This is a genomic window from Thioalkalivibrio sp. XN8 (assembly GCF_011058255.1).
Lineage (GTDB): Bacteria > Pseudomonadota > Gammaproteobacteria > Steroidobacterales > XN24 > XN24.
This window is the reverse complement of the sequence record NZ_JAALFH010000057.1, coordinates 1-52,599: the sequence shown is the minus strand read 5'-3', so window position 1 is coordinate 52,599 and position 52,599 is coordinate 1. Positions and strand designations below refer to the sequence as shown.

General features: G+C 70.1%; 66 protein-coding genes (1 of these 66 only partly in view). 11 read left to right on the top strand and 55 right to left on the bottom strand.

The genetic code is table 11. The annotated features are described in order from the left end of the window. The 9 genes in view from tldD to holA are tightly spaced (at most 48 nt apart) and all read right to left on the bottom strand, a layout consistent with a single transcriptional unit that may run on beyond the window. Positions 1-569, bottom strand: partial view of a metalloprotease TldD gene (tldD, locus tag G6N75_RS07345; protein WP_165347707.1) — the beginning only. Its footprint begins 874 nt before the window's first position; only the first 569 of its 1,443 coding nucleotides appear in the window; it begins with the start codon at positions 567-569; the stop codon falls past the left edge of the window. Further along, positions 566-1,414: a carbon-nitrogen hydrolase family protein gene (locus G6N75_RS07340; protein ID WP_165347706.1), complete on the bottom strand. Its 849-nt coding sequence runs from the start codon at positions 1,412-1,414 to the stop codon at positions 566-568. The genes tldD and G6N75_RS07340 overlap by 4 nt, the downstream gene beginning before the upstream one ends. Further along, complete coding sequence (locus G6N75_RS07335; RefSeq protein ID WP_165347705.1) at positions 1,411-5,298, bottom strand: YhdP family protein; 3,888 nt, start codon at positions 5,296-5,298, stop codon at positions 1,411-1,413. Before G6N75_RS07335 ends, G6N75_RS07340 begins: the two co-directional genes overlap by 4 nt. A 36-nt stretch (positions 5,299-5,334) precedes the next feature. Beyond that, positions 5,335-6,798 (bottom strand): ribonuclease G, encoded by a 1,464-nt coding sequence (rng, locus tag G6N75_RS07330; protein ID WP_165347704.1) that lies wholly within the window; start codon positions 6,796-6,798, stop codon positions 5,335-5,337. Then, positions 6,795-7,388, bottom strand: coding sequence for a Maf family protein (locus G6N75_RS07325; RefSeq protein ID WP_165347703.1), 594 nt, complete (start codon positions 7,386-7,388; stop codon positions 6,795-6,797). The genes rng and G6N75_RS07325 overlap by 4 nt, the downstream gene beginning before the upstream one ends. A 48-nt stretch (positions 7,389-7,436) precedes the next feature. Further along, positions 7,437-7,904 carry a 23S rRNA (pseudouridine(1915)-N(3))-methyltransferase RlmH gene (gene rlmH / locus G6N75_RS07320; protein WP_165347702.1) on the bottom strand — a complete coding sequence of 156 codons (468 nt, stop codon included), beginning with the start codon at positions 7,902-7,904 and terminating at the stop codon, positions 7,437-7,439. Positions 7,905-7,909: 5 nt separating this feature from the next. After that, positions 7,910-8,266 (bottom strand): ribosome silencing factor, encoded by a 357-nt coding sequence (gene rsfS, locus G6N75_RS07315; protein ID WP_165347701.1) that lies wholly within the window; start codon positions 8,264-8,266, stop codon positions 7,910-7,912. Next, positions 8,263-8,928 carry a nicotinate-nucleotide adenylyltransferase gene (gene nadD / locus G6N75_RS07310; RefSeq protein ID WP_165347700.1) on the bottom strand — a complete coding sequence of 222 codons (666 nt, stop codon included), beginning with the start codon at positions 8,926-8,928 and terminating at the stop codon, positions 8,263-8,265. The genes rsfS and nadD overlap by 4 nt, the downstream gene beginning before the upstream one ends. Then, on the bottom strand, positions 8,925-9,998 hold the full coding sequence (gene holA, locus G6N75_RS07305) for a DNA polymerase III subunit delta (RefSeq protein ID WP_165347699.1): 1,074 nt from the start codon (positions 9,996-9,998) through the stop codon (positions 8,925-8,927). The genes nadD and holA overlap by 4 nt, the downstream gene beginning before the upstream one ends. A 132-nt stretch (positions 9,999-10,130) precedes the next feature. Between holA and G6N75_RS07300 the strand changes: the two genes are divergently transcribed. The 5 genes from G6N75_RS07300 to G6N75_RS07280 all read left to right on the top strand — a co-directional run bounded on the left by G6N75_RS07300 (position 10,131) and on the right by G6N75_RS07280 (position 14,250). Further along, entirely contained in the window at positions 10,131-10,433 is a 303-nt protein-coding gene (locus G6N75_RS07300) for a hypothetical protein (protein ID WP_165347698.1), read from the top strand. 129 nt (positions 10,434-10,562) lie between these two features. Next, positions 10,563-11,996, top strand: a complete 1,434-nt coding sequence (locus G6N75_RS07295) for a TonB-dependent receptor (RefSeq protein WP_240901005.1) — start codon at positions 10,563-10,565, stop codon at positions 11,994-11,996. Between the two features lie 9 nt (positions 11,997-12,005). Then, complete coding sequence (locus tag G6N75_RS07290; RefSeq protein WP_165347697.1) at positions 12,006-12,896, top strand: zinc ABC transporter substrate-binding protein; 891 nt, start codon at positions 12,006-12,008, stop codon at positions 12,894-12,896. A gap of 23 nt (positions 12,897-12,919) precedes the next feature. After that, on the top strand, positions 12,920-13,465 hold the full coding sequence (locus G6N75_RS07285; protein ID WP_165347696.1) for an ATP-binding cassette domain-containing protein: 546 nt from the start codon (positions 12,920-12,922) through the stop codon (positions 13,463-13,465). After that, complete coding sequence (locus G6N75_RS07280; protein ID WP_165347695.1) at positions 13,456-14,250, top strand: metal ABC transporter permease; 795 nt, start codon at positions 13,456-13,458, stop codon at positions 14,248-14,250. The genes G6N75_RS07285 and G6N75_RS07280 overlap by 10 nt, the downstream gene beginning before the upstream one ends. Here G6N75_RS07280 and G6N75_RS07275 read toward each other — a convergent pair. After that, positions 14,206-15,300 (bottom strand): DUF2891 domain-containing protein, encoded by a 1,095-nt coding sequence (locus tag G6N75_RS07275; protein WP_165347694.1) that lies wholly within the window; start codon positions 15,298-15,300, stop codon positions 14,206-14,208. The two genes, G6N75_RS07280 and G6N75_RS07275, sit on opposite strands and share 45 nt — an antisense overlap. After that, entirely contained in the window at positions 15,297-15,644 is a 348-nt protein-coding gene (locus tag G6N75_RS07270; RefSeq protein ID WP_165347693.1) for a histidine triad nucleotide-binding protein, read from the bottom strand. The genes G6N75_RS07275 and G6N75_RS07270 overlap by 4 nt, the downstream gene beginning before the upstream one ends. A gap of 117 nt (positions 15,645-15,761) precedes the next feature. Between G6N75_RS07270 and G6N75_RS07265 the strand changes: the two genes are divergently transcribed. Continuing rightward, positions 15,762-16,223, top strand: a complete 462-nt coding sequence (locus G6N75_RS07265) for an LEA type 2 family protein (protein ID WP_165347692.1) — start codon at positions 15,762-15,764, stop codon at positions 16,221-16,223. A 10-nt stretch (positions 16,224-16,233) separates the two neighbouring features. Here G6N75_RS07265 and G6N75_RS07260 read toward each other — a convergent pair whose 3' ends face one another. Genes G6N75_RS07260 through ssb form a run of 9 tightly spaced genes read right to left on the bottom strand, consistent with a single transcriptional unit; the run spans position 16,234 to position 25,478 of the window. Continuing rightward, the gene (locus G6N75_RS07260) at positions 16,234-16,734 is read right to left on the bottom strand and encodes a hypothetical protein (protein WP_165347691.1); all 501 of its coding nucleotides are present in this window, start codon (positions 16,732-16,734) and stop codon (positions 16,234-16,236) included. Beyond that, complete coding sequence (gene lptE / locus G6N75_RS07255) at positions 16,731-17,216, bottom strand: LPS assembly lipoprotein LptE (RefSeq protein ID WP_165347690.1); 486 nt, start codon at positions 17,214-17,216, stop codon at positions 16,731-16,733. Before lptE ends, G6N75_RS07260 begins: the two co-directional genes overlap by 4 nt. 3 nt (positions 17,217-17,219) lie before the next feature. Beyond that, positions 17,220-19,817: a leucine--tRNA ligase gene (gene leuS, locus G6N75_RS07250; protein WP_165347689.1), complete on the bottom strand. Its 2,598-nt coding sequence runs from the start codon at positions 19,815-19,817 to the stop codon at positions 17,220-17,222. A gap of 31 nt (positions 19,818-19,848) precedes the next feature. Then, on the bottom strand, positions 19,849-21,363 hold the full coding sequence (gene lnt / locus G6N75_RS07245; RefSeq protein ID WP_165347688.1) for an apolipoprotein N-acyltransferase: 1,515 nt from the start codon (positions 21,361-21,363) through the stop codon (positions 19,849-19,851). A 4-nt stretch (positions 21,364-21,367) separates the two neighbouring features. Continuing rightward, a complete protein-coding gene (locus G6N75_RS07240; RefSeq protein WP_165347687.1) occupies positions 21,368-22,216 on the bottom strand; it encodes a transporter associated domain-containing protein in 849 nt (282 codons plus the stop codon). Then, positions 22,209-22,679, bottom strand: a complete 471-nt coding sequence (gene ybeY / locus G6N75_RS07235) for an rRNA maturation RNase YbeY (RefSeq protein ID WP_165347686.1) — start codon at positions 22,677-22,679, stop codon at positions 22,209-22,211. The genes G6N75_RS07240 and ybeY overlap by 8 nt, the downstream gene beginning before the upstream one ends. After that, on the bottom strand, positions 22,676-23,635 hold the full coding sequence (locus tag G6N75_RS07230) for a PhoH family protein (RefSeq protein ID WP_165347685.1): 960 nt from the start codon (positions 23,633-23,635) through the stop codon (positions 22,676-22,678). Before G6N75_RS07230 ends, ybeY begins: the two co-directional genes overlap by 4 nt. A 15-nt stretch (positions 23,636-23,650) precedes the next feature. Further along, positions 23,651-25,018: a tRNA (N6-isopentenyl adenosine(37)-C2)-methylthiotransferase MiaB gene (miaB, locus tag G6N75_RS07225; protein ID WP_165347684.1), complete on the bottom strand. Its 1,368-nt coding sequence runs from the start codon at positions 25,016-25,018 to the stop codon at positions 23,651-23,653. A 10-nt stretch (positions 25,019-25,028) separates the two neighbouring features. After that, the gene (gene ssb, locus G6N75_RS07220) at positions 25,029-25,478 is read right to left on the bottom strand and encodes a single-stranded DNA-binding protein (protein ID WP_165347683.1); all 450 of its coding nucleotides are present in this window, start codon (positions 25,476-25,478) and stop codon (positions 25,029-25,031) included. A 205-nt stretch (positions 25,479-25,683) separates the two neighbouring features. On the opposite strand from ssb, the gene uvrA reads away from it, so the two are divergent. Genes uvrA through G6N75_RS07195 form a run of 5 tightly spaced genes read left to right on the top strand, consistent with a single transcriptional unit; the run spans position 25,684 to position 31,108 of the window. Further along, positions 25,684-28,557: an excinuclease ABC subunit UvrA gene (gene uvrA, locus G6N75_RS07215; RefSeq protein ID WP_165347682.1), complete on the top strand. Its 2,874-nt coding sequence runs from the start codon at positions 25,684-25,686 to the stop codon at positions 28,555-28,557. A 4-nt stretch (positions 28,558-28,561) separates the two neighbouring features. Further along, positions 28,562-28,951: a ribonuclease domain-containing protein gene (locus tag G6N75_RS07210; RefSeq protein WP_165347681.1), complete on the top strand. Its 390-nt coding sequence runs from the start codon at positions 28,562-28,564 to the stop codon at positions 28,949-28,951. Then, positions 28,948-29,367: a barstar family protein gene (locus G6N75_RS07205; protein ID WP_165347680.1), complete on the top strand. Its 420-nt coding sequence runs from the start codon at positions 28,948-28,950 to the stop codon at positions 29,365-29,367. Before G6N75_RS07210 ends, G6N75_RS07205 begins: the two co-directional genes overlap by 4 nt. Then, positions 29,364-30,866 carry a Na+/H+ antiporter NhaC family protein gene (locus tag G6N75_RS07200; protein WP_165347679.1) on the top strand — a complete coding sequence of 501 codons (1,503 nt, stop codon included), beginning with the start codon at positions 29,364-29,366 and terminating at the stop codon, positions 30,864-30,866. The genes G6N75_RS07205 and G6N75_RS07200 overlap by 4 nt, the downstream gene beginning before the upstream one ends. Then, positions 30,863-31,108 carry a hypothetical protein gene (locus tag G6N75_RS07195; RefSeq protein ID WP_165347678.1) on the top strand — a complete coding sequence of 82 codons (246 nt, stop codon included), beginning with the start codon at positions 30,863-30,865 and terminating at the stop codon, positions 31,106-31,108. Before G6N75_RS07200 ends, G6N75_RS07195 begins: the two co-directional genes overlap by 4 nt. A 28-nt stretch (positions 31,109-31,136) precedes the next feature. Here the strand turns inward: G6N75_RS07195 and G6N75_RS07190 are convergent, their stop codons facing one another. The 35 genes from G6N75_RS07190 to tuf all read right to left on the bottom strand — a co-directional run. After that, entirely contained in the window at positions 31,137-32,363 is a 1,227-nt protein-coding gene (locus G6N75_RS07190) for an alpha/beta hydrolase (RefSeq protein ID WP_165347677.1), read from the bottom strand. A gap of 4 nt (positions 32,364-32,367) precedes the next feature. Next, positions 32,368-32,730 (bottom strand): antibiotic biosynthesis monooxygenase, encoded by a 363-nt coding sequence (locus G6N75_RS07185; protein ID WP_165347676.1) that lies wholly within the window; start codon positions 32,728-32,730, stop codon positions 32,368-32,370. A 41-nt stretch (positions 32,731-32,771) separates the two neighbouring features. Continuing rightward, positions 32,772-34,421 (bottom strand): gamma-glutamyltransferase, encoded by a 1,650-nt coding sequence (gene ggt, locus G6N75_RS07180; protein WP_240901004.1) that lies wholly within the window; start codon positions 34,419-34,421, stop codon positions 32,772-32,774. A 77-nt stretch (positions 34,422-34,498) separates the two neighbouring features. Beyond that, on the bottom strand, positions 34,499-35,050 hold the full coding sequence (locus G6N75_RS07175; protein ID WP_165347674.1) for a GNAT family N-acetyltransferase: 552 nt from the start codon (positions 35,048-35,050) through the stop codon (positions 34,499-34,501). A 4-nt stretch (positions 35,051-35,054) separates the two neighbouring features. Continuing rightward, on the bottom strand, positions 35,055-35,963 hold the full coding sequence (locus G6N75_RS07170; protein WP_165347673.1) for a 5'-nucleotidase: 909 nt from the start codon (positions 35,961-35,963) through the stop codon (positions 35,055-35,057). A 46-nt stretch (positions 35,964-36,009) separates the two neighbouring features. Then, positions 36,010-37,545, bottom strand: a complete 1,536-nt coding sequence (locus tag G6N75_RS07165) for a phospholipase D family protein (protein ID WP_165347672.1) — start codon at positions 37,543-37,545, stop codon at positions 36,010-36,012. Positions 37,546-37,687: 142 nt separating this feature from the next. Beyond that, positions 37,688-38,071, bottom strand: a complete 384-nt coding sequence (gene rplQ / locus G6N75_RS07160) for a 50S ribosomal protein L17 (RefSeq protein ID WP_165347671.1) — start codon at positions 38,069-38,071, stop codon at positions 37,688-37,690. Positions 38,072-38,101: 30 nt separating this feature from the next. After that, on the bottom strand, positions 38,102-39,094 hold the full coding sequence (rpoA, locus tag G6N75_RS07155) for a DNA-directed RNA polymerase subunit alpha (RefSeq protein ID WP_165347670.1): 993 nt from the start codon (positions 39,092-39,094) through the stop codon (positions 38,102-38,104). Positions 39,095-39,112: 18 nt separating this feature from the next. Further along, positions 39,113-39,733, bottom strand: a complete 621-nt coding sequence (gene rpsD / locus G6N75_RS07150) for a 30S ribosomal protein S4 (RefSeq protein WP_165347669.1) — start codon at positions 39,731-39,733, stop codon at positions 39,113-39,115. A gap of 18 nt (positions 39,734-39,751) precedes the next feature. Then, positions 39,752-40,141: a 30S ribosomal protein S11 gene (rpsK, locus tag G6N75_RS07145; RefSeq protein WP_165347668.1), complete on the bottom strand. Its 390-nt coding sequence runs from the start codon at positions 40,139-40,141 to the stop codon at positions 39,752-39,754. A gap of 3 nt (positions 40,142-40,144) precedes the next feature. Further along, entirely contained in the window at positions 40,145-40,501 is a 357-nt protein-coding gene (gene rpsM / locus G6N75_RS07140) for a 30S ribosomal protein S13 (protein WP_165347667.1), read from the bottom strand. A gap of 70 nt (positions 40,502-40,571) precedes the next feature. Further along, entirely contained in the window at positions 40,572-40,685 is a 114-nt protein-coding gene (gene rpmJ, locus G6N75_RS07135) for a 50S ribosomal protein L36 (RefSeq protein ID WP_165281505.1), read from the bottom strand. 24 nt (positions 40,686-40,709) lie between these two features. Beyond that, positions 40,710-42,035 carry a preprotein translocase subunit SecY gene (gene secY / locus G6N75_RS07130; RefSeq protein ID WP_165347723.1) on the bottom strand — a complete coding sequence of 442 codons (1,326 nt, stop codon included), beginning with the start codon at positions 42,033-42,035 and terminating at the stop codon, positions 40,710-40,712. 22 nt (positions 42,036-42,057) lie between these two features. Then, entirely contained in the window at positions 42,058-42,489 is a 432-nt protein-coding gene (gene rplO, locus G6N75_RS07125) for a 50S ribosomal protein L15 (RefSeq protein ID WP_165347666.1), read from the bottom strand. Position 42,490: 1 nt separating this feature from the next. Further along, entirely contained in the window at positions 42,491-42,691 is a 201-nt protein-coding gene (gene rpmD / locus G6N75_RS07120; protein WP_165347665.1) for a 50S ribosomal protein L30, read from the bottom strand. Positions 42,692-42,695: 4 nt separating this feature from the next. Continuing rightward, the gene (gene rpsE / locus G6N75_RS07115; RefSeq protein WP_165347664.1) at positions 42,696-43,202 is read right to left on the bottom strand and encodes a 30S ribosomal protein S5; all 507 of its coding nucleotides are present in this window, start codon (positions 43,200-43,202) and stop codon (positions 42,696-42,698) included. Between the two features lie 25 nt (positions 43,203-43,227). Beyond that, positions 43,228-43,581, bottom strand: a complete 354-nt coding sequence (gene rplR / locus G6N75_RS07110; RefSeq protein ID WP_165347663.1) for a 50S ribosomal protein L18 — start codon at positions 43,579-43,581, stop codon at positions 43,228-43,230. 13 nt (positions 43,582-43,594) lie between these two features. Further along, positions 43,595-44,128: a 50S ribosomal protein L6 gene (rplF, locus tag G6N75_RS07105; RefSeq protein ID WP_165347662.1), complete on the bottom strand. Its 534-nt coding sequence runs from the start codon at positions 44,126-44,128 to the stop codon at positions 43,595-43,597. 32 nt (positions 44,129-44,160) lie between these two features. Continuing rightward, positions 44,161-44,559 carry a 30S ribosomal protein S8 gene (rpsH, locus tag G6N75_RS07100; RefSeq protein ID WP_165347661.1) on the bottom strand — a complete coding sequence of 133 codons (399 nt, stop codon included), beginning with the start codon at positions 44,557-44,559 and terminating at the stop codon, positions 44,161-44,163. Between the two features lie 28 nt (positions 44,560-44,587). Further along, positions 44,588-44,893, bottom strand: a complete 306-nt coding sequence (gene rpsN / locus G6N75_RS07095; RefSeq protein ID WP_165347660.1) for a 30S ribosomal protein S14 — start codon at positions 44,891-44,893, stop codon at positions 44,588-44,590. Between the two features lie 14 nt (positions 44,894-44,907). After that, entirely contained in the window at positions 44,908-45,447 is a 540-nt protein-coding gene (gene rplE, locus G6N75_RS07090) for a 50S ribosomal protein L5 (RefSeq protein ID WP_165347659.1), read from the bottom strand. Positions 45,448-45,464: 17 nt separating this feature from the next. Continuing rightward, positions 45,465-45,782 carry a 50S ribosomal protein L24 gene (rplX, locus tag G6N75_RS07085; protein WP_165347658.1) on the bottom strand — a complete coding sequence of 106 codons (318 nt, stop codon included), beginning with the start codon at positions 45,780-45,782 and terminating at the stop codon, positions 45,465-45,467. Positions 45,783-45,800: 18 nt separating this feature from the next. After that, a complete protein-coding gene (gene rplN, locus G6N75_RS07080) occupies positions 45,801-46,169 on the bottom strand; it encodes a 50S ribosomal protein L14 (protein WP_165347657.1) in 369 nt (122 codons plus the stop codon). Positions 46,170-46,202: 33 nt separating this feature from the next. Beyond that, positions 46,203-46,484 (bottom strand): 30S ribosomal protein S17, encoded by a 282-nt coding sequence (gene rpsQ, locus G6N75_RS07075; RefSeq protein ID WP_165347656.1) that lies wholly within the window; start codon positions 46,482-46,484, stop codon positions 46,203-46,205. Next, positions 46,484-46,693, bottom strand: a complete 210-nt coding sequence (rpmC, locus tag G6N75_RS07070) for a 50S ribosomal protein L29 (RefSeq protein WP_165347655.1) — start codon at positions 46,691-46,693, stop codon at positions 46,484-46,486. Before rpmC ends, rpsQ begins: the two co-directional genes overlap by 1 nt. Then, positions 46,693-47,106, bottom strand: a complete 414-nt coding sequence (gene rplP, locus G6N75_RS07065) for a 50S ribosomal protein L16 (RefSeq protein ID WP_165347654.1) — start codon at positions 47,104-47,106, stop codon at positions 46,693-46,695. The genes rpmC and rplP overlap by 1 nt, the downstream gene beginning before the upstream one ends. An 11-nt stretch (positions 47,107-47,117) precedes the next feature. After that, a complete protein-coding gene (gene rpsC, locus G6N75_RS07060; protein WP_165347653.1) occupies positions 47,118-47,792 on the bottom strand; it encodes a 30S ribosomal protein S3 in 675 nt (224 codons plus the stop codon). A 15-nt stretch (positions 47,793-47,807) separates the two neighbouring features. Continuing rightward, positions 47,808-48,140, bottom strand: a complete 333-nt coding sequence (gene rplV, locus G6N75_RS07055; protein ID WP_165347652.1) for a 50S ribosomal protein L22 — start codon at positions 48,138-48,140, stop codon at positions 47,808-47,810. A gap of 11 nt (positions 48,141-48,151) precedes the next feature. Then, complete coding sequence (gene rpsS / locus G6N75_RS07050) at positions 48,152-48,424, bottom strand: 30S ribosomal protein S19 (RefSeq protein ID WP_165347651.1); 273 nt, start codon at positions 48,422-48,424, stop codon at positions 48,152-48,154. 21 nt (positions 48,425-48,445) lie between these two features. Further along, complete coding sequence (rplB, locus tag G6N75_RS07045) at positions 48,446-49,270, bottom strand: 50S ribosomal protein L2 (protein WP_165347650.1); 825 nt, start codon at positions 49,268-49,270, stop codon at positions 48,446-48,448. A gap of 28 nt (positions 49,271-49,298) precedes the next feature. After that, the gene (gene rplW / locus G6N75_RS07040) at positions 49,299-49,595 is read right to left on the bottom strand and encodes a 50S ribosomal protein L23 (RefSeq protein WP_165347649.1); all 297 of its coding nucleotides are present in this window, start codon (positions 49,593-49,595) and stop codon (positions 49,299-49,301) included. After that, entirely contained in the window at positions 49,592-50,200 is a 609-nt protein-coding gene (rplD, locus tag G6N75_RS07035; RefSeq protein WP_165347648.1) for a 50S ribosomal protein L4, read from the bottom strand. The genes rplW and rplD overlap by 4 nt, the downstream gene beginning before the upstream one ends. Before the next feature lie 10 nt (positions 50,201-50,210). Continuing rightward, a complete protein-coding gene (gene rplC, locus G6N75_RS07030; protein ID WP_165347647.1) occupies positions 50,211-50,855 on the bottom strand; it encodes a 50S ribosomal protein L3 in 645 nt (214 codons plus the stop codon). Between the two features lie 216 nt (positions 50,856-51,071). Next, on the bottom strand, positions 51,072-51,383 hold the full coding sequence (rpsJ, locus tag G6N75_RS07025; RefSeq protein WP_165347646.1) for a 30S ribosomal protein S10: 312 nt from the start codon (positions 51,381-51,383) through the stop codon (positions 51,072-51,074). A 26-nt stretch (positions 51,384-51,409) separates the two neighbouring features. Continuing rightward, positions 51,410-52,599, bottom strand: a 1,190-nt coding sequence (tuf, locus tag G6N75_RS07020; protein WP_165347645.1) for an elongation factor Tu, incomplete at its 5' end; no start/stop codon positions are given.

Below are 52,599 nucleotides of genomic sequence, written 5' to 3'. Positions count from 1 at the left end.
ACGTTGACCCGCATCAGGGGCCGCACGTCGGTCGCCAGCGTGCCGTCGCTCGCCGCCACCAGGACCAGCTCGTGCACCCCGACCAGGGTGACGATGACCTCGCGGATGCGCGGGTCCACCGCCCGGGTGATCGCGTCGAGGCGCTCGAGCAGGGCGACCTTCTCCTCGTCGGCCAGCGTGCCGAGCGGGTCGATGTCGCCGTACAGCGGCGCCGGGCGCGGCGAATGCCAGGCCTGGACCGCGCCGCTGCCGCCCTGGCGGGTGATGGCGCGCGCGGCCTCGGTGGCGGCGCTCAGCGCCGGCATGAGGAGCTCGTCGGAATAGGCGAAGCCGGTCTTCTCGCCGCTGATGGCGCGGATGCCGGCGCCCTGCTCGATGGTGTGGCTGGCGTCCTTGACCTTGCCGTCCTCCAGCGTCCACGCCTCCTGGCGCAGCGACTGGATGTAGATATCGGCCGCATCGACGGCGCGGCCCATGATCCGGCCGAGCAGCCGGTCGAGGTCGCTCGCCTGGAGCCCGGCGGGGGCCAGCACGCGCTCGACGGTGGCGGGCAATGCAGGTTCGCTCATGTGTCCTTCTCCGTGCGCACGCGGAGCTCTTCCGCCGGGCGCCTGTGGTCCAGTACCGGGAAACGGCGGCGCACGGCGCGCTGGGCCTCGAGGTCCAGGTCGGCTATGACTACGCCCACGCCTTCGCGGCGACGCGCCAGCACTTCGCCCCAGTGATTCACGATCATCGAGTCGCCCCAGGTCCGGCGGCCGCCCGGATGCTCGCCCCACTGGGCGGCGGCGAGCACGCAGCTGAGGTTGTCCACCGCGCGGGCCCGCACCAAGAGCTCCCAGTGGGCCCGGCCGGTGGGCGCGGTGAAGGCCGAAGGCAAGGCAATCGCGCTCATGCCGGTCTCCCCCATGGCCCGGAACAGCTCGGGAAAGCGCACATCGTAACAGACGGCAAGGCCCAGCCTGCCCAGCGGGGTCTCGGCCACCACCCCGCCGCGGCCCGGGGCCGTGCCGGCGGATTCCTGGTAGCTTTCCGGGGAATCCGGCACGCCGACGTCGAACAGGTGAATCTTGTCGTAGCGCGCGACCAGCTCGCCGCGGTCGTCGTGCAGCAGGCAGGTGGCCCGCGGGCGGGGCTCCCCCGGCTCCAGCACCGGCATGGTGCCGCCGACGATCCACAGGCGGAGTTCGCGCGCTTGCTGCGCCAGGAAAGCCTGGGCCGGGCCGTCCCCCGGGGCTTCCGCGACCGTCATCCGCTCGACCTCGGAACGACCGAGAAAGACGAAGTTCTCGGGCAGCACCGCCAGCCTCGCGCCCTGGCGGGCCGCGGTGGCGAGCAGCTCGCCGGCAGCCGCCAGGTTGGCGTCCCGGTCCTGGCCGGAAGTCATCTGGATAACGGCGACGCGGATGCTCATTGCGGCTGCTCCCGGGGCGGTTCCTGTTGCTGTTCGGCGGGCGGCGCCGCGTCCTGGGGACCCAGGCGCTCGAGGACCGGGTTATCCCAGGGCCCGGTGATGCGATACGTCAGCTGGGTCTGGAAGGGTCGCTGCAGCATCTCCGACAAGAGGAACAGGGCGGCCCCGACCACCGGCCCGCCGACCACCGTGCCGGCCACCGGCAGGGTGACGCCGAGATCGGCGCCGATCACGGCCGTCTGGTCGTAGTCCCGCGCCACCAGTCCGGCCCGGCCGATCACGGCCATCTCGGCCGCGGGTCCGCGCATCACCAGGTTCTGGGTGTAGGCGTTGCCGTCCTTGATCTGGAAATCACCGCTGATGCGGTCGAAAGCCGTGCCCGTCCCGAACACGTCCTCGAAATCCAGCGCCAGCCGGCGCGGCAGGGCCTGGATACTGAGCAGGCCGAACACCCGGCCGGCACCCGGCTCCACGCCCAGCAGCGTGCCGTCCCGGATCCGCAGGCTCGCCTCGCCCTCGATCGCTGCGAGCCAGTCGCGGCGCAGGCCGCCCTGCCACCCCACGCTGGCGGTGAAGGTACCGCGCTCGGCGTCCATGCTGCGCCGGAAGCCCATGAACTCCAGCGCGCGGCCGACGTCATCGCTGTCGAGCTCGAGCGACAGGCGCGAGGCATCGACCTCGTCGGACAGGCGCGAACGACCATTGGCCTGGAACATGAAGCCGTCGCCCTCGCCCTCGAGCCCGACCAGTTCGAAGCCGTCGCCCTCGTGGATCGTCAGCGCGGAGACGCTGCCGAAGCGCAGGTTGGCGTATCGCAGGTCGTCGACCTGGAGATCCAGCGCAGGCACCGCGGCAGGGTGCATGCCCTGGGCGGCCTCGCCCGCAGCTTCTTGAGGCCCGGTGTCGGCCGGCGACGGCTCGACCCAGAGCCGCTCGAGCCGCGCCTCCACGGGCTGTTCGCCGAACAGCGCGAAGGGCACGCGCACGGCGCCGGCTACGCGCTCGCCGCTGAGCTGGAAGCGCCAGTGGGCCTCCTCGCCCGCCAGCTCGACCAACACGTCGTCGTAGCGGGACAGGGGCGTCGCCAGGCGACCGATGAGCAGGCGCCCGCCGGCGACCCAGTCGGCGAAGGCACCCGTGCCGGCATCTCCGTCCCAGGGGAGGCGCAGCCAGCCGCCGAGATCCAGGGCCGTCACCGCCCCGCTGAGCACCAGTCCGGACCGGTCGCCCTCGACCCCGCCGGGCACGACGCCCGGGCGCAGCGTCCCGCCCGACTGGTCGAAGCGTCCCTCGAGGCGCAGCGAGTCGGCCCAGTCCAGCCGGACGTCGAGCTGGTCGGGAGCCGGGAACTCCGCGCTCACGGCAAGCCTGAGCAGCTGGTCGGCCGGCTTGCCGGCCGGCGCCGGCAGGTCGATCGCCAGCCCCTCGAGACCGGAAGCCACGCTCATCCTTACGGGCGCATCGGCGGCAGGCGCCGGGAACAGGATTTGGCCCTCGAAGGCGCTGCTGCCGCCGGCCCAGTCAGCCACCGGCAGTCGCAGCACCTGGCCCAGCTGGTCGGCGTCGAGGCGCCCGTCGGCCGAAAGCCGCACCGCCCCGTCATCCGCGGTGACGACCCGCAGTTCGATCGGCGCCCCGGCCAGCTCGGCGGAGGCCTGCTCGGCCTCGACGCGCGCATTGTCGATGCGGACGCGGGCGTCGACCTGGCGAATCGGGGCGCCCAGGAACGGGTAGCTCAGCTCGCCACCGGTGACGGCCAGGTCCACGCGGGCCCGGGTGGCCCGGAGCGTGCGCAGGGGCAACGAGAGATTCACGTCCGCCTCGCCCCGGCCGGCGGTGATGCTGGCCGGCTCCAGCCCCGGCCCGAGGATCTTGCGCAGCAAATCGGCAGCGAGGACGAACTGGCGCAGGTCGGCGAGTTCGCCGGCGGCCTGGCCCTGCACGCTCAGCTCGCCCTTGGCGAGATCCGGGATCGCCACCGTCACCGGCCCGGCCGCGACCCCCGCGAGATCGGCCTGGCGCACCTCGGCGAACAGGCCCTCGTTCTCGAAGCGCACGGCGGCGGACAGCCCGGTGGCCGCCGGCCAGCCGGGGCTGTAATCGAGTTCGCCCTCCTCCCAGTCGAACTCGACCCGGAACAGCCCCTCGTCGGCGCGGAACGGAAAGGCGCGCGTCTCGCCTTCGAACTGGAACCTGGCCTCGGGCACCCGGCCCGCGCGCATGGCGCGGTCGAGCCAGGCCATCACCTGTTCCGGCAGCCTGCCGATCGGCAGGTATTTCGGTGCCGCCGCCGCGGTCACGTCGCGGGCGGTCGCCTCGATTTCCAGCCAGGGCGAAGCGTCGTCCGCGGGCAGCCGCAGCTGCGCGCGCCCGCTGATGTCGGCATCCGCGTTGCCGGCCTGCAGGTCCCCGACGCTCAGCAGCAGCGCAGCCTCGTCGCGCCGCCACTCCAGCCGGCCCGTGGCGGTATCCAGCGCGATGGGCGCGCGGAAGTGGCGCGGAAACGCCAGGCTCGCCTGGCTGCTGTCGAGCTGGCCGCTGCCGGTGTCCTGGTTGCCGGCCAGGTAACCCGAGAGGTTCTGCGCGCCCGGCCACGGCCCGAAGGGCTGTACCGCCAGGCCCTCGAAGGCCGATGCGACGCTGAACTGGCGCGGCATGCCGCCCTCCTCCGGCCAGGCCAGCCGCAGGTCGAGATCGCGCAGCCGTCCTGCCGGTGCGAGCGCCAGCACAGTGGCGGCGGTCTCGGCCGGCACCCAGCGCAACCCCGGCAGCAGGTCCTCCAGCTGCAGCACGTCGGCCTCCAGCAGCACCCGGCGCAGGGCGCCCTCCTGCCGGACCGCCAGCCCGGCCGCCGGGCTCTCCCAGCGCCGGCCGTCCCGGGCCACCTCGAGCTCCGTCAGGCCGAGCGCCCAGCCGGTCGGCGCCCGAGTCCATTCGAAGCCGGCGCCGAGCCGGCGGTACGACGGCGCCACGACCTCGGCGGCCGCCTCGAGTTCGACGAGCGCTGCCGCGGCGGGCAGCTGCAGTTCCCGCGCCCGGAGGTCGCCGGCGACCTTGGTGAGTTCCCCCGCCTCGGCCGCGACCGAGACGCTGCCCTCGACTTCTCCCGCCGCCGGCCACCATGGCGGCTCATCCAGCGCCGCGGCGAGCACGGCGAGATCGAGCCGCCCGGTGGCGGCGCCGAGCTGCCAGCTCGTCGGCCACCCGCGCTCGTCCTGGGCCGTGACGGCCAGCGAAGCCGACACCGCGCCGCCGAGCGCCGCCGGCAGCCGCCCTGCGAGCTCGAGCTCCGCGCCCTCGGGGGCCAGGTCGAGACCGAGTTCGCCGACGGAGAAAAGCCAAGGCCCGGTGCCCGCCAGGCGGTCCTCGAAGCTGACCTCGACGTCGGCGAGCTCGAGCCGTCCACGGGGCATCGAGCCGAGCGTGCGCAGCCCGTCCCCGGCAGGATGGCCGGCGCTGGCCAGTTCCAGCGTCTCGTCCTGGCTCAGCACGCGCCATGCGCCCCCGGCGTCGCGCTCGAGCCCCACCGAGATGCCGACCAGGCGCACCAGCTCCAGTCGCGCCTGGCCGCGCAACAGGGCCCAGGTGTCGAGGCGGATGGCGCCGCTGCGGGCGACGAACAGGGTCCGGTTGCCGTCGCTGGCCAGCACGCTGATCCCGTCGGCGCGGAACTCCAGCCCGCTGAAGCCGAGGCGCGCGTCCATCGCGGCGATCCGAAGCGGCCGGCCCAGCAGTTCTCCCGCCCGGGTCTCGACCTGGGTGCGATACTCCGGCACCTGGACCAGCGCCAGCCGCACCAGCCCCAGCAGCAGTGCGGCGAGGACCAGCAGGCCGGCCACGGTGCCGGCCAGGATGCGCCAGGCCTTGCGAACCAGGCCGGTCATCAGCGACAGCCGTCCCGCCCGGCCATGCGGCCGGCCCTAGATCGGCACCACATCGTACTGGTCATGGGAATAGCCGGACTCGGCCTGCAGGCGGATCGGCTTGCCGGTGAGCGACTCGAGCTCGGCCAGGCCGGCAGCCTCCTCGTCCACCAGCAGGTCGAGCACCTCGACATGGGCGAGGACCAGCAGCTCCTGGAAGTCGAACTGGCGCGACTGGCGCAGGATGTCGCGGAAAATCTCGTAGCACACGGTCTCGGGGGTCTTGACCGAGCCACGCCCGTGGCAGGTCGGGCAGGCCCGGCACAGCACGTGCTCGAGGCTTTCCCGGGTCCTCTTGCGCGTCATCTCCACCAACCCCAGCCGCGAGACCTCGGTGATCTGGTTACGGGCGTGGTCGTTCTCGAGGGCGCGCTCGAAGGCGGCGAGAACCTGTTGCCGATGCTCCTCTTCTTCCATGTCGATGAAGTCGACAATGATGATCCCGCCGAGGTTCCGCAGCCGCACCTGGCGCGCGATGGCCTGCGCCGCCTCGAGATTGGTGCGGAAAATGGTTTCCTCCAGCGTGCGATGGCCGACGTAGGCGCCGGTGTTGACGTCGACGGTCGTCATCGCCTCGGTCTGGTCGAGCACCAGGTAGCCGCCCGACTTCAGCGGCACCTTGCGCTCCAGGGCCCGGGCGATCTCGTCCTCGACGCCGTGCAGGTCGAAAATCGGCCGCGGCTCCTGGTAGACCTCGATCTTCGGCTCCATGTCCGGGATGAAACTGGCGGCAAACTGCTTCATCCGGGCCCACGCCTGGGGGTTGTCGACGCGCACGCGCTCCACCCGCGGCGCCAGCAGGTCGCGCAGCAGGCGCAGCGGGAGGTCGAGATCCGCGTGGACCAGGGTCCCCGCCGGCGCCGCCCGCCCCTGGCGTGACACCGCCTCCCACAGCTTGCCGAGGAAGATCATGTCGGCCCGCAGCGCGTCGCGCGGCGCCCCCTCGGCCGCCGTGCGGACGATCCAGCCGCCGTCGCCCTCGGCCACGTCGGCCGTGACCTCGCGCAGCCGCGCCCGCTCCGCCTCGTCCTCGATGCGCGCCGAGACGCCGACACCGTTGCCGAACGGCAGGTAGACGAGATAACGGGACGGGATGGTGATGAACGTCGTCAGGCGCGCGCCCTTGCTGCCGAGCGGGTCCTTCACCACCTGCACCAGGATGTCCTGGCCCTCGCTGACCAGCTCACGGATGCCGGGGGGCTGGGCCGGCAGGAGTTCCGCACCTTCTTCGTCGCGGCGGATGATGTCGGAGGCATGCAGGAAAGCGGTGCGCTCCAGCCCGACCTCCACGAAGGCCGCCTGCATGCCCGGCAGCACGCGGCGGACCCGGCCCTGGTAGATGTTGCCGGCCAGGCCGCGGCGGCTCTCGCGCTCGATGAAAACTTCCTGCAGCACGCCGTTCTCGAGCAGCGCAGCGCGGGTTTCGCGCGGGTTGACGTTGACCAGGATCTCCTCGCTCATGCGGCCGCCCCGCAACGCAGCAGCTCGATCCCGAACTCCTGCAGCAGCTCGGCCGTCTCGGCGAGCGGCAGGCCCACCACGCCGCTGTAGCTGCCGCACAGGCGGGTCACGAAAATCGCGGCGCAGCCCTGGATCCCATAAGCGCCGGCCTTGTCCAGCGGCTCGCCGGTGGCGACGTAGGCGTCGATCTCGCTCGCCGCCAGCGCGCGGAAGTCCACCTCGCTGCGGGACAGGCGCACGGCTGCCGCGGCATCGCGCCGGGCGGCCACGGCGGTGTAGACCTCGTGGCGGCGCCCGGCCAGCCGGCGCAGCATCGCGCCGGCCTCGGCCGCATCGGCCGGCTTGCCCAGGACCGCGCCGTCCGCCGCCACCACGGTGTCGGCGGCCAGCACCACCCGTCCCGGGTGACGGGACGCGGCCGCCGCGGCCTTGGCCTCGGCCAGGCGCTGCGCCAGCGCCGCCGGCTTCTCGCCGGGAGCCGGGCGCTCGTCGATGTCCACCGGGTCGACCTGCAGGTGCAGGCCGAAGGCAGACAGGAGTTCGAGACGCCGCGGCGAGGCCGAGGCGAGCACCAGCTGGCAGGAATCCATGCCGCCAGTTTCCCCGTTGCAACGCGTGGTTACAAGCCGGGGGGCGGCTCAGTCACGATGGTAGGGATGGCCGGAAAGCAGGGTCCAGGCCCGGTAGAGCTGCTCGGCCACGAGCACACGCACCAGCCCGTGCGGCAGGGTCAGCGGCGACAGGGACCAGCGCCAGTCCGCCGCCTCGAGGCAGGCCGGCGCCAGGCCGTCGGGGCCCCCGACCAGCAGGGCCACGTCACGGCCGGATTGCAGCCAGCCCTGCAGCTTGCGGGCTAATGCGGGCGTGTCCACGGCGCGCCCGCGCACATCGAGGCAAACGCGGGTGCAGCCTGCCGAGGCGGCAAGCAGGCGGCGCCCCTCGTCGGCCATCGCCGGCCCGGGCGGCGACTGCTTCGAACGCTTGCCGAGGGGCAGCGCACGGAGCTCGAGGCGGCACTCCCTGGGCATCCGCGCCACATAGTCGGCACAGCCCTGGTCCACCCACGCGGGCATGCGGGTGCCCACGGCGACCAGCCGCAGCCGCACCCGGCTCAGGCCTCGACCGGGACGCGACCGGGGCCGGCCGGCACCGACCAGAGCTTCTCGAGGTTGTAGAAGTCGCGGACGCGGGGGAGCATGACGTGGACCACGACGTCCTGCAGGTCGACCAGCACCCACTCGCCGTCCTTCAGTCCTTCCACGCCGAACGGGCGGTGGCCCGTCTGCTTGCATTTCTCGATCACGTTCTCGGCCAGCGAGCGCACGTGCCGGTCGGAGGTGCCGCTGGCGACGATCATGAAGTCGGCGATGCTGGTCAGGCCGCGCACGTCCATGACCTTGATGTCGCGCGCCTTCAGGTCCTCCAGCGCCTCGATGACCGTGTTCTGCAGGGCTTCTTCTGCCGTCATTCATCCCTCTCTTTGGCTGTGCCGTAACACCCCGACGCGGCCAGCAGCCGACAGACCGGGTCGGGTACCAGGTAGCGCGGCTCCCGCCCCGCCCTGACCAGTTCGCGGATGGCGCTGGACGAGATTTCCAACTGGGTCACCGCGCAGACCGCAATGCCGCCGGCGGGGCTGGCGGCCAGCTCCGCGCCGCCCGCCACGCGACGCTCGCGCAGCAGCGCGCCGAGCGCGCCCTCGACCGGCGCCGCCCAGCCGGGGCGATGGGCCACCAGCAGATGGGCGAGCGCCAGGATCCGCTCCCAGCGATGCCACCGCTCCAGGCCGAGAAAAGCATCCATGCCGACCACCAGGCAGAGCGGCCGGGCGGGAAACTCGGCGCGCAGCTCGGTCAGCGTGTCGACCGTCCACGACGGCCCCTGGCGCCGCAGTTCCCGGTCATCGACGGTGAAGCGCGGTTCGCCCTCGATGGCGGCCCGGACCAGCGCCAGCCGGGCTGCGCCGTCGGCCTGCGGCGGCGCGCGATGGGGCGGGTCGCCCGTGGGCACGAAGCGCATTTCCGCCAGCCCGGCGAACTCGAGCAGCTCCAGCGCCGTGCGCAGGTGGCCGAAATGGACCGGATCGAAGGCCCCGCCGAAGACGCCCATGGCGCCCGCCGGGGCGCTCATGCGGCCCGCCGCACCGGGCCCGCCAAGGCTCGCACCAGCTCCGCCAGCTCCAGCCAGGGATCCACCAGGCGCTGGGCCGAAGCGCCGGCCAGTCCCGCCGGCAACCGCACCACGTTGCCGGGCAGGGCACCCTTGGCCAGCCGGTCCACCAGCGCGGCCTGGCGCAGCAGGGCGCGCAGCGCCGGCGCGTCGTGGCGGCCGACGGCCCGCTGGACCAGCCCCGCCCGGTTGCGCCACACCCCGGCGCGAGCCAGTGCCGCCTGCGGCGCCGTCCCCTGGTCGAGCAGCGACCGCACCCGCACCAGGCTGCGCAACTCGCGCGCCAACGGCCACAGCACCTGCGGGATGGCCATGCCCTCGGCACGCAGCCCGCCGAGGATGCGCAGGGCACGGCCGGCCTGGCCGGCCAGCGCCGCGTCGGCCAGCTTGAAAATGTCGTAGCGCGCGCTGTCGGCCACGGCCGCGCGCACGTCGTCGGCGTCGATCTCGCCGGCGCCGTGCAGCAGGCGCAGCTTCTCGATCTCCTGGTGGGCCGCCAGCAGGTTGCCCTCGACCCGGTCCGCCAGCAGCCGCACGGCTTCCGCGTCCGCCTCGAGCCCGGCCCGGCGCAGCCGGCCCACGATCCACCCCGGCAAGGCCGGCGGTTCGACCGGCCAGACCTGGACGAATTCGCCGGCGCCGGCGAGCGCCTTGACCCAGGCCGCACCCTGCTGCCGCTTGTCCAGCTTGGGCGCCAGGCACAGCAGCACGATATCGTCCGGGGGCGCGGCCGCAAAGCGGGCCAGGACCTCGGCCCCGCCCTCGCCCGCCGCCGGGGTCCGGAACCGCAGCTCGACCAGCCGGCGGGCGGCGAACAGGGACAGGCTGGCAAGGTCCGCGGCCAGCGCGTTCCAGTCGAAGCCGCGCTCGACGTGATGGACCTCCCGCTCGGTGAACCCGGCCTCTTGCGCCCGCCGGCGCACGGCATCGGCGCACTCCTGCGTGAGCAGGGGTTCGTCTCCGGCGATCAGGTAGGCGGGTGCGAGGCGCCGGGCGAGGCCGGCCTCGAGCTGGTCAGGCGAGAGTGCCACGGGGGGGCTGGATCTTCCCTGGATTGTTCATCGCCGGCGCAGTGTAGCACGGGGAATCCGGGCGCAAGCCCGGCTTTATGGCGGCTTGGACGCAGTTGACAGCTGGGGTAGATTAGTCGTTTGGAGTACCGCATGAACCCAGCCCTCCCGACCACAGCCCGCGGCATCAGGCGCTTCGCCCTCCTGGCGATGCTGGTGCTCGTGCTGCGTTTCGCGGGCGGCGAACTCCACCACGCCTTCGACGTCCACGAGTCGGGCGAGACCTGCGAGTACTGCCTGGTGCTCGAGCGTGGCGGACAGGCGCTGCCGCCTGCCGACCTCATGCCGGGCTCGCTGCCGGCGCCTGCCGGGATCGCGCGCACGGCGGTGACCCCGGCCCGGGTCGCCCCGCGGCCCGCACCGCTGCCGCGCGGTCCGCCCCTGCGGCCGGCCTGAGCCGGCGCCGTCCGGCGCCACCGCAAGCAAGCAGACCTGCAGCCAGCTCCCGCTGTCGCCAGAGGCCGCAATCGTCCGGCCGGCGTCCGCACGCTGGCCGCGCACGACAGCCAAGCAAGAGGCAGAACCATGCACAGATTCCTGATCGGCGGCATTGCCGCCGCGCTCGTCACTTTCCCGGCTGCGGCCCAGACCTCCGGCCCGCAGCAGGATCCCCTCGACCCGGCCAGCCTGCGCCCGGCGCCCCAGCCGCTCGGCAAGCAGGTGACCGCCGGCTCGCGCTTCAACCCGGCGGTTTCGGTGATCATCGACGGGGCCTGGTACACCGACAACGTCGGCGGCGAGGCCTTCGAGATCCTGCGCGAGGCCGACGGCTTCTCCGCCGGCCATGGGCACGGCCACGAGGAGGAAGGCGAAGAGCACGGCGGCGGCCACGAGGACGAGCACGGCCATGGCCACAGCCACGGCGCGCTGGAGCGGGGCTTCAACCTGCGGGAGGTCGAGATCGCGTTGGCCGCCACGGTCGATCCGTATTTCGACGCCTTCGTCATGTTCGTCTTCGACGGCGACGAGGTCGAGCTGGAAGAGGCCTTCGTGACCACGCGCTCCCTGCCGGCCGGCCTGCAGGCCAAGTTCGGCAAGTTCCTCAGCGACGTCGGCTACATCAACAAGCAGCACCCGCACAGCTGGGACTTCTTCGACCGGCCGCTGGTCAGCGAGCTGCTGTTCGGCGACCACGGCATCCAGGAAACCGGCGTGCAGCTAAGCTGGGTGGCGCCGACCGCGCAGTACCTGCGGCTCGGCGTGGAGGCCCTGCAGGGCGAGACCGAGGGTATCGCGGCCTACCTCGGGGCAGAAGACGACGTCGAGGGCACCGCCCGGATCCTCGAGGACACCGCGGGCCCGCGACTGTTCACCGGCTTCGCCAAGTTCGCCCCCGACCTTGGCTTTGAGCATGCCGTGCAGCTGGGCGCGTCGGTGGGCTACAGCTCGACCTTCCAGCAGAGTATCGAGCGCGAAACCTTCTACCAGGACCACGAGGGCACGGCGAACTTCTGGGGCCTGGACGGCGTGTACAAGTACCTGCCGTCGGGCGGCAGCGGCCTCAGGGGCGCGTTCAAGCTGCAGGGCGAATACTTCTACCGCACCCGCGACCTGGACCGGCGCGACGTGTTCTTCGCCTGCGAGCCCGAAGACCTGGCCTGCGACGACCCGCTGAACGAGTTCCAGCCTGGCGACATCGGCGTGCAGGAGTCGTTCAAGGACCGGCAGGACGGCTTCTACCTGCAGGCGGTATACGGCGTGGCGCAGCGCTGGACCGTCGGCCTGCGCTACGACGAGGTCGGCCTGACCAACCGCAGCGGCATCGACGGCGGCGAGGAGTGGGACAGCTCCAAGCGCTACACCGCAGCGCTTAACTTCCTGCCGACGGAGTTCTCGCGCCTGCGCCTGCAGTTCGCCCGCGGCGATATCTCGGTCGACGACGGCGAGCGGGAGGAGTACAACCAGGTGTTCCTGCAGCTGCAGGTGAACTTCGGGGCGCATGGCGCCCACACTTTCTAGGCCGTGTCGATGAACTGGCTGAGACAACTCCTGCTCACGGGCCTGCTGCTGGCGCTGGCGGCCCCCGCCGCCGCCGCGCTGCAGGTGGCCGCCACCACGCCCAACATGGGGATGCTGGCGCGCACCGTCGGGGGCGAGCACGTCGTGATCGACGTGCTCGCCCCGGGCGACCGGGACGTGCACCACTTCGAGGCACGGCCGAGCATGATGGTCGCGCTGCGGCGAGCGGACCTGCTGGTAGCGGTCGGCGCCGAACTGGAGGGCGGCTGGCTGCCGGCCGCCCTAAAGGGCGCCAACAACCCGGCCGTGCTGCCGGGGCGGCCGGGCTACTTCGAGGCCGCCGCCGCGGTGACGCTCGAGGATGCCGGCGGCCCCGCGGATCGCGGGCTGGGCGACGTCCATCCCATGGGCAATCCTCACGTGTATTTCGACCCGCTGCGCATGGGCGTGGCCGCCGAGGCGCTGGCGCGGCAGCTCGCCGTGCTGGACCCGGCCCACGCGGCCGAGTTCGCCGCCAATGCGGCCGCCTTCGCCGCGCGAATGCAGCAGGAGACGGCCGGCTGGCGCGACCGCGCCGCCGGCGCGCCGGGCGTGCTGCTGAACCACAAGGACGCGGTCTACCTGCTGCGGCGCCTGGATGTGCCGGTGCTCGGCTACCTGGAGCCGCTCCCCGGCATCCCGGCCACGGCCAGGCACGTCAGCGAGCTGATCGAGGACCTGCAGGGACGCGAGGGCCTGGTGATGCGCATGGCCTACGAACCCGCGCAAGGGGCCGGGCGCGTCGGCGAGGCGCTCGGCTGGCCGGTCTACGTGATGCAGAACAACGTGCCCATCGACGGCACCGCGGACGACTACGTGGCGCTGATCGAAAGCTGGGTGCTGCGGCTGGAGCGCCACTGAACGCCGTCCCGCCACTGCTGGAAATGGTCGAGGCCCGGGCCGGCTATGCGCGGCCGGTCGTCGGGCCGGTGTCCTTCCGCATCGAGCCCGGCGAGGTACTGGGCCTGAGCGGGGCGAATGGCCTGGGCAAGACCACCCTGCTGCGGCTCATCACCGGCACCGCGGTGCTGCACGGCGGCCGCGTCCGGCGCGCGCCCGGACTGACGGTGGCCCACCACCGCCAGCGGCCCGAGCGCCCGCCCGAGCTGCCGCTCACCGGCCAGGAGGTGCTGCGGCTCGCGGGTGCGCCGGTCGCGCCGCTGCCGCCGCGGCTCGAGGCGCTGGGCCGGCGCTGCCTCGACGAGATGAGCGGCGGCGAGTTCCAGCTGCTGCATGCCTGGGCCTGCCTCACCGGGCCGGCCCGCCTGGTGCTGCTGGACGAGCCCACCAACAACCTCGACCCGGATGCGATCGAGCTGTTGCTGGCGGAGATCGGCCGGCTGGACCCCGGGCGGGCGGTGCTGATGGTGAGCCATGACGCCGCCTTCCTGGCTGCGGCCTGCGACCGGATCGTGACGCCATGTCCCTGAGCCTGGCCTTCGATCCGCTGTTCCGCCTGCCGCTCTTGACCGGCCTGCTGCTGGCGCTGGCGCTCCCCCTGCTCGGCGCCGGGCTGCGGCTGCGCGAGCAGTGGCTCTCCAGCCTCGGCGTGGCCCAGGCGGCCGCCGCCGGCGCCGTCGCCGGGGCGCTGCTGCACGGGCCGCTGGTCCTGTTCGCCCTGCTCGGCGCCCTGCTGGCCGGGCTGGTGCGGTTCCTGACCGGCGAGACCCGCAACGAGCACTACGCAGTGATGCTGCTGGGCGGCTGGGCCGCGGTGCTGCTCCTGGCGACGCTCGGTCATCACGCCGACCTGGTCGCCACGCAGCTGTTGAACGGCCAGCTCTATTTCACCACGGCGACGCACCTCGGGGGCGCCGCCATGCTCGCGGCTGCCGTGCTGGCCGCGGGCGCCTGGCTGAGCCGCCGCCTCCTGCTGGGCCGGCTCTTTCCCGACCACTACGGCGCCAACCAGCTGCCGACCTGGCCGCACGAGATCGGCTTCGAGGTCCTGGTGGCGCTCGGCGTGGTGCTGGGCATCGGCACCATGGGCGTGATGGCCACTTTCGCCATGATGATGGTGCCGCCCTGGGTGGCGTTCCGCCTGGCGCGCGGCTGGCGCCCGGCCGTGCTGCTCGCCGCGGGCCTCGGCATGGCGGCCTTCCTCGCCGGCTTCCTGCTGGCGCTGGGACTCGACCTGCCCTTCGGACCGGCGCTGGCCGCGGTGCTCCTGCTACTGGTCCCGTTGCGCCTGCTGCCGGCCCGCTTCGGCGCCTGAGGGCAGGCCGCGTCCCGTCACGAGATAGGTGGCGAAGCTGCCCAGCCAGTGGCTGCCGGCGTAATGCGCGTCGCTCACGCCCTCGAGACCGGCCCGGGCATGCGCCGCGGCCGCCGCCCGCAGGCTGATGCGGCGCAGGTCGCCCGGCGGCAGGCCGGCGGCCATCCCCTCGAGCATCCAGGCCCGGCTCAGGTTGAGCCCGTCGATGTGCGCCAGCTTGCCGTCGACCCGGTCGGTCACCCGGGCCACCGGCAGCCATTCCGGGCCCGCATCCTCCGGCAGCGCCGGCAGGAAGCCGTGCAGCCAGGCGGCGAAATCTGCCGGCGGGAGCAAGCGGCGCACCAGGTCGGCCTGCGCCAGGCATGGCGAGAGAAAGTCGTGCCCGGACGGCTCGTAGCCGAGCGGGCAGTCCCGGTCGTCGAGGTAGAGCTTGCGCGAGGTCAGCTCGATCAGCGCGGCCAGCTCCACCTCGCCCGCGGTGCGGGCCCAGTCCAGCGCGAGCCCGAAAGCGAACGCGGTCTGGGAATGCTCGCCGGAGCGGATCGGGTAGGCCAGCTTGGGCATCCACTCCGCCAGGCGGCGCGCGGCGACGGCCTCCAGGGGCGCAAGCGCCGCCGCCCAGCGGCGCGCCTCCGGATCGTCCCACTCGCGCAGCTCGGCGCCGAGCTGCAGCAGCCAGGCCAGCCCGTAGGGCCGCTCGAAGCCTTCGCGCCCCGGCGCGGAGAGGTAAGCCACCTCCCCGGCCACGCCCTCGACGGTCAGGCTGCGGGCCAGCGCCGCCCGGGCGGCAGGCGCGAAATCCGCGCCCGGCTCCAGGCGGGCCAGCCGCGCCAGCAGCCAGTGGCCGTGGACCGAGGAATGCCAGTCGAAGCATCCCCAGAACACCGGCGTCAGCGCGCGCGGCGGCTGCGCGTCTGCATCCTCGTTGAGGACGTGGGCGATTTTGTTGGGATACTCCCGGTGGACACAGGCCAGGGCGAGGTCGGCGAAGCGCCCGGCCAACGCGGGATCGAGCATGACGCCGGCCACCGCGAGCGCTGCGAGGCTCATCGGGGCTGCAGCATGCGGCCCAGCGGGCGGCCGCCCACCAGGTGGAGGTGGAGGTGGTCGACCTCCTGCCCGCCGTGCTGCTTGCAATTGATGATCAGCCGGTAGCCGTCCTCCGCCAGGCCTTCCTGGCGCGCAATGTCGCGCGCCACGCAGAACATGCGCCCGATGAGCTCGGCGTCCCCGTCCTCGATGTCGTCGGCGGTCGGGATCGGCTTCACCGGGATGACGAGAACATGGACCGGCGCCTGCGGGTGAATGTCGCGGAAGGCGACGACGCGGTCGTCGCGGTAGACGAAATCCGCCGGCAGCTCGCCGGCGATGATTTTCTCGAACAGCGTGGGCATGGATCCCTCTCCTGGTCGCCTGGAAGACGGTCCCCCGCAGTGTGGCAGCGCCGCGGACCGCCCGCAACGCGTCCGGGCACCCTATAATCGGGGCCGGTTTCATCGCAGGAGCGCCACATGTACAGGTCCAGCGCCATTCTCGCCGTGCTCGCGCTGTGCCTCGCGGCGGCGGGCTGCACGACCCTCAGCGCGCTCGAATCGCCCGAGCTCAAGGTCACCAGCTTCCGCGTGCTGGAGCAGGAGCCCGGCTCGCTGGAACAGCGCTTCGCGGTGGGCCTGCGGGTGATCAACCCGAACAATCGCGACATCCAGGTGGACGGGCTCGACTTCAGCCTGGACCTGAACGGCCGCCGGCTGGCGCGCGGCGTCAGCAACGACAGCTTCAACCTGCCGCGGCTGGGCGAGGCCGAGACCACCGTGGTGGTGTCGACTTCCCTGGTCGACGTGCTGCGCCAGGCGGTGCAGCTCGGCCAGCGTAGTGAAGAGGAATTCGAGTACCGGCTGCGGGGCAAGCTGCATCTCGGCGGGATGTTCCTGCGCAGCATCCCCTTCGACCACAGCGGGCGGCTGGAACCCTGACGACCCTCGGCTAGGCGGCGCGCAGCCGCCAGGTCGGACGGCCCGCGGCGTTCACCAGGGCCCGCTCTTCGAGCCAGTCCCGGGCGTCCCCCGCATCCTGCTCGAACCAGGCCCGGGCCGCGCCGAGCCGGAAGGAATAGCCCCAGGCATCCATGTCGGCGAACATGCGCTCGCGGCCGAAGCCGGGCAGCTCCTCGGCCAGCAGGACCTGCAGGTAGCAGACCGCATTTTCCTCGTCGTAGTCGCCGCCGGCGTCGGTATCCAGCGCCGCGCGCCGCGCCGGCGCCATGCAGACGAAATGGCAGCTTTCGTGGAGCACGGAATGCAGCGGCGTGTCGGGGCGGGCGTAGAGCGTTGCCCCCCGCAGCCCGGCCTCGCGGCCGCCCCACCAGGAACCCGGAATCCGGGCCTCGCGCGGCAGCAGGACAAGATCCAGGCCGTAGCGCGCCAGCAGGCTGCGCGCCGCCGCCTCGAAGCCGTCGCCGAGGGCGACGACGGCCGGTTCGGTCAAGACCCGAGCCCGGCCAGCTGCCGCGTGATCAGGGCGGCGATCTCGCGCGCCAGCGCCTCGCGCAGCAGCTGCTCTTCCTGCTGCTTGCCGAGAATGTCGCGCTCGCTGTACGGGAAGATCCGGCTCCGGCTGACGCGTTGGGCGGGCAGGAGCACGCCGGCCGGACCCTCGACCAGGTACTCGGCCTCGTAGAAGACCTCGAACTCGGTGGGGCGGTTCTGCGCCGACACGGATTTCACCCGGCGGCCGTAGCGCTCGTCGGTCAGCCGCAGGGTCGCCGTGCCGGCGGCGGCATCCTGCACCAGCGTTACGCCTGCCCCCGCGAGGGAACGGCGCAGCTGCACCGCCAGGTCGGAATTCGGGTCGGGCACCGCCAGGAACACGGACTCGAGTTCCGGCGGCAGGTCGTTCACGCCCTGCAACTGGAAGCCGCAGGCGGCGAGGGCGAGGCAGGCGAAGGGCAGGAGCAGCAGGCGGCGCATGGCTCAGACCACGATGTTGACCAGCCGCCCGGGGACGACGATCACCTTGCGCACCGGGCGGCCGTCAACGAAGCGGGCCACGTTGTCCTCCGCCAGCGCCGCCGTGCGAATGGCCTCCTCCGGCGCGTCGCGCGCCACGCGGATGCGGCCGCGCAGCTTGCCCTGCACCTGCACCACCAGTTCGACCTCGTCGCGCACCAGCGCCGCGGGATCGTGCTGCGGCCAGGGCTGGTCGACCACGGAGCCGGTCTTGCCCAGCGCCGTCCACAGCGCATGGCAGGCGTGCGGCACGATGGGCGACAGCATCAACACCACGGCCTCGCAGATCTCCTGGCGCAAGGCCCGGTCCTGGGGACTGTCCCCGGCATGGCGGCCGAGCGCGTTGAGCAGCTCCATCATCGCCGCGATGGCGGTATTGAAGGTATAGCGCCGGCCGACGTCGTCGCTGACCTTGGCGATAGCCGCATGCAGGTGACGGCGCAGCTCGCGCTGGGCGTCGTCCAGGGCCGCGACGTCGAGCGCGGGCGCCGGGCCGGCGCTGACGTGTTCCTGCACCAGCCGCCACAGCCGCTTCATGAAGCGGTGCGCGCCCTCCACGCCCGTGTCCGACCATTCGAGGCTCTGCTCCGGCGGCGCGGCGAACATGGTGAACAGGCGCACGGTGTCGGCCCCGTAGCGGTCGATCAGCGCCTGCGGGTCGACACCGTTGTTCTTGGACTTCGACATGGTGCCGATGCCGCCGAGTTCCACCGGCCCGCCGTCGGCGGCCAGGGTCGCGGCGATCACCCTGCCCTTCTCGTCCCGCTGCACTTCGACCTCGGCCGGGTTGTACCAGGTGCGCCCGCCCTTCTCGTCCTCGCGGTAGAAGGAATCGGCCAGCACCATGCCCTGGGTCAACAGGTTGGTGAAGGGCTCGTCGCCGTCCACCAGCCCCTCGTCGCGCATCAGCTTGTGGAAGAAGCGGGCATAGAGCAGGTGCAGGATGGCGTGCTCGATGCCGCCGATGTACTGGTCGACGGGCAGCCAGTAGCGCGCCCGGTCATCCAGCATGGCCTGGTCCTGGTCGGCGCAGCAATAACGCGCGTAGTACCAGGACGACTCGAAGAAGGTGTCGAAAGTGTCGGTTTCGCGCCGCGCGGGCCCGCCGCAGCGCGGGCAGTCGACCTTGACGAACTCGTCCATGTGCTTGAGCGGCGAGCCGGCGCCGGACAGGGTCACGTCCTCCGGCAGCCGCACCGGCAGCTGCTCGTCGGGCACCGGCACGGAGCCGCAGGACGGGCAGTCGATCATCGGCACCGGGCAGCCCCAGTAGCGCTGCCGCGACACGCTCCAGTCGCGCAGGCGGTAGTTCACCCGGCGGCGGCCGCGGTTCTCGCCTTCCAGCCTGGCCGCCAGGCCCGCGAACGCCTCGGCCGAGGTCATGCCGTCGAACTCGCCGGAGTTCACCAGCACGCCGTAGTCCACGTAAGCGCCCTCGGCGAGATCGACCTTGCCGCCGTCGGCGGGCGCGATCACCTGGCGGATCGGCAGCTGGTACCTGGTGGCGAATTCCCAGTCCCGCCTGTCGTGGCCGGGGACCGCCATCACCGCGCCGGTGCCGTAGCCCATCAGCACGAAATTGGCGACCCAGACCGGCACTTCCTCGCCGGTGAGCGGATGGATCACGCTCACGCCCAGCGGCATGCCGCGCTTCTCCATGGTTTCCAGCGCGGCCTCGGTGGTATGCGCGCGGCGGCACTCGGCGAGGAACTCTCCCAGCTCGGGCCGGCCCTGCGCCGCGTGCACGGCCAGCGGGTGCTCGGCCGCCACCGCCATGTAGGTGACGCCGTAGAGCGTGTCCGGCCGCGTGGTGAACACGGTCAGCGCCTCGTAGCCCGCCACCGGCGCCTGGGCCAGGGCGAAATCCAGCTCCAGGCCCTCGGAGCGGCCGATCCAGTTCGCCTGCATGGCGCGGACCTGCTCCGGCCAGCCCGGCAGCCGGTCCAGGCACTCCAGCAATTCGTCGGCGTAGGCCGTGATCTTCAGGAACCACTGCGGGATCTCGCGGCGCTCGACCAGCGCGCCCGAACGCCAGCCGCGCCCGTCGATCACCTGCTCGTTGGCCAGCACGGTCTGGTCCACCGGGTCCCAGTTCACCGTCGAGGACGACTTGTAGACCAGGCCCTTCTCGTACAGCCGCAGGAAGAACCACTGTTCCCAGCGGTAGTAGTCCGGGTTGCAGGTCGCCAGCTCGCGGCGCCAGTCGTAGGCGAAGCCGAGGCGGCGCAGCTGGGCCCGCATGTGGGCGATGTTGTCGCGGGTCCACTGCGCGGGCGGCACCTGGTTCTTGATCGCCGCGTTCTCGGCCGGCAGGCCGAAGGCGTCCCAGCCCATGGGCTGGAGCACGTTCTTGCCCTGCATCCGCTGGTAGCGGCTGACCACGTCGCCGATGGTGTAGTTGCGGACATGGCCCATGTGCAGGCGCCCGCTGGGATAGGGGAACATGCACAGGCAATAGAATTTCTCTTTCGAGGGATCTTCGTTGGCCTCGAAACAGCGCGACTCGTCCCAGTAGCGCTGGGCCTCGGGCTCGATGACTTCCGGCTTGTAGATGGGGTCCATGGCGGGCTTCGCTGAAATCAAGCTGCCAAGATTACCGCCCCGCCCGGTAGCGGCGCAAAGCGGCCAACAGGCACAGCAGGGCGGCCGCGGCGGCCAGCGGCAAGTCCCCCAGGCGCAGCCAGGGCGTCACGCCGCGCATCGGCACCACCTCGGCCACCACGACCTCGGGCACGAACTGGCGCGAGCGCTGCACCAGCCGCCCGCGCGGGTCGATCACGGCGGTGATGCCGTTGTTGGTGGCCCGCAGCATCCAGCGGCCGGTCTCCATCGCCCGCAGGCGCGCGATCTGCAGGTGCTGGTGGGGCGCCACGGTGTCGCCGAACCAGGCGTCGTTGCTGACGTTCACCAGCAGCTCGGCGGCCGGAAAGAACACCCGCTGCTGGGCCCCGAAGGCATCTTCGTAGCAAATGGTGGGCGCGACGGGCACGCCGGCCAGCGTCATCGGCCCGGGATCGGGCGGTCCCGGGGCGATGTCGCTGTAGGGCAGGCTCATCATGCGCATCACCTGGCGCACGAAATCCGGCACCGGGAAGTACTCGCCGAAGGGCACCAGCTGGCGCTTGCGGTAGATCTCCGGCTCTCCGCCCAGCGACACCAGGGTGTTGTAGTACTGCCCGCTGCGCCGGTCCCACTGCAGGATGCCCATCAGCAGCTCGCTGCCGGCCGCCCGCGCGCGCTCGTCGAGCTCCGCCAGGAAATCGAGCTCCTCGTGCAACAGGGTCGGCAGCGCCGCCTCGGGCCAGATCAAGAGCTCGATGCCCCAGTACGGCTCGGTCAGCCCCAGGTACAGCTCGCGGGTCGGCTCCAGCTGCGTCTCCAGCCATTTCTCGTCCTGGCCCACGGCGCCCTGGATCATGGCCGCCCGCAGCGGCGGGCCGGCCGGCTCGGTCCAGGCCTGCCGGTCGGCCGCAGCGGCGGCCGCGAACAGCGCGAACAGCACGGCGGCCGCGACCGCGCGACGGCGCAGGTCCTCGACCGCCAGCGTCACCAGCGCGCCGGCGCCCAGCGCCGCGACCCAGCTGAGCCCGTACACGCCGCCCAGCGGCGCCAGCGCGCCCAGCACCGAGTCGGTCTGGCTGTAGCCCAGGCTGAGCCAGGGGAAGCCGCTCAGGAACCAGCCGCGGAGCCACTCCAGCAGGACCCAGGCGGCCGGCAGCCCGAGCAGCCAGCGGGTCATTCCCGCGGCGGGCAGCCAGCGCGCCGCGGCCCAACCCAGCAGCGCGTAATAGGCGGCCATCGCGGCTGCCAGCGCCAGGGTGAGAAAGCCGGCCAGCACCGCGGGCGCCTGGCCGAACTCGTGCACCGAGACGAACGTCCACCAGGTGCCCGACAGGAACGCCGCGAAGCCGTAGAGGAAGCCGCGCCAGGCCGCCCGCCCGGGGGGCGCGCCCCGCCAGCAGAGGAACAGGAGCGCCGGGGAAAGCAGGGCCAGGGCCCACCAGCCCCACGGCGCGAAGGCCAGCGGCAGGACCAGGCCGGCCAGCAGCGCGCCGAGCTCGCCGAGCGGCAGGCGGGACCGGATCCCGTCTTGGGGCCGCTCCGGCATCAGCTCAATCGGTCACGCGCCGCAGCCGGACGGAATGGATGCGGCGCCGGTCGGCGCGCAGCACGGTGAAGCGCAGCCCGCCGAAGTTCAGCGTCTCGCCCTTGCGCGGCAAGCGCCCGAGCTCGTGCATCACGAGGCCGCCGACCGTGTCGTAGTCCTCGTCGCTGAAATCCGTCCCGAGCTCCTCGTTGACATCCTCGATCCGCGCCAGCGCATCCACCCGCCAGCTGTGCTCGCGCTCGGGCACGATCAGCACTTCCTCGTCGGGGTCGTGCTCGTCGTCGATCTCGCCGACGATCTGCTCGAGCACGTCCTCGATGGTCAGCAGCCCCGAGACGCCGCCGTACTCGTCCACCACGATCGCCATGTGGTTGTGGCTGTGGCGGAATTCCTTCAGCAGCACGTTCAACCGCTTGCTCTCGGGGATGAAGACCGCCGGCCGCAGGCATTCCTTGACGCGGAAACGCTGCTGGTCCTCCTCGGCGAAAAAGCGCAGCAGGTCCTTGGCCAGCAGGATGCCGACCACCTCGTCACGATCGTCGGCGATCACGGGAAAGCGGGAGTGGCCGGAGTCGATGATCACCGCCAGCATCTCCTGCGGGCTGGCATCGCGCTCGAGCACGACCATCTGGCCGCGCGGGATCATGATGTCGCGAACCTGCATGGTCGAGACTTCCAGCACGCCCTCGAGCATCTGGTGCTCGTCGACATCGAGGATGTCGTGGCCGCGCGCCTCGCGCAGGATGTCCATCAGGTCGTCCCGGGTGCGGGGCGCGACCCGGAAGGCGTCGGCAAGCCGGCCCAGGAGGCCGGGCCGGCGCCCGCTGGTACTCGGAGGTTGGTCTTCAGCCATGATGCGGGTCGTTCTCCTGGTAGGGGTCGGGCCAGCCCAGCTCGGCGAGGAGCTCGGTTTCCGCGGCCTCCATCTCAGCGGCCTGCGCCGGCTCCTGGTGGTCGAAGCCCAGCAGGTGCAGGGTACCGTGAATCACCATGTGCGCCCAATGGGCTTCGGCCGGCTTGCCCTGCGCGGCGGCCTCGGCGGCCACCACCTCGCGACAGATTACGACATCGCCCAGCAGCGGCAGTTCCAGCTCCGGCGGCAGGTCGGCCGGGAAGGCCAGCACGTTGGTCGGCTGGTCCTTGCCGCGGAACTGGCGGTTCAGCGCCTGGCTCTCCGGCGCATCGACGATGCGCAGGCTGAGCTCCGCAGTGGCGCGCCGCCCGGCCAGCGCGGAGCGCGCCCAGTGGCGCAGCTTGGCGACGCTCGGCAGCCCGCTGCGGCCGCCGGCGACCTGCACGTCGATGCGCACGCTCACCCCTCGTCCCCGTGGTGCCGCTCGTAGGCCTCGACGATGCGCTGCACCAGGGGATGGCGGACCACGTCGCGGGCGGTGAACCGGGTGAAGCCGACGCCCTCGACTTCCGCCAGCACGCGCGCCGCGTGCCGCAGGCCCGAGGTCTTGCTCGCCGGCAGGTCCGTCTGGGTGATGTCGCCGGTCACCACCGCCCTGGAGCCGAAGCCGATCCTGGTGAGGAACATCTTCATCTGCTCCACGGTGGTGTTCTGGGCCTCGTCCAGGATCACGAAAGCCTCGTTCAGCGTGCGGCCCCGCATGAAGGCCAGCGGCGCGATCTCGATCACGTGGCGCTCGATCAGTTTCGCCACCCGCTCGAAACCAAGCATCTCGTAGAGCGCGTCGTACATCGGGCGCAGGTAGGGGTCCACCTTTTGCGACATGTCGCCGGGCAGGAAGCCCAGGCGCTCGCCGGCCTCGACCGCCGGCCGGACCAGCACGATCCGGCGCACCTCGTCGGTTTCCAGCGCCTCGACCGCACGGGCCACCGCCAGGTAGGTCTTGCCGGTGCCCGCCGGCCCGATGCCGAAACACAGGTCGTGCTCGCGCATGGAGCGCAGGTAGCGGGCCTGGTTGGGGCCGCGGCCCCGGATCGCGCCGCGGCGGGTCCGGATCTCCTGCGGCCCGTGTTCGTCCGCGGGGGCGTGCATCCCGGCCTCCTGCAGCCCGGTGTGCACCGTCTGCGGGCTGATGCTCTCGTCCGCCGCCTGCTCGAACAGGCTCACCAGCAGCCGCTCGGCGGCCGCCACGGCAGGCTCGGGGCCCTCGAGCTGGAACAGGTTGCCGCGCGGGCGGATCTGCACCTCGAGCCGGCGCTCGATCTGCTTCAGGTGCTCGTCGAACTGGCCGCACAGGTTGGCGAGGCGCTGGTTGTCGGCCGGCTCGAGTACCAGGTCCCTGATGAGATTGTCGTTCAACGGCGTTCCAGGGCTTCAGGCGGAGCGGGGCAGCGCGTCCTCGACCGCGACCACGCGCCCGCGCAGCGAGTTGGGCAGGGCCTCGGTGATCTGCACGTCGACGAAGCGGCCGATGAGGCCCGCGTCGCCGTCGAAGTTCACCCAGCGCATGTTGCCGGTGCGGCCCGCCAGCTGGCGCGGGCTCTTGCGCGACGGCCGCTCCACCAGCACCCGCTCCACGCCGCCCACCATGGCCGCGCTGATGGCGGCAGCCTGCTGGCTGACCCGGTGCTGGAGCAGGGCCAGGCGGCGCTGCTTCTCCGCCGCGGTCACGTCGTCCGGCAGCGAGGCCGCGGGCGTGCCGGGGCGGCGGCTGTAGATGAAGCTGAAGGACTGGTCGAAGCCCACGCCCTCGATCAGCTGCATGGTCTGGTCGAAGTCCTGCTGCGTCTCGCCCGGGAAGCCAACGATGAAATCCGAGCTGATGCTGATCCCGGGGCGCGCCTCCCGCACCCGCCGGATCTTCTGGCGATACTCCAGCGCCGTGTGGCCGCGCTTCATCATCGCCAGCACCCGGTCGGCGCCGCTCTGCACCGGGAGATGCAGGAAGGGCGCCAGCTCGGGCACCTCGGCGTAGGCCTCCACCAGGCTGTCGGTGAACTCCACCGGGTGCGAGGTGGTGAAGCGGATCCGGTCGATCCCGTCGACCGCGGCCACGTAGCGGATCAGCGCCGCCAGGTCGGCCAGGGTGCCGTCGTGCATCGGGCCGCGATAGGCGTTCACGTTCTGGCCCAGCAGGTTGATTTCGCGCACGCCCTGCGCCGCCAGCTGCGCGACCTCGACGATCACGTCGTCGAAGGGCCGGCTGACCTCCTCGCCGCGCGTGTAAGGCACGACGCAGAAACTGCAGTACTTGCTGCAGCCCTCCATCACCGAGACGAAAGCCGTCGGGCCGTCCGCCCGCGGCTCCGGCAGCCGGTCGAACTTCTCGATCTCGGGGAAGGACACGTCCACCGCCGGCCGGCCGCGGCCGCGCACGTCCTCGAGCATCGCGGGCAGCCGGTGCAGCGTCTGCGGGCCGAACACCAGGTCGACGAAGGGCGCGCGCTGGAGAATCGCCTCGCCCTCCTGGCTGGCGACGCAGCCGCCCACCCCGATCACCACGCCCGGCCGCGCCGCCTTCAATTCCCGCCAGCGGCCCAGCAGGGAGAACACTTTCTCCTGCGCCTTCTCGCGGATCGAGCAGGTATTGAGCAGCAGCACGTCCGCCTCTTCCGGCGTGGCGGCGGGCTCGAAGCCGTGGGAGGCGCGCAGCACGTCCGCCATCTTCGACGAATCATACTCGTTCATCTGGCACCCGAAAGTGCGGATGAAGAGCTTGCCGCCGGGCTGCTGTGCGTTCATCGGGTCGGCGTCAGAAGGGGATATCGTCCTCGAAGGGCTCTTCCTTGCGGCTGCCCGCCGAGGAACTGCCCGAGGACCGGCTGCCGTAGTCGTCGTCGCGGCTCACGGGCGCGCTGCCGCCGGGCCGGCCGCCCAGCATCTGCATGTCGCGCGCGATGATCTCGGTGGTGTAGCGGTCCTGGCCTTCCTTGTCCTGCCACTTGCGCGTCTGGATCTTGCCCTCGATATACACCTGCGAGCCCTTGCGCAGGTATTCCCGCGCCGTCTCGGCGAGCTTGTCGAACATCACGATGCGGTGCCACTCGGTCTCCTCGACCCAGTCGCCGCTCTGCTTGTCCCTGCGGCGGTCGCTGGTCGCCACGTTGAAATTGGTGACGGTCAGCCCGCCGGGGGTGGTCCGTGACTCCGGATCCGCGCCCAGGTTGCCCACCAGGATGACCTTGTTGATGCCGCGCGCCATGTGCGTCCCTCGCTCGTCGTGTTGCCGGACCGCTTGCCCGGACTCGAAGAATAGCCTTTTAGTCTAGCCTGAACAGGGCCGAATCTCACGCGCGCCGGCCGGAAACCGACCCTTGACCAGGGTCGAAAACGCGGCAGCACGGCGGGCAGCGCAGCGCCGGCATTTCTGCGTATAGTAATGAGTTCGGCCGAGCCAGACGGAAGCCATGGACACCATCCGCATTCGCGGCGCGCGCACCCACAATCTCAAGGCGGTGGATCTCGACCTGCCGCGGGACCAGCTGATCGTCGTCACCGGGCTGTCGGGCTCCGGCAAGTCCTCGCTGGCCTTCGACACCATCTACGCCGAGGGGCAGCGCCGCTACGTGGAATCGCTGTCGGCCTACGCCCGGCAGTTCCTGTCCATGATGGAGAAGCCGGACGTCGAGTCCATCGAGGGCCTGTCCCCGGCCATCTCGATCGAGCAGAAATCGACCTCCCACAACCCCCGCTCGACGGTCGGGACCGTCACCGAGATCTACGATTACCTGCGGCTGCTCTACGCCCGGGCGGGGACGCCGCGCTGCCCCGAGCACCAGGAGAAGCTGGAGGCGCAGACCGTCAGCCAGATGGTCGACCAGGCGCTCGCGCTGCCTGAAGGCACGCGCCTGATCCTGCTGGCGCCGGTGGTGCGCGACCGCAAGGGCGAGCACACCCACCTGCTGGCCGAGCTGCGCAGCCGCGGCTTCATCCGGGCGCGCATCGACGGCGAGGTCTGCGAACTCGACGACCCGCCGGCGCTGGACCTGCGCCGCAAGCACACCATCGAGGCCGTGATCGACCGGTTCAAGGTCCGCGACGACCTCCGGCTGCGCCTGGCCGAATCCTTCGAGACCGCGCTGAAACTGGCCGACGGCAGTGCCAAGGTCGCGTTCATGGACGAGCCGGAGCGCGAGCCGCTGCTGTTCTCGGACCGCTTTGCCTGCCCGGTCTGCGGCTACAGCATCCCCCAGCTCGAGCCGCGGCTGTTCTCCTTCAACAACCCCGCCGGCGCCTGCGCCACCTGCGACGGCCTCGGGGTGCAGCAGTTCTTCGATCCGGAGCGCGTGGTGGCCCATCCCCACCTGTCGCTCGCCGGCGGTGCCGTGCGCGGCTGGGACCGGCGCAACGCCTATTATTTCCAGCTCATTCGCAGCCTGGCGGACCACTACGGCTTCGACGTCGAGACGGCCTGGGACCAGCTGCCCGCGCGCATCCGCAAGATCCTGCTGTTCGGCTCGGGCGACGAGTCGATCGAGTTCGCCTACTTCGACGGCCGCGGCGGCATGAAAAAGCGCAAGCACCGCTTCGAAGGCGTGATCCCCAACATGGAGCGGCGCTACCGGGAAACCGAGTCGGGCGCGGTGCGCGACGAACTGGCCAAGTACCTCGGCACCCATCCCTGCCCCAGCTGCCAGGGCACGCGCCTGAACCAGGCCGCGCGCCACGTCTTCGTGGCGGACCGCGGGCTGGCGGCGGTCACGGCCGACGCCGTGGGCGAGTCGCTCGAGTTCTTCCGGACCCTGGAGCTGCCGGGCTGGCGGGGCGAGGTCGCCCGCAAGATCATCAAGGAAATCACCGACCGGCTGCGCTTCCTGGTCGACGTCGGCCTGGACTACCTGACCCTGGATCGCAGCGCCGAGACGCTCTCCGGCGGCGAGGCGCAGCGCATCCGCCTGGCCAGCCAGATCGGCTCCGGCCTGGTCGGCGTCATGTACATCCTCGACGAGCCGTCCATCGGCCTGCACCAGCGCGACAACCAGCGCCTGCTCGCCACCCTGCTCCACCTGCGCGACCTCGGCAACACGGTGATCGTGGTGGAGCACGACGAGGAAGCGATCGCCACCGCCGACCATATCGTGGACATCGGCCCCGGCGCCGGCGTGCACGGCGGCCGCGTGGTGGCGCAGGGCAAGCCGGCGGACATCATGGCCGATCCCGAGTCGCTGACCGGGGACTACCTGTCCGGGCGCAAGTCCATCGCGGTGCCGCCACAGCGCACCCCCCGCCGGCGGGGGGCGGACATCGTGGTGCGCGGCGCGCGCGGCAACAACCTGCGCGGCATCGACGCCGCCATTCCCCTCGGCCTGCTGACCTGCGTCACCGGCGTGTCCGGCTCCGGCAAGTCGACGCTGATCAACGACACGCTGTACCTCGCCGCGGCCCAGAGGCTCAACGGCGCCGCCGTCACGCCCTCGCCCCATGAGCGGATCGAGGGGCTGGAGCACATCGACAAGGTCATCGACATCAGCCAGAGCCCGATCGGCCGCACGCCGCGCTCCAACCCGGCGACCTACAGCGGGCTGTTCACCCCCATCCGCGAGCTGTTCGCCGGCACGCCCGAGGCCCGCTCGCGCGGCTACAAGGCGGGGCGCTTCAGCTTCAACGTCAAGGGCGGGCGCTGCGAGGCCTGCCAGGGCGACGGGGTGCTGAAAGTAGAGATGCATTTCCTGCCGGACATCTACGTGCCCTGCGACGCCTGCCAGGGCCAGCGCTACAACCGCGAAACGCTGGAAATCCGCTACAAGGGCAGGAACATCCACGAGATCCTCGAAATGACCGTCGAGGACGCGCTGGGGTTCTTCGCCAACGTGCCGGTGGTCAAGCGCAAGCTGCAGACGCTGATGGACGTGGGCCTGTCCTACGTGCGCCTGGGCCAGAACGCCACCACCCTGTCCGGCGGCGAGGCGCAGCGCGTCAAGCTGGCCAAGGAGCTGTCGAAACGCGACACCGGCAAGACGCTGTACATCCTGGACGAGCCCACCACCGGCCTGCACTTCCACGACATCGCCCAGCTCCTGGGGGTGCTCGGCCGCCTGCGCGATCATGGCAACACGGTGGTGGTGATCGAGCACAACCTCGACGTGATCAAGACGGCGGACTGGATCATCGACCTCGGGCCCGAAGGCGGGGCCGGCGGCGGCGCCCTGGTCGCGGCCGGCACGCCCGAGGAAGTGGCGGCCGGCAAGGACTCGTTCACCGGCCAGTTCCTGCATCCCATCCTGGCGGCGGCCGGCACCCTGCCGCCGGCCCGGCGCGCGCGGCGCAAGCGGAGCGGCTAGGCCGATGCGACTGCGCCTGCCGCTGCTGCTGCTCCTGCTCGCCGTCGCGGTGCTGGTCAGCACCTGGCAGCCGGCGCCGCAGGACGCTCCGGACGCTTCAGCTGCGCCAGGCGCAGCGGTCCCGGCCGGCCTGCCGCCCGAGGCGATCGCCACGCTGGAGCTCATCGAGCGGGGCGGGCCTTTCCCGCATCGCCAGGACGGCACCGTGTTCCAGAATCGCGAGGGCCTGCTGCCGCAGCGGCCGCGCGGCTACTACCGCGAGTACACGGTGCGCACGCCCGGCCTTTCACATCGCGGCGCGCGGCGCATCGTCACCGGCGGCAACCCGCCGGAGGTGTATTACTACACCGAGGATCACTACCGCAGCTTCCGGCGCCTGGAGACCGGGCCATGACGGCGCCGAGCCCGGCGATCCTGCGCGATCCCGCGGCCGCCGGCCTCGTCCGCATCGGCCCCGGCGAGGTCGAGGCGGTGCTGGCGGCCGGCGCGGCGGCCGGTCTCTGCTGCGCCCGCATCGAGCTGGCCGGCTGCCGCAGCAAGCCCGAATTCCTGGCCCGGGTCGCCGACGCGCTGGAGTTCCCCTGGTGGTTCGGCCAGAATTGGGACGCGCTTGCCGACTGCCTGGGCGACCTCGAATGGCTGCCGGCCGAGGGTTACCTGCTGGTGCTGGATGACCCCGCCGACCTGCGCCGCGCCGCGCCGGACGACTATGCCGTCGCCGTCGAGGTCTTTAGCGAAGCGGCCCGGGCCTGGCGCGAGCGCAACACGCCCTGCTGGGTGTTCATCAGCGGCGAAAAGGAAGCGACATGAACCACGACATCATCCGCTTTCGCGGCGGCAAGGCCGTCAGCGCCCTGCCGGTACTGTTCTTCATCGCCTGGGCCATCGTGCAGTCCGGCCTGCTGGGCATCGGCGACACCGCCGGGCTGATCGTCGGCATGCTGGTGGGCCTGGTGCTGGGCATGCTGCTGGTCCGCGGCAACTGGGGCGCCTACGCGGACGCCGTGGTCGAGGGCATGGCGCAGAAAGTGGCCGTGACGGCCATCGTGGCCTGGCTGTGGGCCGGCATGTTCGCCGCCACGCTGCAGGTCGGCGGCTTCGTCAACGGGCTGGGCTGGCTCGCCGACGCGCTGGGCCTGGGACCAGCGCTCTTCCCCGCCGTGACCTTCCTGCTTGCCGCGCTGCTCGCCACCGGCATCGGCACCGGCTACGGTACGGTGATTGCCTTCGTGGCCCTGTTCTTCCCGGCCGGCGTGGCGCTCGGCGCCGACCCGGTGCTGATGTTCGGCGCGATCCTGTCGGGCGCCGTGTTCGGCGACAACCTGGCCCCGGTCAGCGACACCACCATCGTCAGCGCCGTCACCCAGGACTCCGACGTGGGCGGCGTGGTCGCGAGCCGCTTCAAGTACGCCATCATCGCCGCCACGCTGGCCTTCATCGCCTACCTGGCCTTCGGCTTCGCCTCCTCCGGCGCCATGGTCGACGGCGACGCCGCGGCGCTGTTCCGGGCCCAGTCCGACGCCAGCGGGCTGTTCCACCTGCTGCCGATCGCGCTGGTCATCGGGCTGGCCATCCGCGGCCGCCACATCATCGAGGCGATCTCCGCCGGCCTGATCCTGGCCATCGTCATCAACCTGGTCTTCGGGCTGGCGCCGGCCACCGACATGCTGGCCTTCCGCGTCGCCGCCGACAGCTGGGCGGCCGCCACCTTCGGCGGCTGGCCCCTGGTCGAGGTGGTCCCGGCTGCCGCCGCCGGCGTGGGCGGCAGCCTCTACGACGGGCCGGTCGGCTTCGCCACGCTGGCGGTGCTGATCCTGCTGGTGCTCGGCGGCGCCCAGGTGATGATCCGCGGCGGCGGCTTCCAGGCCCTGCAGGACTGGCTGCTGCGCAAGGTGGCGAAGAGCGTGCGCTCCGCCGAAGTCACCATGGTCTCGGTGACCGCCGGCATCAACGCCGCCATCACCATCAACACGGCCGCCCAGATCGCCATCGCGCCCTACATCGCCACCATCGGCAAGCGCTTCAACCTCAACGGCTACCGCCGGGCGAACATCCTCGACGCCAACACCTCGGCGCTGGGCTACATCTTTCCCTGGGCCGGCGGCGTGCTGGTGGGCTACACCCAGATGCAGGCGCTGGTGACGACCTACGACTGGTTCACTCCCGCGATGGTGGTGGAGCCGATCCAGGCCTGGCCCTGGGTGTTCCATGGCTGGCTGCTGGTGGCGGTGTTCCTGTTCGCCGCCTGGACCGGTTTCGGCCGCGAGTACACCACCGACCGGATCAGCAAGGGAGGCAGCAGCGCATGAGCAGGGGTCTGTTCGGCAACTGGCGGTTCCGCAGCACCCGGCCCGCCTTCGCCCCGGGCGAGGAAATCCGCGCCTACCTCACGGGTTTCGACCCGGCCACCGGCGTGGGCACGGTGCGCATTGGCGACACCGTGCTGCAGGTCAAGGGGGCTGCCGCCGGGCAGGTCGACCAGCTGGTCGACCTGCGCGTGGAGAGTTTCGACGCGGGCCGTGCCGTCGGGGAGGCGGTGCTGCGGCGCTGAGCCGCCGACGGCTGCGGCGCAGCCGATGCTAGTTCCCGAGCCAGCGCGCCAGCTGTGCCAGCAGGCGCGGGCTCGAGACCAGGTCGAAATGGCTCAGGCCCGTGCCGACCCAGCGGTGGCCGGGCGGGAAGTCCAGCGCGAAGCGCGCGTCCTCGTGTTCGCCCAGCGCGCTGGCCAGCGGCACCAGGCCGTCGCCGACCAGGCGCGCGGACAGCGCCCCCTCGTTTTCGCCGCGCAGCGCGGCGGCGGTGTAGCACTCGACGCGTTCGGGTAGCGGCAGCGGCGTGCGCGGGTCCTTGCGCATCGGCGCATAGCGATCGCGCGCGGCCCAGTCCTGCTCCAGCAGGATGCCGAAGCGCAGGTCGGTGATGCCGTGGCTGCGGACGCGGCCGAGGCGCGTGAACGGCCGGCTGTAAGGGCTCAGCCCCAGCAGCATGTCCAGGCCGTTGCCGGCGCGCTCCAGCGGCGAACCGTGGTGCGGCGCGCCGAGAAAAACCAGTTTTCGCAGCCGCTCCGGCCAGGCGTGCCCGGCCGCCGCGCCGTAGTGGTGCGCGCTGCGCGCCACCAGCCCGCCCATGCTGTGGCCGACGATCGCGAGCTCCCGGACCTCGACCGGCCACTGCGCCAGCAGGTTCTCCAGCAGTGCGGCGAGCGAGCGCCCGTTCGCCGCGATGTGCAGCCCGGTGTTGTAGTGCAGCTGCAGGCAGGTGTAGCCCAGCCTGGCGCCGGCGGCCGCAACCTCGTCGCGGCCCGCCCGTTCCCAGTGCCCGGGGTGCATGCACAGGCCGTGCGCCTGGACCAGGATGCGGGGGCTGGCGGCGGGCACCGCCCGGCGCAGCGCGGCGCGGCCAAGCTCGAGCCGCATGCCGTCCCGGCGCAGCCCCATGCTGATGGCCAGCGGGTTGCCGGTGGCGGCCAGGTGATCCCCGAGCACGCCATTGAGCACGCCCAGCGCCGCTGCATGTCGTGCCGGGCGTTGCTGCGCGCCATGGCCCGCCTGGTGCCAGGCCGAAACGGGCACGAGCGTCCGCTCGATGCCCGCGCCGACCAGGCGGATGCCCCCGCCGACGCAGCGGTACACGAACCGGGTGATGCCGCGCGTGCGCTGGTTGCTCGAGCCGGGCACGATGCCCGCCAGCCCGGCGATCGTGCCGTGCATCGATTCCACCAGGTCGGTCACGCCGGTCGCGGCGTCCACCAGCAGGCGGCTGGCGCCGCGGAGGTCGGCTGCCAGGGCGACCGCGCAGAGGGTCATGGCTTCATTCCTCGACGGTATGCGGAGACCCGGCACGGTCGCCAGGCACCGGCGCGTCCACGCAACGCACCAGCTCGAGGAAATCCGTGTGCGGCGACCGCCGCGCCAGCCACCGCAACCCTTCCTGGCCATCCTCGCTACTGCGGTACGCCTGCCAGTCCTCCGCGCGCGCCCACTGGAACACTTCGACGACCTTGCGGGCGTCCTCGCTGAGATACACCAGCCCGGAAAGGAAACCCGGGTGAAAGCGCATGCGCTGCTCGACGAAGTCGGCCAGCTCGCTGGCGAACTGCTCGCTCTCCCCCGCGTTGCAGTCGAAGGACAGCAACACCGTGAATGCACCCTGGTGAACCGGCAGCGATTTCATGTTCGTCAAGCTCCTCGAACAGCGGCAGCGCCCGGCTGCCTTCAGTAACCCGCGGCGTGCCCGTCCTTGCGCGACTCCGACGCCCCGACCCAGGCGCCATCGTCCCTGCGGATGGCCTGGTACCCGCCGTAGCCCCCGTCGTTGCGCACCTCGACCCGGTGGCCGCGGCGCTCGAGCTCGGCAATGGCCTCGGGCGCGAAGCCTTGCTCCAGCCGCACCACGCCGCCGTCGGTCATGCGCTCGTCGGTCGGCTCGCTGGACCCGTCATGGCGCATGCGGGGCGCGTCGCCCGCGGCCTGCGGCTCCATGCCGAAATCGATCATGTTCACCAGCACCTGCGCATGGCCCTGGGGCTGCATGCCGCCGCCCATCACGCCGAAGCTGAGCCAGGGCTTGCCGTCCTTGGTGACGAAGCCCGGGATGATGGTCGTGAACGGCCGCTTGCCGGGCGCAAAGGCGTTGGGATGGCCCGGCTGCAGGCTGAACATCTCGCCGCGGTCCTGCAATACGAACCCGAGCCCGGGCGGGGTCATGCCGGAGCCCATGCCGCGGTAGTTGCTCTGGATCAGCGAGACCATGTTCCCCTCGGCGTCCGCCACCGTCAGGTAAATGGTGTCGCCGTCCCGCAGGACCGCGGGATCGCCGTGCGGGTAGCTGGCCGCGGCCTTGCCGAGATCGATCAGCGAGCGGCGCGTCGCTGCGTACTCGTCAGAAATGAGTTTCGCCACGCTCACGTCCATGAAGTCCGGATCGGCGTAGAAGCGCGCCCGGTCCTCGAAGGCCAGCTTCTTGGCCTCGATGAACAGGTGCATGTAGTCGGCGCTGCCGAAGCCCATGCCGGCGATGTCATAGCCCTCCAGCACCTGCAGGATCTGCAGCCCGGCGATGCCCTGCGTGTTGGGCGGCAGCTGCCAGATGTCGTAGCCGCGGTAGCTGGCCGAGACGGGCTCCACCCAGTCCGAGCTGTGGGTCGCCAGGTCCTCGTAGGAGAGGAAGCCGCCGTTGGCCTGCATGTAAGCGGCGATGGTGCGGGCGATCTCGCCCCGGTAGAAGGCATCGCGGCCGCCCGCGGCGATCTTCTCGTAGGTGTCGGCCAGCGCCGGGTTGCGGAAGATCTCGCCCTTGGCCGGGGCGCGCCCGCCCGGCATGAAAACCTCGGCGAAGCCGGGGTACTCGCCGAGGCGCTCGGCGTTGATGGCCCAGTAGTGCGCGATCACCTCGGTGACCGGGAAGCCCTCGCGGGCATAGCGGATGGCCGGCGCCAGCACCTCTTTCATGGGCAGGCGCCCGAAACGGCCGTGGAGCTCGAACCAGCCGTCCACCGCGCCGGGGACGCTGACCGGCAACGGCCCGTAGCGGGGGATGCGCTCGAAGCCGTTGTCCTGGAACCACTCCAGCGACAGCGCGCGCGGCGAGCGGCCGCTGGCGTTGAGGCCGTGCAGCCGGCCGCTCTCGGCATCCCACACGATGGCGAACAGGTCGCCGCCGATGCCGCAGCCGGTCGGCTCCATCAGCCCGAGGGCGGCGTTGGCCGCGATCGCCGCGTCCACCGCGCTGCCGCCCTGGCGCATGATCTCCAGCGCGATCTGGGTGGCCAGGGGGTGGCTGGTCGCCGCCATCGCGGCGGGTGCCAGGACGTCGGAGCGGGTGACGAACTCGGGGCCGGTGACGCGGTCGGCGCTCAGGGACATCGGGCTTACCAGGCTGGCGGCCAAAGCGAGGGCCGCGCGGGACATTCTAAAGGACATCGTTGCCTCCGGGCCGCTCGTCAGAACGGGATGCGCTCGTCGAGGATGGGAAAAATCACGCGCAGGCTGTCCGGCTCGCGGGCCCGCTTGAGCTGGTAGCCGGAGTGCTCGAACACGTCGATCATCTTGGCGTTCGACGGCAGCATCTCCGCCTCGAACTCGGCGATGCTGTTCTCCCGGGCGATGCGAATCAGGTGCTTGAGGAGCTGCGTGGCCACCCCTTGGCCCTGGTAGTCGTCGCGGACCAGGAAGGCGACCTCGGCTCGCCGCGGATCGCGCTCGGGGAGCACCTCGATGTAGCGGCCCACCGCGATCACGCCATCCTCGTCGGGCGCCTCGGCAGCCAGCGCCGCGTGATGCTCGAAGTCGAGCCGCGTGTAGTAGTCGAGCTCGGCATCCGACAGCGTCTGCTTGCTCTCGAAATAACGGAAATAGCGCGACTGCTGGCTGGAGCGGTTGAACAGATCGCGCAGGGCCTCGCGGTCCCACTCGCGCACGGCCCGCAGGAAAAAGGGCGTGCCGTCGATCATGTAACCCAGGGCGCGGTATTCGCGCGGATCCGGGATGCTCATCGGGTCACCTCTCGCTGTCACCGGGGGCCAAGGGTACCCGACCCGTGGGAATCCGTGGCGCCGCCCGCTCACAGTGGGCCGCCTGGTCGTCGAAGAAAATGTGCGGCCGGAACGCCGCCAGCACCTCGGTCTTGGGCACCCCGCCGAGGAAGAAGGCCTCGTCCACCTCCACGCCCCAGGCCAGCAGGGTACGGATCACGCGCTCGTGCGCCGGGCCGCCGCGGGCCGTGACCAGCGCGGTGCGGATCGACGTCACGCCCTCCCGGCGCGCCGCCTGCTGCAGGGCCGACAGCTTGTGCAGGAGCCGCGCGAACGGCCCGGCCGCCAGCGGCTCGCGGGCCCGCTCCGCCTCGTGGCGCGCGAAGGCCTCGAGCCCGTTCTCCTGGAAGATACGCTCGGACTCGTCGGAGAACAGGATGGCGTCGCCATCGAAAGCGATGCGAATCTCCTCCGCGGCCTCCAGCGGGTCGTCCGGCTGGTCGTAGAGCAGCGCCGCCGCCGTGCCGGCGGCCAGCGCCCGCTGCACGTCGTCCTCGTAGCGGGACAGGAACAGGTCGACGTGGAAGGCCTGCAGGTAGGGCGCCAGCGGCGCGCCCCCGGACAGCGCGGCCCGGGTGATGTCGAGCCCGTAGTGGCGGATGGAGTTGAAGATCCGCAGGCTGGTCTCGGTGGAGTTGCGCGACATCACCACCACCTCGGCGCGCCTTGGCGCGCCGGGCGTGTTGAGCGCCAGCACGCCCCGCACGAGCGGGAAGCCCGTGCCGGGCGGCAGGATCTCGTCCTCGCGCGCCAGCTGCTCGGCCCGGTAGGCATCCAGGCCCGCCTCGATGAACAGGGCATCCTCCTGGCGCAGGTCGAACAGCGCGCGGGAGGAGATGCCCACCACCAGGCAATCCGCAAGATCAACGCTCAAAACCAAGCCTCACGGCGCAATTATCCCACCCGCATCGCCGGATTGCTCAAAGCTGGGCATCGATGCGCAGCAGCCGTGCCAGCCAGGCCTGGAACCGCCGGCCGAATCCGGCATCCGGGTCGCTGCTCTCTTCCCGCTCGCCGTCGCGCCAGTACAAGTCGCCATCTTCCAGCGTCACCGTCCAGGCATGGGCGCCCGCCACCTGCGCGGCGAACAGGGCCTCGAGCTCGCGGGCCAGGGCCTCGCTCTCCACCAGCACCCCCTGTTCGCAATTGAGCGCGGTCGAGCGGGGGTCCAGGTTGTAGCTGCCCACGAACAAACCCCGGTTGTCGACCACCATCGCCTTGGTATGGAGGCTGGCGCCGGAAGATCCGACCAGGCTCAGGCGTGAGCCACCGTCGCGAACGGGCTTCAGCTCCCACAATTCCACGCCCCCGGCCAGCAGGACCTCACGGTGCCGCGAGTAGCCGCCGTGCACCGCCGCCACATCGTTCGCGGCCAGTGAATTAGTCAGTACCCGCACCTCGCCGCCGCCCTGGTCGATGCCGACGAGCAGCGCCGTGCCCCCTGCGCCCGGCACGAAATAAGGGGAGATCACGGTCAGCGTCTCCTCAGCGGCCTCCATCTCGGGCAGCAGCGCTGCGATCACCGCCGATCCCTCGGCGCCGTCGAAGGCGCCCTCGGCCTTGCGCGGGTCATCGGCCACGAAGCGGTAGTCCGCCGTCCAGGTCATCGGCCAGTCGCCTTCGACGAGGCGCCGCACGATGTGATCGTCGCGCAAGCTGGCGGCATAGCGGCTCTCCCGCGCTTTCGGCTTCCACTCGGCGAGGCGGGCCCGCAAGACATCCAGCTGCGGAGCCGACACATCGGCCGGCGACAGCTCCGTCATGGGATAGGCCAACGGCGAGTTCCAGTAGGCATCGAAAGAGGCGGACGCGTCTCGCACGACCGGCCCGATCATGGCAAAGTCGAGGTCGATGAAATTCCCCCCCTCGGCGGCGCCGAAGTACTCGTCGCCGAGGTTACGCCCGCCGGCGATCGCCAGCCGGTTGTCGGCGATCCAGGTCTTGTTGTGCATCCGCCGGTTGATGCGGCCAAAACTCCCGAGTGCCTCGAAGGCCAGGGCTACGGCGCCCTCGCGCGTGGCAAAGGGATTGAACATCCGCACCTGGATATTCGGATGGGCCGCCAGCGCTGCAAAGCCGTAATTCTTCGCGCGCGCATCCATGTCATCGACCAGCAACCTGACCAGGACCCCGCGGTCGGCCGCTTCCAGTACCTGCAGGGCAAGGTAGCTCCCAGTCAGGTCGTCGTGCCAGATGTAGGTCTGAACGTCGAGGCTGCGATCCGCAAGCTGGGCCGAAGCGGCGCGCAGGGCAAAGGCCTCGGGGCCGTCGCCCAGCAAGCGGAAGGCGGACTGCCCGGGGCGCGCCGCCTCAGCCGGGCCGATGAGCTGGTCGAGACGGGAAGTATCCGTCGGGGCGTGGGCTTGTTGCGGGGGAAGCTCGGCGCGCGCTGGCAGCTGCGCGCAGCCGCTAACTGCCAGCACAGCGGCAACCCAGAGAAAGCGGAGGATGATCATGGTCTTTACGTCCCGTAGCAGCCGTGCGGGAGAGGATACCGCGGGACGGCGGGCTGGTGGCGCGCTCACCCCGGAAAAAGAAAAGGCCGGGCTGCAGCCCGGCCTGTTCTTTGCTCCGGTCGCGGCCGGCGCCGCGCACCGCTTACTCGGCCGCGGCTTCGCCCTGCTCCGGCTGGTCGACCAGCTGCACCAGCGCCATGGGCGCGGAATCGCCGGGGCGGTAGCCCATCTTGAGAATCCGGAGGTAGCCGCCGGGGCGCGCCTGGTAGCGCGGGCCGAGCTCGTTGAAGAGCTTGCCGACCACGGCCTTGTCGCGCAGCCGGTCGAAGGCCCGGCGCCGCTGCGCCACGCCGTCTTCCTTGGCCATGGTGATCAGCGGCTCGACCACCCGGCGCAGCTCCTTGGCCTTGGGCAGCGTGGTCTGGATCGTCTCGTGCAGCAAGAGCGACGCCGCCATGTTGCGGTACATGGCCCTGCGATGAGAACTGTTGCGGCCGAGCTGGCGGCCTGCTTTGCGGTGACGCATGACTCGTTATCCTGTTAGGCGGGAGGCGCTTCAGGCAACCCGCTCGTCGTCGTGCCGGAGGCTGGCGGGAGGCCAGCCCTCGAGGCGCATGCCGAGCTGCAGGCCGTGGTTTTCCAGCACCTGCTTGATCTCGGTCAGCGACTTCTTGCCCAGGTTGGGGGTGCGGAGCAGCTCCACTTCCGTCTTCTGGACCAGGTCGCCGATGTAGTTGATATTCTCGGCCTTCAGGCAGTTGGCGGAGCGCACGGTCAGCTCCAGCTCGTCCACCGGCTTCATCAGGATCGGGTCCACGGCCTTGTCGCCCGGCTCCGGGCCGAGGCCTTCGCCCTTGAGGTCGACGAACACCGCCAGCTGGTCCTTGAGGATCGCGCCGGCGCGGCGGATCGCCTCCTCGGAGTCGATGGTGCCGTTGGTCTCGATGTCGATGATCAGCTTGTCGAGGTCGGTGCGCTGCTCCACGCGGGCGGCGTCGACCGTGTAGGCGACGCGACGAACCGGGCTGAAGGAGGCGTCCAGGCGCAGCCGGCCGATCGGGCCGCTGCCGTCCTCGTCGTTCTGGCTGACCGGCTCGTAGCCGCGGCCGCGGCGCACCTTCAGGCGCATCGACAGCTGGCCGGCCTTGGTCAGGGTCGCGATCACCAGGTCGGGGTTGATGATCTCGACGTCATGCCCGGACTCGATGTCGGCCGCGGTCACCACGCCCGGGCCCTTCTTGGCCAGGGTGAGCTCGATCTCATCGCGCTGGTGCATCTTCACGGCCAGCTGCTTGAGGTTCAGCAGGATGTCGACGACATCCTCCTGCACGCCCTCGATGCTGGTGTACTCGTGCAGCACGCCGTCGATCTCGACTTCGACCACCGCGCACCCCGGCATGGAAGACAGCAGGATGCGACGCAGGGCATTGCCCAGCGTGTGTCCGAAGCCGCGCTCGAGCGGCTCGATGGTGACCCGGGCGCGGGTCCGGCTTTCCGGCTGGACCTTGACGACGCGGGGACGCAGAAATTCGTTGACCGATGCCTGCATGGGCTTCGTGCCTCGCAATTACTTGGAATAAAGCTCGACGACCAGGTTCTCGTTGATGTCGGGCAGGATGTCGTTGCGGTCGGGCAGCTGCTTCAGCACGCCGCTCATCTTGGTCTGGTCGACCTCGACCCACTCGGGGAACCCGGCCTCGCCGGCGAGCTGCAGCGCGTTCTGCACGCGGAGCTGCTTCTTCGCCTTCTCGCGCACGGCGAGCTCGTCCCCCGGGCTGACCTGGAACGAGGGGATGTTCACGACCTGGCCGTTGACCGTGACGCCCTTGTGGCTCACCAGCTGGCGCGCCTCGGCGCGGGTGGACGCGAAGCCCATCCGGTACGCAACGTTGTCGAGCCGGCCCTCGAGCAGCTGCAACAGGTTCTCACCCGTCGAGCCCTTCTTCTGGGCAGCCCGCTTGTAGTAGTTGTGGAACTGCCGCTCCAGCACCCCGTACATGCGGCGCAGCTTCTGCTTTTCGCGCAGCTGCAGGCCGTAGTCGGAAATGCGCGGCCGGCGCTGCGGCGCGCCGCCCGGCGGGACTTCGAGTTTGCACTTGGACTCCAGCGGACGAACGCTGCTCTTCAGGAACAGGTCCGTGCCCTCCCGCCGGGAGAGCTTGCACTTCGGTCCGAGATATCTAGCCATGATTCGAGCCTCTGGAGATCAGACGCGGCGCTTCTTGGGCGGCCGGCAGCCGTTGTGGGGGATCGGGGTCACGTCCTCGATGTTCGTGACGCGGAAACCCACGGCGTTCAGTGAGCGGACGGCCGACTCGCGGCCGGGGCCCGGGCCCTTGACCCGGACTTCGACGTTCTTCACGCCGTACTCGGCCGCGGCGTTGCCCGCCTTCTCGGCCGCCACCTGGGCAGCGAAGGGCGTGCTCTTGCGCGAGCCGCGGAAACCGCAGCCGCCGGAAGTCGCCCACGACAGGGTGTTCCCCTGGCGGTCGGTGATGGTGATGATGGTGTTGTTGAAAGAGGCGTGGATGTGCGCGATGGCGTCCACCACCTGCTTCTTGACCTTCTTTCTCACCCTGGGGGCTTGCTTGGCCATTCCTTACTTCCTCACCGGGCGGCGCGGACCCTTCCGCGTCCGGGCGTTGGTGCGCGTACGCTGCCCGCGCAGTGGCAGGCCGCGGCGATGACGGATGCCGCGGTAGCAACCGAGGTCCATCAGGCGCTTGATGTTCATCGAGGTCTCGCGGCGCAAATCGCCCTCGACCACGAAGCGGGCCACCTCGGCGCGGAGCTTGTCGACCTCCGGCTCCGTCAGGTCCTTCACCTTGGTTTCGGACGCGATGCCGGCGGCGTCGCAAATCTGCTTCGCGCGCGTGTTGCCGATCCCAAAGATATGGGTCAGCGCAATCACGATGTGCTTGTTGGCTGGGATATTGATCCCGGCAATACGGGCCATTAACGCCGTCTCCTATCGCTCACGCGAAGCCGAACATTGTGCCTGATTCGGCAATCGCCTTCAATGCTTTTCAGCCCTGCCGCTGCTTGTGGCGCGGATCCGAGCAGATCACCCGGATGACGCCGCCGCGGCGGATGATCTTGCAGTTCCTGCAGATCTTCTTGACCGATGCACGCACTTTCATTGCTCTCTCCTGGTTCCGGTCCGGTCAGCGAATCTGACCGGCCCGACCGTAGCCCTTGAGGTTGGCCTTCTTCAGCAGGCCGTCATACTGGTGGCTCATCATGTGCGCCTGCAACTGCGACATGAAGTCCATGCTGACCACCACGATGATCAGCAGGGAGGTGCCGCCGAAGTAGAACGGCACGTTCCAGTACATGATCATGAATTCCGGCAGCAGGCAGATCGCGGTGATGTACATCGCGCCCCAGAAGGTCAGGCGCGTCAGCACGGCGTCGATGTACTCGGCCGTGTGCTGGCCCGGGCGGATGCCCGGGATGAAGGCGCCGGAACGCTTCAGGTTGTCCGCCGTTTCGCGCGAGTTGAAGACCAGCGCGGTGTAGAAAAAGCAGAAGAAAATGATCAGGCCGGCATACATCAGCGTGTAGACCGGCTGGCCCGGCGACAGGCTGGAGGCCAGCCCCTGGAGCCAGCCCATGTTGTCGGCCGTGCCGAACCACTGCGCGACCGTGGCCGGGAACAGGATCAGGCTGCTGGCGAAAATCGGCGGAATGACGCCGGCCATGTTCAGCTTGAACGGCAGGTGCGTGGTCTGGCCCTGGTACATGCGCCGGCCCTGCTGGCGCTTGGCGTAGTTGACCGCGATGCGCCGCTGGCCGCGCTCGACGAAGGCCACGAAAGCCGTGACCGCGAGCACCAGGAAGAACAGGATCAGCGCCAGCGCCGCCGGCATTTCGCCGTTGCGGACCAGTTCCAGCGTGCCGCCCAGGGCCGAGGGCAGGCCGGCCACGATGCCGGCCAGGATGATCATGGAGATGCCGTTGCCGATGCCGCGCTCGGTCACCTGCTCGCCGAGCCACATCAGGAACATGGTGCCGGTGACCATGGTGACGCAGGCGATGAACACGAACTGGGGTCCCGGCACGAGCACCACGCCCTGGTTCTGGAAGGCCACGGCGGCGCCGATGGACTGGAAGGTCGCCAGGCCCAGCGTGCCGTAGCGGGTGTACTGGGTGATCTTGCGGCGGCCGGACTCGCCCTCTTTCTTGATGGCAGCCAGCGAGGGCACGACCACGGCCATCATCTGCATGATGATGGAGGCCGAGATGTAAGGCATGATCCCGAGCGCGAAAATCGACAGGCGCTCGAGGGCGCCGCCCGAGAACATGTTGAACACGCTCAGGATGGTGCCCTGCTGTTCCTGGAAGAACCGTGCCAGCGCCACCGGGTCGATGCCCGGCACCGGGATGAAGGTGCCGATGCGATAAACCACCAGGGCGCCCAGCAGGAAGAAGATCCGCTTGCGCAGGTCTCCCAGGCGGGCGGCCTGGCCAAGGGCCGCAGCCGGGTTCATGCTGGAGGGTGTCTTCGCCACGCTATTCCTCGATCTTGCCGCCCGCCGCCTCGATGGCTGCGCGCGCGCCGGCCGTCACGGCCAGGCCCTTCACGGTCACCGGCTTCTCGAGCTTGCCGGAGGCAATGATCTTCACGCGCTGGACCTGCTGCGCGACCACCCCGGCCGCCTTCAGCGCCAGCAGGTCGATATCACCCTCGAGCTTCGCCAGCTCGTTCAGCCGGACCTCGCCGCTGAAGCGGGCCTGGCGCGAGTTGAAGCCGACCTTCGGCAGCCGGCGCTGCAGCGGCATCTGGCCGCCTTCGAAGCCGACCTTGTGGTAGCCGCCGGAACGGGCATGCTGGCCCTTGACGCCGCGGCCGCTGGTCTTGCCCTGGCCGGCGGCGTGGCCGCGGCCCAGGCGCTTGCCGGTCTTGCGGCTGCCGGCCGCGGGCTTGATGTCGTTGAGGCGCATCTCAGACTTCCTCTACCTGCAACAGGTACGAGACCTTGTTGATCATGCCCCGGTTCTCGGGGGTGTCCGCCACGACCACGCTGTGATGCATCCGGCGCAGGCCGAGGCCCGTCACGCAGGCCTTGTGCCTGGCGCTGCGGCCGTTGATGCTTTTCACCAGCTTGACGCGGACCTGGCGGGTGGTTGCGGTGTTGTCGGCCATGCTACTAACCCAGGATCTCTTCGACGGTCTTGCCGCGCTTGGCCGCGATCTGCTCCGGCGAGCGGATGCCCGACAGGCCCTTGATGGTGGCCTGCACGACGTTGATGGGATTGCGCGAGCCATAACTCTTGGCCAGCACGTTGCGCACGCCGGCGCATTCGAATACGGCGCGCATGGCGCCGCCGGCGATGACGCCGGTACCGTCCGAGGCCGGCTGCATGTATACCTTGGTGGCGCCGTGGCGCCCCTCGGTCGCGTACTGCAGGGTGTCGTCCCTCAGCTGCACGCGGCGCATGTTCTTGCGCGCTGCCTGCATCGCCTTCTGGATCGCCACCGGGACCTCGCGGGCCTTGCCGTAGCCGTAGCCGACGCGGCCGGAGCCGTCGCCGACCACCGTCAGGGCGGTGAAGCCGAACTGCCGGCCGCCCTTCACGACCTTGGCGACGCGGTTGACGGTGACGAGCTTCTCGATCAGGTCGTCGCCGGCGGAGTTTCTGTCTGGTGCTGCCATTGTTCAATCGTCCCCGGGCGTATGCCTAGAACTCGAGACCGTTTTCGCGGGCCGCGTCGGCCAGGGCCTTGACCCGGCCGTGATAGCGAAACCCGGAGCGGTCGAATGCCACCTTGCTCACGCCGGCCGCCTTGGCGGCCTCGGCGATCGCACGGCCCACGGCCTGGGCGGCTGCGATATTGCCGGTCTTCTCGATGCCTTCGCGCACCGCCGGCTGCAACGTCGACGCCGTCGCGAGGACCTTGCCGCCGTCGGGCGTCAGGACCTGCGCGTAGATGTGGCGCGGCGTGCGATGGATGCTGAGACGGTTGTATCCCAGCTCCCGGATCTTGGACCGGGCGCGGCGCGCGCGCCGGATGCGTGCAACTTTCTTTTCCATGCCTCGCCCTGCCTTACTTCTTCTTCGCTTCCTTCAGGACCACGCGCTCGTCCGAGTACCGCACGCCCTTGCCCTTGTAGGGCTCGGGCGGGCGATAGCGACGGATATCCGCCGCCACCTGGCCGACTTTCTGCCGATCGATGCCCGTGACCAGGACCTCGGTCTGGCTCGGCGTCTCGATGGTGATCCCTTCCGGCACCTCGTAGGCGACCGGGTGGGAAAAGCCGAGGGTCAGGTTCAGCACCTTGCCCTGGGCCTGGGCGCGGTAGCCCACGCCGACCAGCTCGAGCTTCTTCTGGAAGCCTTCCGACACGCCCTTCGCCATGTTGGCGAGCAGCGCGCGGACGGTGCCGGCCATGGCGCCTTTCGGCTTCTCGCTGCCCGGCGTGCGCACGTGCACCTCGGTGCCTTCCTGCACCAACTCGACCCCGGGATCCACCTCGAGGGAGAGCTCTCCCTTCGGCCCCTTGAGCACGGCCAGCCGGCCGTCGAGCTTGAACTCGACGCCCTTGGGCAGCTGCACCGGCACCTTGGCGACTCTGGACATCGTTCTATCTCGCTATGCTTGGCCGTGTCCGCTCAGGACACGACGCAGATAATTTCACCGCCGCGACCCTGGGCCCGCGCCTGGCGGTCGCTCATCAAACCGTCGGAGGTCGAGACGATCGCGACCCCCAGCCCGCCGAACACCGTCGGCAGGTCGTCCTTGCCGCGGTAAACGCGGCGGCCCGGCCGGCTGACCCGCTTCAGGTCGTCGATCACCGGCCTGCCGTCGTGGTAGCGCAGCACCACCACCAGCTCCTGCTTGCCGGGCGCCAGGTCCTCGACGCTGAAGCCGTCGATGTAGCCCTCGTCCTGGAGCACCTTCAGGATGGCCTGCTTGATGCTCGAGGACGGCATGCGCACCTGCGCCTTGCCGGCTTTCTGGCCGTTGCGAATCCGCGTCAGCAGGTCCGCGATGGGATCGGTCATGCTCATGTCTGAATCCTTGCCCTGTCTCTCGCGCTTACCAGCTGGCCTTGCGCAGGCCCGGGATCTCGCCGCTCATGGTGCTCTCGCGCAGCTTGTTGCGGCCGAGGCCGAACTTCCGGTAGTAACCCCGCGGCCGCCCCGTGATCGCGCAGCGGTTCCGCAGGCGCGACGGGCTCGAGTCGCGTGGCAACCCCGCCAGCTTGGCGACCGCCGCCAGCCGCTCCTCGTCGCTCGAATTCTCGTCGACGATGATCGCCTTGAGCTTGGCGCGCCTGGCGGCGTACTTCGCCACCAGCTTCGCGCGCTTCTCTTCGCGCATGATCATGGATTTCTTGGCCATACCGTTGCGGTCCTCTACTTCCGGAAGGGGAATTCGAACGCCTCGAGCAGTGCCCTGCCCGCCTCGTCGTCCTTCGCCGTCGTCGTAATCGTGATGTCCATGCCCCGGATCGCGTCGATCTGGTCGTAGTCGATCTCCGGGAAAATAATCTGCTCCTTCACGCCCAGGCTGTAGTTGCCCTGGCCATCGAAGGACTTCACCGAGAGCCCGCGGAAGTCGCGCACGCGCGGGATGGCGACATTGATCAGGCGGTCCAGGAACTCGTACATGCGCTCCCGGCGCAGCGTGACCTTGCAGCCAACCGGCATGCCGTCGCGCAGCTTGAAGGCCGCCACGGACTTGCGGGCCTTGGTGATCACCGCCTTCTGGCCGGTGATGGCCTCCATGTCCTTGACCGCGTTATCCACGATCTTCTTGTCGGCAACCGCCTCGCCCACGCCCATGTTGATCGTGATCTTGCTGATCCGCGGCACTTCCATGGGGTTCTTCAGCCCGAGACGCTGCATCAGCGCGGGGGTAAGTTTCTGCTCGTAGTGTTCTTTCAGCCTGGCCATGTTTCACCCGGACGCCGTCAGACGTCCACGACCTCGTTGTTCGACTTGAAGTAACGCACCTTCTTGCCGTCTTCCAGCGTGCGGACGCCGACCCGATCGCCCTTCTTGGCGACGGGGTTCCACAACATCACGTTCGACGCGTGCAGCGGCATTTCCTTCTCGACGATGCCGCCGGCCACGCCGCGCTGCGGATTCGGGCGCTGGTGCTTCTTGACGACATTGATGTTCTCGACCAGCACGCGCTCGTCGTCGAATATCCGCAGCACCGTCCCGCGCCGGCCCTTGTCGCGACCCGCGATGACGATGACTTCGTCGCCTTTCCTGATCCTGTTCATGCCTGGCTCCCCGGCGCCCTAGATAACTTCGGGCGCGAGCGAGATGATCTTCATGAAATTCCCCGTGCGCAGCTCGCGCGTCACGGGCCCGAAAATACGCGTGCCGATGGGCTCCAGCTTGTTGTTCAGGAGCACCGCGGCGTTGCCGTCGAAGCGGATCAGCGAGCCGTCGGGACGGCGCACGCCCTTGCGGGTGCGCACGACGACGGCGTTGTAGACCTCGCCCTTCTTGACCTTGCCCCGCGGGATGGCGTCCTTGACGCTCACCTTGATGACGTCACCGACCCCCGCGTAGCGGCGCTTGGACCCGCCAAGCACCTTGATGCACTGGACGCGCCGCGCCCCGCTGTTGTCCGCCACCGTCAGTACGGTCTGCATCTGGATCATGACTGCACTCTCTTAAAGTCGTCCCGCCGTCGCTCAGCGCTCGGGCGCCCGCTCGATGATCTCGACCACCCGCCAGGCCTTACGCTTGGACTGGGGCCGGGTCTCGGCGATGCTCACCGTGTCGCCGATGCGGCACTCGTTGTTCTCGTCGTGGGCCAGCAGCTTGGTGGTGCGGCGGATGTACTTGCCGTACACCGGATGCTTCACCCGGCGCTCCACCGACACCGCGGCCGTCTTGTCCATGCGGTCGCTGACCACGCGGCCGGTCAGGGTCCGGACCGTGCTCTGGGCCGTCTTCTCGATGGTTTCGCTCATCACGCCTTATCCTTCGCTTCCGCCAGGGCCTTCTCGCCGAGCACCGTCTTCACCCGCGCGATGTCCTTGCGCACCTTGCCGAACTGGTCCGGCCGGGCCATCTGGCCGGTCGCCCGCTGCATGCGCAGGTTGAACTGCTCGCGACGGAGCTTGAGCAGCTCCTCGTTGAGCTCGGTCGTGGACTTGCCACGCAGATCCTTCGCTTCCATCACATCACCTGCCTGGACACGAACGTGGTGCCGAAGGGCAGCTTCGAGGCCGCCAGGCGGAACGCCTCACGGGCCACGTCTTCCGACACGCCCTCCATCTCGTACAGCACCTTGCCGGGCTTGATCTCGGCCACCCAGTACTCGACGTTGCCCTTGCCCTTGCCCATGCGAACCTCGATGGGCTTGGCGGTGATCGGCTTGTCCGGGAACACCCGGATCCAGATCTTGCCGCCGCGCTTGACGTGGCGGGTCATGGCGCGACGGGCCGCCTCGATCTGGCGCGCGGTCAGCCGGCCACGGGTGGTGGCCTTCAGGCCGAACTCGCCGAAAGACACGTCCGCGCCGCGCTGGGCCAGGCCGCGGTTCTTGCCCTTGAACTGTTTCCGGTACTTGGTGCGCTTTGGCTGCAGCATCCTCGTAACTCCTAGCTGGCCGCCGCTTCAGCGGGGGCAGCCGCATGCTTCTCGATCACCTCGCCCTTGAAGATCCAGACCTTGACGCCGATGACGCCGTAGGTGGTCCGGGCCTCGGCAAAGCCGTAGTCGATATCCGCGCGGAAGGTATGCAGGGGCACGCGGCCCTCGCGGTACCACTCCGAGCGCGCGATCTCGGCGCCGTTCAGGCGGCCGCCGACCTTGATCTTCACGCCCTGGGCGCCCAGGCGCATGGTGTTGGTCACCGCCCGCTTCATGGCGCGGCGGAACATCACGCGGCGCTCCAGCTGCTGGGCGATGCCCTCGGCCACCAGCTGGGCGTCGAGCTCCGGCTTGCGGATCTCGGCGATGTTGATGCGCACGTCGCCGATCGGCAGGCCCAGCATCTCCGCCACCTCGTTGCGCAGCTTCTCGATATCCTCGCCCTTCTTGCCGATCACGATCCCCGGCCGCGCCGTGTGGATCGTGATGTGGGCCTTGCGGGCCGGGCGCTCGATCTGGATCCGGCTCACCGAAGCCTGCGCCAGTCGCTTGCGCAGCAGCTGGCGGATCTGGTGGTCGCGCTGGACGTACTCGGGGAAGTGCTTCGTGTCGGCGAACCAACGGGAGTCCCACTCCCGGGTAATGCCGAGCCGAATGCCAACCGGATTTACTTTCTGACCCATGGATACTGTCCCGTCTTACTCGTCCGCCACCTGGATGGTGATGTGGCTGTTGCGCTTGATGATGCGATTCCCGCGGCCCTTGGCGCGCGCCTGGAACCGCTTGAAGGTCGGGGCCTCGTCCACCATGATCGTGGCCACCTTGAGCTCGTCGATATCCGCGCCGTGATTGTGCTCGGCGTTGGCGATGGCCGACTCCAGCACCTTCTTCACGATCCGGGCCGCTTTCTTCGGCGTGTACTCGAGGGTCTGCAGCGCGGCGCCTACGGGCTTGCCACGGACCATGTCCGCGACCAGCCGGCACTTCTGCGGCGAGATCCTGGCATAGCGAAGCCTGGCTGCTACCTGCATCTCGATGACTCCTACTTGGCCTTCCGGTCGCCGGCGTGGCTCTTGAAAGTGCGGGTCTGGGCAAACTCGCCCAGCTTGTGCCCGACCATGTTCTCCGAAATGAGCACGGGCACGTGCTGACGGCCGTTGTGCACGGCAATCGTCAGGCCCACCATGTTGGGGACGACCATCGAACGACGCGACCAGGTCCTGATCGGGCGACGATCGTTCCTGTCCTGGGCCTCGCGTGCCTTCTTCAGCAGCGCGGCGTCTATGAAAGGTCCCTTCTTGACCGAACGTGGCACGGCTATTACCTCTCCGTTCCCTTACTTGCGGCCCCGGCGACGAACGATCATCGCATCGGTGCGCTTGTTCTTGCGGGTCTTGTAACCCTTGGTCGGCACGCCCCACGGGGTGGTGGGATGCTTGCCGAAGTTGCGGCCCTCGCCACCGCCATGCGGATGGTCGACCGGGTTCATCACCGTCCCGCGCACGGTCGGGCGGATGCCCCGCCAGCGCTGCGCGCCGGCCTTGCCCAGCTTGCGGAGCGAATGCTCGCCGTTGCCCACCTCGCCCACCGTGGCGCGACAGTCGACGTGGACCTTGCGGGTCTCGCCGGAGCGCAGCCGCAGCGTGGCGTAGATGCCCTCGCGAGCGGCGATCATCACCGAGGCCCCGGCGCTGCGGGCGAGCTGGGCGCCCTTGCCGGGCTTCATCTCGATGCAGTGCACGGTGGAGCCCACCGGGATACTGCGCAGCGGCAGCGCATTGCCCGGCTTGATCGGCGCCTCGCTGCCCGACATCAGCGTGTCACCGACGTCGATGCCCCGGGGGGCGATGACGTAGCGGCGTTCGCCATCGGCGTACAGCAGCAGGGCCAGGTGGGCGCTCCGGTTCGGGTCGTACTCGAACCGCTCGACGCGCGCCGGGATCCCGTCCTTGTCGCGCTTGAAGTCGACGATGCGGTAACGCTGCTTGTGGCCGCCGCCCTGGTGGCGCACGGTGATCCGGCCCGCATTGTTGCGGGCGCCGCTCCGGTTCTTCTTCGCCAGCAGCGGACCGTAGGGCTCACCCTTGTGGAGGCCCGGGGTCTTCACCTGCACCACGAAGCGGCGGCCAGCCGACGTCGGTTTTGCTTTTTGTACTGCCATGAGTCTCAGTCCTGTGCTCTGCCGGCGCTTACTCGCCGCCCAGGAAATCGATGGTCTGGCCCGGCGCCAGCCGGACGTAGGCCTTCTTCCAGTCGGAGCGGCGGCCCAGGGTCGCGCCGAAGCGCTTGACCTTGCCCTTCGAGGTGGCGACCTGCACACCCTCGACCTTGACCTCGAACATCAGCTCGACGGCCTTGCCGATCTCGCTCTTGGTAGCGTCGCGACGCACCTTGAACACCACCTGGTTGCCCTGCTCGTTCGCCAGGGTCGCCTTTTCCGAAACGTGCGGCTCGAGCAGCACGGTCATCAGTCTTTCGCGGCTCATGCCAGCTTCTCCTCGACGCTGCGCAGCGCGGCGACGGTCATCACCACGCGCTCGTGACGCAGCAGGCTGACCGGGTCGAGGGCGGCGGCTTCCAGCAGCTCCACGCGGGGCAGGTTGCGCGCGGCCAGCCAGAGCTTCTCCTCGAAAGCCTCGATCACGAACAACCCGGCGTCGACGCCCAGGTCCTTCATGAGGCCCACGAACTGCCTGGTCTTCGGCTCCGCGATCTCGATCGACTCGACGACGTGGAGCCGGCCCTGGCGCAGCAGCTCGGAGAGCACCGAGCGCATCGCGCCGCGATACATCTTGCGGTTGACCTTCTGCTCGAAGCTCCGCGGCTTGGCGGCGAAGGCGCGGCCGCCGCCGACCCACAGCGGGCTGCGGATGGTGCCGGCCCGGGCGCGCCCGGTGCCCTTCTGGCGCCACGGCTTGATGCCGCCGCCGGAGACGTCGGCACGGGTCTTCTGCGCCTTGGTGCCGGACCGGCCGGCCGCCATGTAGGCGGTCACGACCTGGTGCACCAGGGGCTCGTTGAATTCCTTGCCGAAAGCCAGCTCGGAGACCTGCAGGTCCTTGCCGTCGGCGCCATGCAACTGCAGTTTCATCGCCATGTCCTTAGCCCCGCGCCTTGACGGCCGGCCGGACGATCACACGTCCGCCGCGCGCGCCGGGCACAGCGCCCTTGACCAGGAGAAGGTTGCGCTCCGCGTCGACGCGGACCACGGTGAGGTTCTGGGCGGTCGCCTTGCGGGCGCCCATGTGGCCGGCCATCCGCTTGCCCTTGAACACGCGGCCCGGGGTCTGGTTCTGGCCGATGGAGCCGGGCACGCGGTGGGAGACCGAGTTGCCGTGCGTGGCGTCCTGCATGCGGAAGTTGTGGCGCTTCACCGTCCCGGCGAAGCCCTTGCCGATGGTCACGCCGGAGACGTCCACCACCTGGCCGTCGCTGAAGGCGTCCACCTTGATCTCGGCGCCCGGCGCGAGGTCGGCGCCCTCGTCGGTCCCGAGGCGGAATTCCCAGAGACCCTCGCCGGCATCGATGCCGGCGCGGGCGTAGTGGCCGGCCTGGGCCTTGGCCACGCGGGACGGCTTGCGCGCGCCCATCGTCACCTGCACGGCCCGGTAACCGTCCGTCTCTTCCGTCTTGACCTGCGCGACCCGGTTGGGCAACGCCTCGATCACGGTGACCGGCACCGAGGCGCCGTCTTCCGTGAACACGCGGGTCATGCCGCACTTGCGGCCTACGAGACCGATTGCCATCTTGTCTGTTCCTCTATCACCGCGCCGACTTCGTTTGGCCGGCGCTGCACCTTGGGCCAAGCCGCCTCCCGCATGCGCCCGAACGCCGGGCTGCCCATCGCGGGGGGCGGAGTCAGGCGCCGCAGCGCCCGGAAATCAGCGGCCCGGCACGGGGTTTTCCGTACCGGGCCGCAGGGAGCCCGCTACTATACGCGGGACGCCCAGCAGGTTCAACTGCTAGTTCAGCTTGATCTGCACGTCCACCCCGGCCGGAAGCTCCAGCTTCATCAGGGCGTCCACCGTCTTGTCGGTGGGATCGAGAATGTCCATCAAGCGCTTGTGCGTGATCAGCTCATACTGGTCCCGTGCGTCCTTGTTGACGTGCGGGGAGACCAGGACGGTGAACCGCTCCGTCTTGCTCGGCAGGGGGATGGGACCCCGGACCTGGGCGCCCGTGCGCCGCGCGGTCTCGACGATCTCCCTCGCGGAGGTGTCGATCAGCCGGTGATCGAAAGACTTGAGGCGGATGCGGATGTTCTGGTTAGCCATGGTCTGTGTCCAGTGAGCCCTCGGGCTTATTCGTAAATCTTTGCCACGACGCCGGCGCCGACGGTGCGGCCGCCCTCGCGGATGGCGAAGCGCAAGCCTTCTTCCATCGCGATCGGCGCAATCAGCTCCACCTGCATCTGCACGTTGTCGCCCGGCATCACCATCTCCACACCCTCCGGCAGCTCGACCATCCCGGTCACGTCCGTGGTGCGGAAATAAAACTGCGGCCGGTATCCCTTGAAGAACGGCGTATGACGGCCACCCTCCTCCTTCGTCAGGATGTACACCTCCGCCTGGAACTTGGTGTGCGGCTTGATCGAACCCGGCTTGCACAGCACCTGGCCACGCTCCACCTCGTCACGCTTGGTGCCGCGCAGCAGCACCCCCACGTTGTCGCCCGCCTGGCCCTGGTCCAGCAGCTTGCGGAACATCTCCACACCCGTGACCGTGGTCTTCGAAGTGTCGCGAATACCCACGACCTCCACCTCGTCCCCCACCTTCACAATGCCCCGCTCAATACGCCCGGTCACCACCGTGCCACGACCCGAAATCGAGAACACATCCTCGATCGGCATCAAAAAGGCACCGTCCACCGCACGCTCCGGCTCCGGAATGTAACTGTCCATCGCCGCCACCAGCTTCTCGATCGACGGAATGCCAATCTCGCTCGTGTCACCGTCAAACGCCTTCAGCGCCGATCCCGTAATAATCGGCGTGTCGTCGCCCGGGAACTCATAGGTGCTCAGCAGATCCCGAACCTCGAGCTCCACCAGCTCCAGCAGCTCGGCATCGTCCACCATGTCCGCCTTGTTCAGGTACACCACGATGTACGGCACACCCACCTGGCGCGCCAGCAGAATATGCTCCCGCGTCTGCGGCATCGGACCGTCCGCCGCCGACACCACCAGGATCGCGCCGTCCATCTGCGCCGCACCCGTGATCATGTTCTTGATGTAGTCCGCATGCCCAGGACAGTCCACGTGCGCGTAATGACGCGCCTCCGACTGATACTCCACGTGCGCCGTCGCAATCGTGATGCCGCGCGCCTTCTCCTCCGGCGCCTTGTCAATCTGGTCGTAAGCACTCACCTCACCACCAAACTTCTCCGCCATCACCTTCGTCAACGCCGCCGTCAAGGTCGTCTTGCCATGATCAACATGACCAATCGTCCCCACATTCACATGCGGCTTCGTACGTTCGAATTTCGCCTTGGACA

Excerpts from the sequence above, each read along its gene's own strand:
- rplR (WP_165347663.1), bottom strand. The coding sequence starts at position 43,581 with ATGGAAAAGAAAGTTGCACGCATCCGGCGCGCGCGCCGCGCCCGGTCC.
- rpsC (WP_165347653.1), bottom strand. The coding sequence starts at position 47,792 with ATGGGTCAGAAAGTAAATCCGGTTGGCATTCGGCTCGGCATTACCCGG.
- rpoA (WP_165347670.1), bottom strand. The coding sequence starts at position 39,094 with ATGCAGGCATCGGTCAACGAATTTCTGCGTCCCCGCGTCGTCAAGGTC.
- rpmC (WP_165347655.1), bottom strand. The coding sequence starts at position 46,693 with ATGGAAGCGAAGGATCTGCGTGGCAAGTCCACGACCGAGCTCAACGAG.
- rpsE (WP_165347664.1), bottom strand. The coding sequence starts at position 43,202 with ATGGCAGCACCAGACAGAAACTCCGCCGGCGACGACCTGATCGAGAAG.
- G6N75_RS07270 (WP_165347693.1), bottom strand. The coding sequence starts at position 15,644 with ATGCCCACGCTGTTCGAGAAAATCATCGCCGGCGAGCTGCCGGCGGAT.
- rplD (WP_165347648.1), bottom strand. The coding sequence starts at position 50,200 with ATGAAACTGCAGTTGCATGGCGCCGACGGCAAGGACCTGCAGGTCTCC.
- G6N75_RS07285 (WP_165347696.1), top strand. The coding sequence starts at position 12,920 with ATGGTCGAGGCCCGGGCCGGCTATGCGCGGCCGGTCGTCGGGCCGGTG.
- G6N75_RS07240 (WP_165347687.1), bottom strand. The coding sequence starts at position 22,216 with ATGGCTGAAGACCAACCTCCGAGTACCAGCGGGCGCCGGCCCGGCCTC.
- rpmJ (WP_165281505.1), bottom strand. The coding sequence starts at position 40,685 with ATGAAAGTGCGTGCATCGGTCAAGAAGATCTGCAGGAACTGCAAGATC.
- nadD (WP_165347700.1), bottom strand. The coding sequence starts at position 8,928 with ATGAGCGCCCCGGCGGGCGCCATGGGCGTCTTCGGCGGGGCCTTCGAT.
- ssb (WP_165347683.1), bottom strand. The coding sequence starts at position 25,478 with ATGGCGCGCGGCATCAACAAGGTCATCCTGGTGGGCAACCTGGGCGCG.
- G6N75_RS07175 (WP_165347674.1), bottom strand. The coding sequence starts at position 35,050 with ATGAGCATCCCGGATCCGCGCGAATACCGCGCCCTGGGTTACATGATC.
- rplB (WP_165347650.1), bottom strand. The coding sequence starts at position 49,270 with ATGGCAGTACAAAAAGCAAAACCGACGTCGGCTGGCCGCCGCTTCGTG.
- rsfS (WP_165347701.1), bottom strand. The coding sequence starts at position 8,266 with ATGACGGCAGAAGAAGCCCTGCAGAACACGGTCATCGAGGCGCTGGAG.
- rpsM (WP_165347667.1), bottom strand. The coding sequence starts at position 40,501 with ATGGCCCGTATTGCCGGGATCAATATCCCAGCCAACAAGCACATCGTG.
- G6N75_RS07165 (WP_165347672.1), bottom strand. The coding sequence starts at position 37,545 with ATGATCATCCTCCGCTTTCTCTGGGTTGCCGCTGTGCTGGCAGTTAGC.
- lnt (WP_165347688.1), bottom strand. The coding sequence starts at position 21,363 with ATGCCGGAGCGGCCCCAAGACGGGATCCGGTCCCGCCTGCCGCTCGGC.
- G6N75_RS07295 (WP_240901005.1), top strand. The coding sequence starts at position 10,563 with ATGCACAGATTCCTGATCGGCGGCATTGCCGCCGCGCTCGTCACTTTC.
- G6N75_RS07200 (WP_165347679.1), top strand. The coding sequence starts at position 29,364 with ATGAACCACGACATCATCCGCTTTCGCGGCGGCAAGGCCGTCAGCGCC.
- G6N75_RS07265 (WP_165347692.1), top strand. The coding sequence starts at position 15,762 with ATGTACAGGTCCAGCGCCATTCTCGCCGTGCTCGCGCTGTGCCTCGCG.
- rpsQ (WP_165347656.1), bottom strand. The coding sequence starts at position 46,484 with ATGAGCGAAACCATCGAGAAGACGGCCCAGAGCACGGTCCGGACCCTG.
- rpsH (WP_165347661.1), bottom strand. The coding sequence starts at position 44,559 with ATGAGCATGACCGATCCCATCGCGGACCTGCTGACGCGGATTCGCAAC.
- G6N75_RS07300 (WP_165347698.1), top strand. The coding sequence starts at position 10,131 with ATGAACCCAGCCCTCCCGACCACAGCCCGCGGCATCAGGCGCTTCGCC.
- G6N75_RS07190 (WP_165347677.1), bottom strand. The coding sequence starts at position 32,363 with ATGACCCTCTGCGCGGTCGCCCTGGCAGCCGACCTCCGCGGCGCCAGC.
- lptE (WP_165347690.1), bottom strand. The coding sequence starts at position 17,216 with ATGCGCCGCCTGCTGCTCCTGCCCTTCGCCTGCCTCGCCCTCGCCGCC.
- rplQ (WP_165347671.1), bottom strand. The coding sequence starts at position 38,071 with ATGCGTCACCGCAAAGCAGGCCGCCAGCTCGGCCGCAACAGTTCTCAT.
- rpsJ (WP_165347646.1), bottom strand. The coding sequence starts at position 51,383 with ATGGCTAACCAGAACATCCGCATCCGCCTCAAGTCTTTCGATCACCGG.
- G6N75_RS07280 (WP_165347695.1), top strand. The coding sequence starts at position 13,456 with ATGTCCCTGAGCCTGGCCTTCGATCCGCTGTTCCGCCTGCCGCTCTTG.
- rplC (WP_165347647.1), bottom strand. The coding sequence starts at position 50,855 with ATGGCAATCGGTCTCGTAGGCCGCAAGTGCGGCATGACCCGCGTGTTC.
- rplF (WP_165347662.1), bottom strand. The coding sequence starts at position 44,128 with ATGTCCAGAGTCGCCAAGGTGCCGGTGCAGCTGCCCAAGGGCGTCGAG.
- rplV (WP_165347652.1), bottom strand. The coding sequence starts at position 48,140 with ATGCAGGTAGCAGCCAGGCTTCGCTATGCCAGGATCTCGCCGCAGAAG.
- rpsN (WP_165347660.1), bottom strand. The coding sequence starts at position 44,893 with ATGGCCAAGAAATCCATGATCATGCGCGAAGAGAAGCGCGCGAAGCTG.
- rplO (WP_165347666.1), bottom strand. The coding sequence starts at position 42,489 with ATGCGCCTCAACGACATCAAGCCCGCGGCCGGCAGCCGCAAGACCGGC.
- miaB (WP_165347684.1), bottom strand. The coding sequence starts at position 25,018 with ATGAACGCACAGCAGCCCGGCGGCAAGCTCTTCATCCGCACTTTCGGG.
- G6N75_RS07205 (WP_165347680.1), top strand. The coding sequence starts at position 28,948 with ATGACGGCGCCGAGCCCGGCGATCCTGCGCGATCCCGCGGCCGCCGGC.
- rplP (WP_165347654.1), bottom strand. The coding sequence starts at position 47,106 with ATGCTGCAGCCAAAGCGCACCAAGTACCGGAAACAGTTCAAGGGCAAG.
- G6N75_RS07195 (WP_165347678.1), top strand. The coding sequence starts at position 30,863 with ATGAGCAGGGGTCTGTTCGGCAACTGGCGGTTCCGCAGCACCCGGCCC.
- G6N75_RS07210 (WP_165347681.1), top strand. The coding sequence starts at position 28,562 with ATGCGACTGCGCCTGCCGCTGCTGCTGCTCCTGCTCGCCGTCGCGGTG.
- rplW (WP_165347649.1), bottom strand. The coding sequence starts at position 49,595 with ATGAGCCGCGAAAGACTGATGACCGTGCTGCTCGAGCCGCACGTTTCG.
- rplE (WP_165347659.1), bottom strand. The coding sequence starts at position 45,447 with ATGGCCAGGCTGAAAGAACACTACGAGCAGAAACTTACCCCCGCGCTG.
- secY (WP_165347723.1), bottom strand. The coding sequence starts at position 42,035 with ATGAACCCGGCTGCGGCCCTTGGCCAGGCCGCCCGCCTGGGAGACCTG.
- G6N75_RS07290 (WP_165347697.1), top strand. The coding sequence starts at position 12,006 with ATGAACTGGCTGAGACAACTCCTGCTCACGGGCCTGCTGCTGGCGCTG.
- uvrA (WP_165347682.1), top strand. The coding sequence starts at position 25,684 with ATGGACACCATCCGCATTCGCGGCGCGCGCACCCACAATCTCAAGGCG.
- G6N75_RS07185 (WP_165347676.1), bottom strand. The coding sequence starts at position 32,730 with ATGAAATCGCTGCCGGTTCACCAGGGTGCATTCACGGTGTTGCTGTCC.
- rplN (WP_165347657.1), bottom strand. The coding sequence starts at position 46,169 with ATGATCCAGATGCAGACCGTACTGACGGTGGCGGACAACAGCGGGGCG.
- G6N75_RS07325 (WP_165347703.1), bottom strand. The coding sequence starts at position 7,388 with ATGGATTCCTGCCAGCTGGTGCTCGCCTCGGCCTCGCCGCGGCGTCTC.
- rng (WP_165347704.1), bottom strand. The coding sequence starts at position 6,798 with ATGAGCGAGGAGATCCTGGTCAACGTCAACCCGCGCGAAACCCGCGCT.
- G6N75_RS07335 (WP_165347705.1), bottom strand. The coding sequence starts at position 5,298 with ATGACCGGCCTGGTTCGCAAGGCCTGGCGCATCCTGGCCGGCACCGTG.
- rplX (WP_165347658.1), bottom strand. The coding sequence starts at position 45,782 with ATGAACAGGATCAGGAAAGGCGACGAAGTCATCGTCATCGCGGGTCGC.
- G6N75_RS07340 (WP_165347706.1), bottom strand. The coding sequence starts at position 1,414 with ATGAGCATCCGCGTCGCCGTTATCCAGATGACTTCCGGCCAGGACCGG.
- rpmD (WP_165347665.1), bottom strand. The coding sequence starts at position 42,691 with ATGGCCGACAACACCGCAACCACCCGCCAGGTCCGCGTCAAGCTGGTG.
- leuS (WP_165347689.1), bottom strand. The coding sequence starts at position 19,817 with ATGGACCCCATCTACAAGCCGGAAGTCATCGAGCCCGAGGCCCAGCGC.
- G6N75_RS07275 (WP_165347694.1), bottom strand. The coding sequence starts at position 15,300 with ATGAGCCTCGCAGCGCTCGCGGTGGCCGGCGTCATGCTCGATCCCGCG.
- rpsK (WP_165347668.1), bottom strand. The coding sequence starts at position 40,141 with ATGGCCAAGCAAGCCCCCAGGGTGAGAAAGAAGGTCAAGAAGCAGGTG.
- rpsD (WP_165347669.1), bottom strand. The coding sequence starts at position 39,733 with ATGGCTAGATATCTCGGACCGAAGTGCAAGCTCTCCCGGCGGGAGGGC.
- ggt (WP_240901004.1), bottom strand. The coding sequence starts at position 34,421 with ATGTCCCTGAGCGCCGACCGCGTCACCGGCCCCGAGTTCGTCACCCGC.